Source organism: Streptomyces sp. NPDC053426 (genome assembly GCF_055585405.1).
The window spans coordinates 1-50,917 of sequence record NZ_JBVJKE010000032.1 but is presented as its reverse complement, the minus strand read 5'-3'; the positions used below and the strand labels follow the sequence as shown (position 1 = coordinate 50,917).

At 71.9% G+C, this 50,917-nt stretch carries 48 protein-coding genes and 1 pseudogene; 18 read left to right on the top strand and 31 right to left on the bottom strand.

Annotation, left to right across the window (positions count from 1 at the left end; genetic code table 11):
- Nucleotides 1-394: pseudogene (locus ACZ62B_RS37315) on the bottom strand (M23 family metallopeptidase); the annotation flags it as partial.
- A gap of 441 nt (nucleotides 395-835) precedes the next feature.
- Between ACZ62B_RS37315 and ACZ62B_RS37310 the strand changes: the two are divergent.
- Nucleotides 836-1,474, top strand: a complete 639-nt coding sequence (locus ACZ62B_RS37310; protein ID WP_344567219.1) for an HAD family acid phosphatase — start codon at nucleotides 836-838, stop codon at nucleotides 1,472-1,474.
- 104 nt (nucleotides 1,475-1,578) lie between these two features.
- Here ACZ62B_RS37310 and ACZ62B_RS37305 read toward each other — a convergent pair whose 3' ends face one another.
- Nucleotides 1,579-4,104, bottom strand: coding sequence for an ATP-dependent Clp protease ATP-binding subunit (locus tag ACZ62B_RS37305; protein WP_344567218.1), 2,526 nt, complete (start codon nucleotides 4,102-4,104; stop codon nucleotides 1,579-1,581).
- 431 nt (nucleotides 4,105-4,535) lie between these two features.
- Here ACZ62B_RS37305 and ACZ62B_RS37300 point away from each other — a divergent pair, with 431 nt between their 5' ends.
- Nucleotides 4,536-5,237 carry an SCO3374 family protein gene (locus ACZ62B_RS37300; protein ID WP_469693781.1) on the top strand — a complete coding sequence of 234 codons (702 nt, stop codon included), beginning with the start codon at nucleotides 4,536-4,538 and terminating at the stop codon, nucleotides 5,235-5,237.
- Here ACZ62B_RS37300 and ACZ62B_RS37295 read toward each other — a convergent pair.
- The 10 genes from ACZ62B_RS37295 to ACZ62B_RS37250 form a co-directional block, all read right to left on the bottom strand.
- Nucleotides 5,216-5,551 carry a histone-like nucleoid-structuring protein Lsr2 gene (locus ACZ62B_RS37295; RefSeq protein ID WP_004928054.1) on the bottom strand — a complete coding sequence of 112 codons (336 nt, stop codon included), beginning with the start codon at nucleotides 5,549-5,551 and terminating at the stop codon, nucleotides 5,216-5,218. The two genes, ACZ62B_RS37300 and ACZ62B_RS37295, sit on opposite strands and share 22 nt — an antisense overlap.
- A 199-nt stretch (nucleotides 5,552-5,750) precedes the next feature.
- Nucleotides 5,751-6,320 (bottom strand): amino-acid N-acetyltransferase, encoded by a 570-nt coding sequence (locus ACZ62B_RS37290; protein ID WP_468721832.1) that lies wholly within the window; start codon nucleotides 6,318-6,320, stop codon nucleotides 5,751-5,753.
- A gap of 9 nt (nucleotides 6,321-6,329) precedes the next feature.
- Entirely contained in the window at nucleotides 6,330-6,743 is a 414-nt protein-coding gene (locus ACZ62B_RS37285) for a BlaI/MecI/CopY family transcriptional regulator (RefSeq protein WP_073936751.1), read from the bottom strand.
- 124 nt (nucleotides 6,744-6,867) lie between these two features.
- Complete coding sequence (locus ACZ62B_RS37280; protein WP_344567211.1) at nucleotides 6,868-7,044, bottom strand: hypothetical protein; 177 nt, start codon at nucleotides 7,042-7,044, stop codon at nucleotides 6,868-6,870.
- Between the two features lie 27 nt (nucleotides 7,045-7,071).
- Nucleotides 7,072-7,647 (bottom strand): hypothetical protein, encoded by a 576-nt coding sequence (locus ACZ62B_RS37275; protein ID WP_469693779.1) that lies wholly within the window; start codon nucleotides 7,645-7,647, stop codon nucleotides 7,072-7,074.
- Between the two features lie 388 nt (nucleotides 7,648-8,035).
- Nucleotides 8,036-8,833, bottom strand: coding sequence for a type III pantothenate kinase (locus ACZ62B_RS37270; protein ID WP_344567221.1), 798 nt, complete (start codon nucleotides 8,831-8,833; stop codon nucleotides 8,036-8,038).
- A gap of 8 nt (nucleotides 8,834-8,841) precedes the next feature.
- On the bottom strand, nucleotides 8,842-9,816 hold the full coding sequence (gene nadC, locus ACZ62B_RS37265) for a carboxylating nicotinate-nucleotide diphosphorylase (RefSeq protein WP_469693777.1): 975 nt from the start codon (nucleotides 9,814-9,816) through the stop codon (nucleotides 8,842-8,844).
- Nucleotides 9,817-9,821: 5 nt separating this feature from the next.
- On the bottom strand, nucleotides 9,822-11,567 hold the full coding sequence (locus ACZ62B_RS37260) for an L-aspartate oxidase (RefSeq protein ID WP_344567404.1): 1,746 nt from the start codon (nucleotides 11,565-11,567) through the stop codon (nucleotides 9,822-9,824).
- Nucleotides 11,568-11,578: 11 nt separating this feature from the next.
- Nucleotides 11,579-12,577, bottom strand: a complete 999-nt coding sequence (gene panC, locus ACZ62B_RS37255) for a pantoate--beta-alanine ligase (RefSeq protein WP_344567234.1) — start codon at nucleotides 12,575-12,577, stop codon at nucleotides 11,579-11,581.
- Nucleotides 12,578-12,647: 70 nt separating this feature from the next.
- On the bottom strand, nucleotides 12,648-13,613 hold the full coding sequence (locus ACZ62B_RS37250; protein ID WP_344567236.1) for a Rossmann-like and DUF2520 domain-containing protein: 966 nt from the start codon (nucleotides 13,611-13,613) through the stop codon (nucleotides 12,648-12,650).
- 183 nt (nucleotides 13,614-13,796) lie between these two features.
- On the opposite strand from ACZ62B_RS37250, the gene ACZ62B_RS37245 reads away from it, so the two are divergent.
- Both ACZ62B_RS37245 and ACZ62B_RS37240 read left to right on the top strand, forming a co-directional pair.
- The gene (locus tag ACZ62B_RS37245; RefSeq protein ID WP_469693775.1) at nucleotides 13,797-14,969 is read left to right on the top strand and encodes a threonine aldolase family protein; all 1,173 of its coding nucleotides are present in this window, start codon (nucleotides 13,797-13,799) and stop codon (nucleotides 14,967-14,969) included.
- Nucleotides 14,970-15,183: 214 nt separating this feature from the next.
- Entirely contained in the window at nucleotides 15,184-16,290 is a 1,107-nt protein-coding gene (locus tag ACZ62B_RS37240; RefSeq protein WP_468890279.1) for a DUF5937 family protein, read from the top strand.
- An 18-nt stretch (nucleotides 16,291-16,308) separates the two neighbouring features.
- Here ACZ62B_RS37240 and ACZ62B_RS37235 read toward each other — a convergent pair whose 3' ends face one another.
- The 3 genes from ACZ62B_RS37235 to ACZ62B_RS37225 all read right to left on the bottom strand — a co-directional run bounded on the left by ACZ62B_RS37235 (nucleotide 16,309) and on the right by ACZ62B_RS37225 (nucleotide 18,916).
- Complete coding sequence (locus ACZ62B_RS37235) at nucleotides 16,309-16,938, bottom strand: AAA family ATPase (protein WP_344567242.1); 630 nt, start codon at nucleotides 16,936-16,938, stop codon at nucleotides 16,309-16,311.
- Nucleotides 16,939-16,969: 31 nt separating this feature from the next.
- A complete protein-coding gene (locus ACZ62B_RS37230) occupies nucleotides 16,970-17,641 on the bottom strand; it encodes a response regulator (RefSeq protein WP_073936742.1) in 672 nt (223 codons plus the stop codon).
- A gap of 72 nt (nucleotides 17,642-17,713) precedes the next feature.
- Complete coding sequence (locus ACZ62B_RS37225) at nucleotides 17,714-18,916, bottom strand: sensor histidine kinase (protein ID WP_468890282.1); 1,203 nt, start codon at nucleotides 18,914-18,916, stop codon at nucleotides 17,714-17,716.
- 150 nt (nucleotides 18,917-19,066) lie between these two features.
- Between ACZ62B_RS37225 and ACZ62B_RS37220 the strand changes: the two genes are divergently transcribed.
- Nucleotides 19,067-20,122 (top strand): SAM-dependent methyltransferase, encoded by a 1,056-nt coding sequence (locus ACZ62B_RS37220; protein ID WP_469693773.1) that lies wholly within the window; start codon nucleotides 19,067-19,069, stop codon nucleotides 20,120-20,122.
- Here the strand turns inward: ACZ62B_RS37220 and ACZ62B_RS37215 are convergent.
- Nucleotides 20,087-21,238 carry an NADH-quinone oxidoreductase subunit D gene (locus ACZ62B_RS37215; RefSeq protein WP_344567249.1) on the bottom strand — a complete coding sequence of 384 codons (1,152 nt, stop codon included), beginning with the start codon at nucleotides 21,236-21,238 and terminating at the stop codon, nucleotides 20,087-20,089. The genes ACZ62B_RS37220 and ACZ62B_RS37215 overlap by 36 nt on opposite strands.
- A gap of 31 nt (nucleotides 21,239-21,269) precedes the next feature.
- Between ACZ62B_RS37215 and ACZ62B_RS37210 the strand changes: the two genes are divergently transcribed.
- Together ACZ62B_RS37210 and ACZ62B_RS37205 are read left to right on the top strand one after the other, a co-directional pair.
- A complete protein-coding gene (locus ACZ62B_RS37210) occupies nucleotides 21,270-21,800 on the top strand; it encodes a PH domain-containing protein (protein ID WP_468721816.1) in 531 nt (176 codons plus the stop codon).
- A complete protein-coding gene (locus ACZ62B_RS37205) occupies nucleotides 21,797-23,131 on the top strand; it encodes a PH domain-containing protein (RefSeq protein ID WP_344567253.1) in 1,335 nt (444 codons plus the stop codon). The genes ACZ62B_RS37210 and ACZ62B_RS37205 overlap by 4 nt, the downstream gene beginning before the upstream one ends.
- Nucleotides 23,132-23,667: 536 nt before the next feature.
- Here ACZ62B_RS37205 and ACZ62B_RS37200 read toward each other — a convergent pair.
- Entirely contained in the window at nucleotides 23,668-24,915 is a 1,248-nt protein-coding gene (locus ACZ62B_RS37200) for a hypothetical protein (RefSeq protein WP_469693770.1), read from the bottom strand.
- 371 nt (nucleotides 24,916-25,286) lie between these two features.
- Between ACZ62B_RS37200 and folP the strand changes: the two genes are divergently transcribed.
- From folP to ACZ62B_RS37175, 5 genes are all read left to right on the top strand, one after another.
- Entirely contained in the window at nucleotides 25,287-26,201 is a 915-nt protein-coding gene (gene folP, locus ACZ62B_RS37195; protein ID WP_344567255.1) for a dihydropteroate synthase, read from the top strand.
- Nucleotides 26,198-26,701 (top strand): nuclear transport factor 2 family protein, encoded by a 504-nt coding sequence (locus ACZ62B_RS37190; RefSeq protein ID WP_344567257.1) that lies wholly within the window; start codon nucleotides 26,198-26,200, stop codon nucleotides 26,699-26,701. The genes folP and ACZ62B_RS37190 overlap by 4 nt, the downstream gene beginning before the upstream one ends.
- Nucleotides 26,702-26,962: 261 nt before the next feature.
- On the top strand, nucleotides 26,963-27,322 hold the full coding sequence (gene folB, locus ACZ62B_RS37185; RefSeq protein WP_468890289.1) for a dihydroneopterin aldolase: 360 nt from the start codon (nucleotides 26,963-26,965) through the stop codon (nucleotides 27,320-27,322).
- Complete coding sequence (gene folK, locus ACZ62B_RS37180; RefSeq protein ID WP_344567261.1) at nucleotides 27,319-27,930, top strand: 2-amino-4-hydroxy-6-hydroxymethyldihydropteridine diphosphokinase; 612 nt, start codon at nucleotides 27,319-27,321, stop codon at nucleotides 27,928-27,930. The genes folB and folK overlap by 4 nt, the downstream gene beginning before the upstream one ends.
- Nucleotides 27,931-27,990: 60 nt before the next feature.
- Nucleotides 27,991-28,479 carry a DUF3180 domain-containing protein gene (locus ACZ62B_RS37175; RefSeq protein ID WP_383461565.1) on the top strand — a complete coding sequence of 163 codons (489 nt, stop codon included), beginning with the start codon at nucleotides 27,991-27,993 and terminating at the stop codon, nucleotides 28,477-28,479.
- A gap of 143 nt (nucleotides 28,480-28,622) precedes the next feature.
- Here ACZ62B_RS37175 and folE read toward each other — a convergent pair whose 3' ends face one another.
- The 6 genes from folE to dacB all read right to left on the bottom strand — a co-directional run bounded on the left by folE (nucleotide 28,623) and on the right by dacB (nucleotide 36,413).
- The gene (gene folE, locus ACZ62B_RS37170) at nucleotides 28,623-29,228 is read right to left on the bottom strand and encodes a GTP cyclohydrolase I FolE (protein ID WP_344567265.1); all 606 of its coding nucleotides are present in this window, start codon (nucleotides 29,226-29,228) and stop codon (nucleotides 28,623-28,625) included.
- 141 nt (nucleotides 29,229-29,369) lie between these two features.
- Complete coding sequence (gene ftsH / locus ACZ62B_RS37165) at nucleotides 29,370-31,409, bottom strand: ATP-dependent zinc metalloprotease FtsH (protein WP_344567409.1); 2,040 nt, start codon at nucleotides 31,407-31,409, stop codon at nucleotides 29,370-29,372.
- A 187-nt stretch (nucleotides 31,410-31,596) separates the two neighbouring features.
- Nucleotides 31,597-32,157, bottom strand: coding sequence for a hypoxanthine phosphoribosyltransferase (gene hpt / locus ACZ62B_RS37160; protein ID WP_030863364.1), 561 nt, complete (start codon nucleotides 32,155-32,157; stop codon nucleotides 31,597-31,599).
- A 68-nt stretch (nucleotides 32,158-32,225) separates the two neighbouring features.
- Nucleotides 32,226-33,251, bottom strand: a complete 1,026-nt coding sequence (gene tilS / locus ACZ62B_RS37155) for a tRNA lysidine(34) synthetase TilS (protein ID WP_344567267.1) — start codon at nucleotides 33,249-33,251, stop codon at nucleotides 32,226-32,228.
- 192 nt (nucleotides 33,252-33,443) lie between these two features.
- On the bottom strand, nucleotides 33,444-34,577 hold the full coding sequence (locus ACZ62B_RS37150) for a zinc-dependent metalloprotease (protein ID WP_469693766.1): 1,134 nt from the start codon (nucleotides 34,575-34,577) through the stop codon (nucleotides 33,444-33,446).
- 204 nt (nucleotides 34,578-34,781) lie between these two features.
- Nucleotides 34,782-36,413 (bottom strand): D-alanyl-D-alanine carboxypeptidase/D-alanyl-D-alanine endopeptidase, encoded by a 1,632-nt coding sequence (dacB, locus tag ACZ62B_RS37145; RefSeq protein WP_469693764.1) that lies wholly within the window; start codon nucleotides 36,411-36,413, stop codon nucleotides 34,782-34,784.
- A 79-nt stretch (nucleotides 36,414-36,492) separates the two neighbouring features.
- On the opposite strand from dacB, the gene ACZ62B_RS37140 reads away from it, so the two are divergent.
- Together ACZ62B_RS37140 and ACZ62B_RS37135 are read left to right on the top strand one after the other, a co-directional pair.
- Nucleotides 36,493-36,984 carry an inorganic diphosphatase gene (locus ACZ62B_RS37140; RefSeq protein ID WP_030828087.1) on the top strand — a complete coding sequence of 164 codons (492 nt, stop codon included), beginning with the start codon at nucleotides 36,493-36,495 and terminating at the stop codon, nucleotides 36,982-36,984.
- 136 nt (nucleotides 36,985-37,120) lie between these two features.
- Nucleotides 37,121-38,815 (top strand): threonine/serine exporter family protein, encoded by a 1,695-nt coding sequence (locus ACZ62B_RS37135; RefSeq protein WP_468883016.1) that lies wholly within the window; start codon nucleotides 37,121-37,123, stop codon nucleotides 38,813-38,815.
- 137 nt (nucleotides 38,816-38,952) lie between these two features.
- Here ACZ62B_RS37135 and ACZ62B_RS37130 read toward each other — a convergent pair whose 3' ends face one another.
- Nucleotides 38,953-39,852 (bottom strand): DedA family protein, encoded by a 900-nt coding sequence (locus ACZ62B_RS37130; protein WP_469693762.1) that lies wholly within the window; start codon nucleotides 39,850-39,852, stop codon nucleotides 38,953-38,955.
- 188 nt (nucleotides 39,853-40,040) lie between these two features.
- Entirely contained in the window at nucleotides 40,041-40,802 is a 762-nt protein-coding gene (locus ACZ62B_RS37125; protein WP_344567276.1) for a MerR family transcriptional regulator, read from the bottom strand.
- Nucleotides 40,803-40,903: 101 nt separating this feature from the next.
- On the opposite strand from ACZ62B_RS37125, the gene ACZ62B_RS37120 reads away from it, so the two are divergent.
- Together ACZ62B_RS37120 and ACZ62B_RS37115 are read left to right on the top strand one after the other, a co-directional pair.
- On the top strand, nucleotides 40,904-42,181 hold the full coding sequence (locus tag ACZ62B_RS37120) for an ion channel protein (RefSeq protein WP_468721802.1): 1,278 nt from the start codon (nucleotides 40,904-40,906) through the stop codon (nucleotides 42,179-42,181).
- A 102-nt stretch (nucleotides 42,182-42,283) separates the two neighbouring features.
- Nucleotides 42,284-43,681, top strand: a complete 1,398-nt coding sequence (locus ACZ62B_RS37115; protein WP_344567280.1) for a glutamate decarboxylase — start codon at nucleotides 42,284-42,286, stop codon at nucleotides 43,679-43,681.
- Here the strand turns inward: ACZ62B_RS37115 and ACZ62B_RS37110 are convergent.
- The 5 genes from ACZ62B_RS37110 to ACZ62B_RS37090 form a co-directional block, all read right to left on the bottom strand.
- Nucleotides 43,678-44,406 carry an ABC transporter permease gene (locus ACZ62B_RS37110; protein ID WP_344567413.1) on the bottom strand — a complete coding sequence of 243 codons (729 nt, stop codon included), beginning with the start codon at nucleotides 44,404-44,406 and terminating at the stop codon, nucleotides 43,678-43,680. The genes ACZ62B_RS37115 and ACZ62B_RS37110 overlap by 4 nt on opposite strands.
- A gap of 35 nt (nucleotides 44,407-44,441) precedes the next feature.
- The gene (locus ACZ62B_RS37105) at nucleotides 44,442-45,407 is read right to left on the bottom strand and encodes an ATP-binding cassette domain-containing protein (protein ID WP_344567282.1); all 966 of its coding nucleotides are present in this window, start codon (nucleotides 45,405-45,407) and stop codon (nucleotides 44,442-44,444) included.
- Nucleotides 45,408-45,481: 74 nt separating this feature from the next.
- Nucleotides 45,482-46,123: a PadR family transcriptional regulator gene (locus tag ACZ62B_RS37100; RefSeq protein WP_344567284.1), complete on the bottom strand. Its 642-nt coding sequence runs from the start codon at nucleotides 46,121-46,123 to the stop codon at nucleotides 45,482-45,484.
- 61 nt (nucleotides 46,124-46,184) lie between these two features.
- Nucleotides 46,185-47,645, bottom strand: a complete 1,461-nt coding sequence (locus tag ACZ62B_RS37095) for an aldehyde dehydrogenase family protein (RefSeq protein ID WP_344567286.1) — start codon at nucleotides 47,643-47,645, stop codon at nucleotides 46,185-46,187.
- A gap of 108 nt (nucleotides 47,646-47,753) precedes the next feature.
- Nucleotides 47,754-48,578, bottom strand: a complete 825-nt coding sequence (locus ACZ62B_RS37090; RefSeq protein ID WP_344567415.1) for a helix-turn-helix domain-containing protein — start codon at nucleotides 48,576-48,578, stop codon at nucleotides 47,754-47,756.
- Between the two features lie 409 nt (nucleotides 48,579-48,987).
- Here ACZ62B_RS37090 and ACZ62B_RS37085 point away from each other — a divergent pair, with 409 nt between their 5' ends.
- On the top strand, nucleotides 48,988-49,485 hold the full coding sequence (locus ACZ62B_RS37085) for an ATP-binding protein (RefSeq protein WP_468721797.1): 498 nt from the start codon (nucleotides 48,988-48,990) through the stop codon (nucleotides 49,483-49,485).
- A 120-nt stretch (nucleotides 49,486-49,605) separates the two neighbouring features.
- On the opposite strand, the gene ACZ62B_RS37080 is transcribed toward ACZ62B_RS37085, so the two are convergent.
- The gene (locus tag ACZ62B_RS37080) at nucleotides 49,606-49,890 is read right to left on the bottom strand and encodes a DUF397 domain-containing protein (protein WP_030863328.1); all 285 of its coding nucleotides are present in this window, start codon (nucleotides 49,888-49,890) and stop codon (nucleotides 49,606-49,608) included.
- A 400-nt stretch (nucleotides 49,891-50,290) separates the two neighbouring features.
- On the opposite strand from ACZ62B_RS37080, the gene ACZ62B_RS37075 reads away from it, so the two are divergent.
- Complete coding sequence (locus tag ACZ62B_RS37075) at nucleotides 50,291-50,830, top strand: hypothetical protein (protein ID WP_344567290.1); 540 nt, start codon at nucleotides 50,291-50,293, stop codon at nucleotides 50,828-50,830.
- Nucleotides 50,831-50,917 lie beyond the last annotated feature (87 nt).

The window sequence follows — 50,917 nt, the reverse complement described above, 5'->3', positions numbered from 1 at the left end:
CGGTCGGGACGGCGTAGTCCTGGCCGCTGTGCTTGTGCGCCCACATGCCGCCGTTCTGGGCGAAGCTCGCGGACAGCTTGTAGCTCTTGACCGGGTCGATCCAGGACGCCTGCTTCTTGGCGGCGGCCTGCGCGGCCTTCTTCGCCTGGGCGGCCTTCGCGGCCTTCGCCTCGGCGGCCTTCTCGACCTGGGCGGCCTGGGCCTTCGCGGCCTTGGCCTGGGCGGCGGCCTGCGCCTGGACGGCGCCGGCGGCGCCGGACGCGGCCGTGGTGTCGACGGCGGCCGCGACCCCGGCTCCCATCACGACCGAGGCCCCCAGTCCGGCGGCCAGGACGGCCGCGCGGGTGCGGATCTGGGACGTACGGAAGGAGCGGGGCGTGACGCGCTGGGACATCTCAACCTCATCAGGAAGGGGGCGTGGGAAAACCACCCGGCGGACGGATCCGCGCCTCGGTGGTGATTCATTGGTAGCCCCTCCGGACATAACGGCGCAAAGGTGTGACCTACGACGAAAACTCGTAGACATGCACTGAGATGCACGTCTCTTGACACAGCACCGGTACCGGGCGAAACCCCCCATTTAGAGCCGATCGAGCAGAACCCTGGGGAAAATGTCCGTTTTGCGGGAAGGCTTTAGCCACTATTCCGGCTAGTACCGGACAAAGCGCCTGTGCACCATGTCACCGGGGACCGGGTTCGGCCATTCCACAAATGTGGCGCAGGCCTCTAGGCGCCTACCGCCCGGTAACCCTACGGTTCACCTCACGTCACCCTCGCAGACGAGCATGCACACGACACGTTGGCAGCGTTACGGACGTGAGAGGACCCCCACGAGATGAGAAGCCGACGCTCCTGGCCGATCCGCGCATCGGTCACCGCCGTCTCCGCGGTCGCCCTGGTGGCCCTGGCCGCACCGGCCGAGGCCACGGCCCCCGCTTCACCGGCCGTCTCCCCGGTGGCAGCCGCCACCGCGGCGGCGGACGTCGACTACGACACCTGGCAGCGGGACTGCCGGGCGGTCATGGACCAGGCCCTGCCCTATCTGAAGCAGCGGATCGGGGACACCGAACCGGGCGAGAAGCAGGCGATCGTCCTCGACGTCGACAACACCGCGCTGGAGACCGACTTCGGGTTCAGCTTCCCGCAGCCCGCCAACGAGCCGGTCCTGGAGGTCGCGGAGTACGCGCAGGAGCACGGCGTCGCCGTGTTCTTCGTGACCGCCCGCCCGGGCATCATCCACGCGCCCACCGACTGGAACCTCGACCACGTCGGCTACGAGTCCTCCGGCCTGTACGTCCGCGGCTTCCTCGACCTGTTCCGGAACGTGGCCGAGTACAAGACGGCCCAGCGCGCCGCCATCGAGGCCAAGGGCTACACGATCATCGCCAACATCGGCAACAGCGCCACCGACCTGTCGGGCGGCCACGCCGAGAGGACGTTCAAGCTGCCGGACTACGACGGTCAGCTGTCGTGACGCGTGCCCGCGTGCCCGCGGATACGCGCATCCTCGGGCACGCGGGCACGTGAAAGGGGCCGGTGCCTTTCGGGCACCGGCCCCTTTCGGTCGCCGTGGGACGCTTACGCGTCCTTGCTCAGGTTCGGACCGGCTCCGCCGGCCGCCTGCTCGATCGGCGGGACGTCGGGCAGGGCCGACTTCTCCTCACCGCGGAAGGTGAAGGTCGCGGCGTCGCCCTCGCCCTCGGTGTCCACGACCACGATGTGACCGGGACGCAGCTCGCCGAAGAGGATCTTCTCCGACAGCGTGTCCTCGACCTCGCGCTGGATCGTGCGGCGCAGCGGACGCGCGCCCAGCACCGGGTCGTAGCCCTTCTTGGACAGCAGCTCCTTGGCGGACTGGGAGAGCTCGATGCCCATGTCCCGGTCCTTGAGGCGCTCGTCCACCTTGCCGATCATCAGGTCGACGATCCGCAGGATGTCGTCCTGGCTGAGCTGCGGGAAGACGACCACGTCGTCGACGCGGTTGAGGAACTCGGGCCGGAAGTGCTGCTTGAGCTCGTCCTGGACCTTGTTCTTCATGCGCTCGTAGTTGGTCTTCGTGTCACCCGCGGCGGCGAAGCCCAGGTTGAAGCCCTTGGAGATGTCCCGGGTGCCGAGGTTGGTCGTCATGATGATGACCGTGTTCTTGAAGTCCACGACCCGGCCCTGGGAGTCGGTCAGGCGACCGTCCTCCAGGATCTGCAGCAGCGAGTTGAAGATGTCCGGGTGGGCCTTCTCGACCTCGTCGAAGAGGACGACCGAGAACGGCTTGCGGCGCACCTTCTCCGTGAGCTGGCCGCCCTCCTCGTAGCCCACGTAGCCGGGGGGCGAACCGAAGAGACGCGAGACCGTGTGCTTCTCGCTGAACTCCGACATGTCGAGGGAGATCAGCGCGTCCTCGTCACCGAAGAGGAACTCCGCCAGCGCCTTGGACAGCTCGGTCTTACCGACACCGGACGGGCCGGCGAAGATGAACGAGCCACCGGGACGCTTCGGGTCCTTCAGGCCGGCACGGGTACGGCGGATCGCCTTGGACAGCGCCTTGACGGCGTCGACCTGGCCGATGACCCGCTTGTGGAGCTCGTCCTCCATGCGCAGCAGGCGGGACGACTCCTCCTCCGTGAGCTTGAAGACCGGGATGCCCGTCGCCGTGGCGAGGACCTCGGCGATCAGCTCGCCGTCGACCTCGGCGACGACGTCCATGTCGCCGGCCTTCCACTCCTTCTCCCGCTTGGCCTTGGCGGCGAGGAGCTGCTTCTCCTTGTCGCGCAGGGAGGCGGCCTTCTCGAAGTCCTGCGAGTCGATCGCGGACTCCTTGTCGCGGCGGACGCCGGCGATCTTCTCGTCGAACTCGCGCAGGTCCGGCGGCGCGGTCATCCGGCGGATGCGCATCCGGGAGCCGGCCTCGTCGATCAGGTCGATCGCCTTGTCCGGCAGGAAGCGGTCCGAGATGTAGCGGTCGGCGAGCGTCGCCGCCTGGACCAGGGCCTCGTCGGTGATGGAGACGCGGTGGTGCGCCTCGTACCGGTCGCGCAGGCCCTTGAGGATCTCGATCGTGTGCGGCAGGGACGGCTCCGCGACCTGGATGGGCTGGAAGCGGCGCTCCAGGGCCGCGTCCTTCTCCAGGTGCTTGCGGTACTCGTCCAGCGTGGTCGCACCGATGGTCTGCAGCTCACCGCGGGCCAGCATCGGCTTGAGGATGCTCGCGGCGTCGATGGCGCCCTCGGCGGCACCCGCACCGACCAGCGTGTGCAGCTCGTCGATGAACAGGATGATGTCGCCGCGGGTGCGGATCTCCTTGAGCACCTTCTTCAGGCGCTCCTCGAAGTCACCGCGGTAGCGGGAGCCGGCGACCAGGGCACCGAGGTCCAGGGTGTAGAGGTGCTTGTCCTTGAGGGTCTCGGGCACCTCGCCCTTGACGATGGCCTGGGCGAGGCCCTCGACGACGGCGGTCTTGCCGACGCCGGGCTCACCGATCAGCACCGGGTTGTTCTTGGTACGGCGGGACAGCACCTGCATGACCCGCTCGATCTCCTTCTCGCGCCCGATGACCGGGTCGAGCTTGGACTCACGAGCGGCCTGGGTGAGGTTCCGGCCGAACTGGTCGAGGACCAGGGACGTGGAGGGGGTGCCCTCGGCAGGACCGCCGGCGGTGGCGGTCTCCTTGCCCTGGTAGCCGGAGAGCAGCTGGATGACCTGCTGCCGCACCCGGTTCAGATCGGCGCCCAGCTTGACCAGGACCTGGGCGGCGACGCCCTCGCCCTCACGGATCAGGCCGAGCAGGATGTGCTCCGTGCCGATGTAGTTGTGGCCCAGCTGAAGGGCCTCGCGGAGCGACAGCTCCAGGACCTTCTTGGCACGGGGGGTGAAGGGGATGTGACCCGACGGGGCCTGCTGGCCCTGCCCGATGATCTCCTCCACCTGCTGGCGGACCGCCTCGAGCGAAATCCCGAGGCTCTCAAGGGCCTTGGCGGCGACACCCTCACCCTCGTGGATCAGGCCCAGGAGGATGTGCTCGGTGCCGATGTAGTTGTGGTTGAGCATCCGGGCTTCTTCCTGAGCCAGGACGACAACCCGCCGCGCGCGGTCGGTGAACCTCTCGAACATCGTTAATCGCTCCTCAGAGCGGTCAGGCAGTGGGGGGAACTTCCCCTCCCTGTCCTTCCGCAGCTTAGTCCCGCGAGCGGGGACCGCTCATTCCAACTGCCGACACCGTCGATGGCCTCCTGACCCCGCTCACGCCGACATCTGCTCCAACCCGATGGTGCGAGACGATGTTCCCGCAGGCCAGGCAGTTACCCCCTTCGCCAGTACGCCCATGGCGAACGGGAGACGTCCCGCCCTGCGTGTCGCCCCCTCTCACTAGGGATGTCTTACCCGCTGCTACGGACAGTCCATGCCGAGTGCACGGGTTCCCTCCGCTACGGGCGAACAACCTTGCGCCTCCCCGCACCCCCGCACGCCCCCTTGTTCGACACCCCTCGCTTACGCACGAGCACCCAGCGTAACCCGAAGGGCGTCGGGACGTTGCGTCGGGCATGGCCCGGACCGTCGCCCCCGTAGTGCCGTTCCCCCGCCGGCCGCTCACGCCGAGCGACGACGAGGTGCGGCTCTGGTACGAGAACGCGCTGGGGTGGCCCACCGTGCCCGGGGCGCCGGTGCGGCTGGCGGTGGGGGTGTGCTTCGACGTCCTGGACGTGCCCGCGGAGGCGGGGTGCGCGGCGCTGGAGCGCCTCGGGCGCTCGGGAGGGCTCGGGCGGGGGTTCCCGGTGGCGCTGCGGGAGGGCAGGATGCGGCTGCTGGTGGCGGCGGGCAGCGCGGAGGAGCTGCCGGGGCTGCTGGAGTGGCTGGACTGGGGGGCGCTGGCGCTGGACCTGGTGGCAGTCGGCGCGGGAGGTCTCATGGACGCTCCCTGGCCCCCTGGCGCCGTTGCCGACGGCGCTGCCGGTGGTGACGCCGGCGGTGGTGCCGGTCCCGCCGCCCGGCCGTTCCCCCCTGGCCGTGACGGATCACAGGGGGCCGCCGTGTGGCTGCGGCCCCCCGAGCCGGGACGCGGGGCCGAGGCCTCGCTGCCGACGCTGTCGGCGATGGGCACGAGGGGTGGTGCGAGGGGGGACCGGGACGTCCCCCCGGATCTCGTGCGGCTGGTGAACACGGTGGCCACACAGGTCCACCGGGTCCGGCTGCGGCGTGCGTGCGCCGCCGTACGGGCCGACGGTCAGCCGTTGGCCTTCTCGTAGGCCTCGCGGATGGACGCGGGGACGCGGCCGCGGTCGTTGACCTCGTAGCCGTTCTCCTTCGCCCACGCGCGGATGGCCGCGGTGTCCTGGCTGCCACCGGAAGAGGCACGCGCCTTTCCGCGCCCGCCCGAAGCACGGCCTCCGGTACGACGACCGCCCTTCACGTAAGGATCGAGAAGGCCTCGGAGCTTGTCCGCATTGGCGGTGGTGAGATCGATCTCGTACGTCTTGCCGTCCAACGCGAACGTCACGGTCTCGTCCGCCTCGCCGCCGTCGAGGTCGTCGACAAGAAGGACCTGAACCTTCTGTGCCACCGGATTTCCTTTCATCGATAACTTGAGGGCCGGGGTGTGCCGGCGTCCGCCGTATCGCCGCCCCTTGTTATATCCAGTACTGCAGTACTCCGGAAAGCAAACCGCTTTTGCCGTAAAAACACAAACCCCTGGCGGAGACCCACTGCCCGTACCCGCCCCGGAAACATGCGCGTTTCGGACATAGGGCACCGCCCGCAGATCACAGATGCAGAAGCATCCGGCTGTTGCCCAAGGTGTTCGGTTTCACGCGTTCGAGGCCGAGGAACTCCGCGACACCCTCGTCATAGGAGCGCAGCAACTCCGCGTACACATCGGTGTCGACGGGCGTCTCACCGATCTCCACGAAGCCGTGCTTGCCGAAGAAGTCCACTTCGAAGGTCAGGCAGAATACGCGCCGAACACCGAGCCAGCGGGCGGTCTCCAGCAACTTCTCCAGCAACCGGTGTCCGACGCCCGCGCCCTTCAGGCCCGGCTTCACGGCGAGAGTGCGGACTTCCGCGAGGTCTTCCCACATCACGTGCAGGGCGCCGCAGCCGACCACCTCCGCGTTGTCGTCCCGTTCCGCGACCCAGAACTCCTGGATGTCCTCGTAAAGCGTCACCGTCGCTTTGTCGAGCAGGATGCGCCCGCGGACGTAGGCGTCAAGGAGCCGGCGCACGGCGGGGACATCGCTGGTGCGGGCCCGTCGGACCGTGATGGCTTTTGCGGGGACTTCGGGGCTGCCTTCGAGGCTGTCTTCGGGGCTGTCTTCGGGGCTGTCTGCGGACATGGGCGGACGCTATCGTCCGCTCCGGCCCTCTGCTGAGCCGGGGTTCTCGTCGGCGGGGGTTTCCGGGAGCTGGACGATGCGGACCGCGTCGGTGAGAGCCTGGCGCTGTTCCTCGCTCATCATGCCGAAGAACGCGACGAGAGCGGCGGCGGCGTTGTCGCTCTGCGACCACGCTTCGTTCATCAGCGCGGCGGCGTAGGCGGCGCGAGTGGAGACCGCCTCATATCGATAGGCCCTGCCTTCCGCCTCTCGGCGCACCCAGCCCTTCTGATGGAGATTGTCCAAAACGGTCATCACCGTGGTGTACGCGATGGACCGTTCCTTCTGAAGATCTTCCAGGACTTCCCGAACGGTCACCGGGCGGTTCCACTTCCACACCCGCGTCATGACCGCGTCTTCGAGTTCTCCCAATGGGCGAGGCACAACTCAGAACAATAGTGGCGGATCCCGATAATGGCGTGCCGGACGTGCACGATCGTCGGCAAACGTGAACAAAAAGGGCGTACGACCTCGGGTCGTACGCCGGGGGCGGCTGGGATCGGGCCGGTCAGGCTTCGGTCTTGGGGGCGGGCTGGGAGCCCTGCACCCGCGCGAGGGCCGCGTCGACCGCGGCGTCCTCCTTGGTCTTGTTGGCGCCGCCCTGGGTCTTCACGATCACCCGGATCACGCCGATGAAGAGGACGGCCATGACGGCCGGGGGGAGGAGCGCGGAGACGTAGTCCATGGGTCCAGGGTAGGGCAGCGGGGGTGGTCAGCCGGCGGCCAGGTGCTGGTCCGGCGGGGGCGGGGTGGGTTTGCGCCGGGGGAAGACCTCGCCGGGGGTGGGGATGGGGCGGGCGGGGCCGGGTGCGGGAGTGGGGTTCGGGGCGGGGCGGGGGGTGGCGGGTGGCCTCCGGGCCGGGTCCTGCTCCTCCTGCGGGTCCTCTGCGGCCGCGCGGCCTCCCGGGAGGGCCAGGAGGAAGGTGCGCCGGCAGTGGCGCAGGAGGGTGGCGGCGGTGGGGTTGCCGCGCAGGGCCCGGAGGGCGGCCAGGTCGTCGGGGTGGGGGCGGTATCCGGCGCCCAGCGCCTCCTCCAGGAGCGTGAGGTAGCCGGCGGCGGTGCCGGGGAGGGCGGCGCGGTAGCGGCCGAGGTCGGCCAGGAGGAAGGCGCGCAGCCGGGCACTTTCCCGCGTCGCCTCGTCGAGGTCCGTGACGAGGCGTAGGCAGTCCTGGAGGTCGTCGGCCGAGGCGGGGGTGGGGCACAGGGCGAGGGCGAGAGCGCGGCGGAGCACGCGCAGTTCCTCCGCGCCGAACGCCATGCCGCCGCGGGGTCCGTAGGGCGTGGGCATGCTGTGACGATACGCGCTAATCAGACAAACAGCGCGTATGGGGCAGGTGTGGCGCGGGTCGCCACCCGGGTGGGCGGGACACCACCCCCCGCACCCCTGCCGCTCCCGCCGCTCCCGCCGCTCCTGCCGCCCCTGCCGCCCCTGCCGCCCCTGCCGCCCCTACCGCTCCCGCCGCTCCCGCCGTCCCTGCCGCTCCCGCGGGCAGTCGTGCCGCTGGGGCGGCACGGGTGGGCGCGACGGCACCCCGTCAGCGCCGGGCTGCGCGACCAACCCCCGGCCCACGCCAACACAGGGCACCCCGTACCGCGCCGGCCGCGTGAACCCGGCGCCGGGCCACAACAGCGAGGGGCACCCGTACGGCACCGAGCCGCACAGCCACCCGCGCGCGTCACAGACGCGACACGTTCCGTTCGTACACCAGGCGCAGCCCGATCAGCGTCAGCCACGGCTCGTGCTCGTCGATGACCGAGCTCTCGCCCAGCACCATCGGCGCCAGCCCACCCGTCGCGATGACCGTCACGTCCTCGGGATCGTCCGCCAGCTCGCGGGCCATCCGGTTGACCACACCATCGACCTGCCCGGCGAATCCGTAGATGATGCCGGACTGCATCGCCTCGACCGTGTTCTTGCCGATCACACTGCGCGGACGCGCCACCTCGATCTTCCGCAGCTGCGCACCGCGGACGCCGAGCGCCTCGACGGAGATCTCGATGCCGGGGGCGATGACCCCACCGACGTACTCCCCCCGCGCGGAGACCGCGTCGAACGTCGTCGCCGTGCCGAAGTCGACGACGATCGCCGGACCGCCGTAGAGGTCGACCGCCGCGACCGCGTTGATGATGCGGTCCGCGCCGACCTCCTTGGGGTTGTCGGTGAGGATCGGCACCCCCGTCTTCACGCCCGGTTCCACCAGCACCGCCGGCACGTCGCCGTAGTAGCGGCGCGTGACCTCGCGGAGTTCGTGCAGGACGGACGGGACCGTCGCACAGATCGCGATGCCGTCGATGCCGTCGCCCAGTTCGTCGCCCAGCAGCGGGTGCATGCCCATCAGGCCCTGGAGGAGGACCGCGAGCTCGTCGGCCGTGCGGCGCGCGTCCGTGGAGATGCGCCAGTGTTCGACGATGTCGTCGCCGTCGAAGAGGCCCAGGACGGTGTGCGTGTTGCCCACGTCGATCGTCAGCAGCATGGCCGGTCCTACTCCGCCGCTCGCAGGTCGAGGCCGATGTCGAGGATCGGCGAGGAGTGGGTGAGGGCGCCCACCGCCAGGTAGTCGACGCCCGTGTCCGCGTACGCCTTCGCGTTGGCGAGGGTGAGGCGGCCGGAGGCCTCCAGGGCGGCGCGGCCGTCGACGAGGGCCACCGCCTCCTCGCACTCGCCGGGCGTGAAGTTGTCCAGCAGGATCAGGTCGGCGCCGGCGTCCAGGACCTCGCGGAGCTGGTGCAGGGTGTCGACCTCGACCTCGATCGGGACGTCGGGGAAGCGCTCGCGGACCGCGTTGAAGGCCTCGGCGACACCGCCGGCGGCCACCACGTGGTTGTCCTTGACCAGGGCCGCGTCCGAGAGGGACATGCGGTGGTTGACGCCGCCGCCGCAGCGCACGGCGAACTTCTCCAGGCTGCGCAGGCCGGGCGTGGTCTTGCGGGTGTCGCGGACCTTCGCCTTGGTGCCCTCCAGGACGTCCGCCCACGCGCGCGTGGCGGTCGCGATGCCCGACAGGCGGCACAGCAGGTTCAGGGCGCTGCGCTCCGCGGTGAGGAGGTCGCGGGTGCGGGTCGTGACGGACAGCAGGGTCTGGCCCGCCTCCACGCGGTCACCATCCTCCGCGTGGCGTTCGACCTCGAACTCCTCCGCGCAGACGATCGACATGACCGCCTCGGCGATCCTCAGGCCCGCCACGGTGCCCGCCTCCCGCGCGGTGAAGTCGGCGGTGGCGACGGCGTCCTCCGGGATGGTCGCGACCGTCGTCACGTCCACGCCGTGGGCCAGGTCCTCCTGGAGGGCCACGTTGGCGATGTCCTCGACCTCCACGGGGTCGAGGCCCGCGTCGGCCAGGAGCTGGGCGAGCGCGGAGTCGAGGCCGCACTCCAGGTAGGTCTCCTCGTCGGCGCCGCAGGCGCAGCCGTCGCCACAGCCGCCGGAGGAAACGAGGGGAAGGTCGGGGGTGGTCACTGCTGTCACTGCTCCTGGGCCTGAGGGAGGGTCGGGGGGAAGTCTGTGGTGTCGGTGGTGTGCGCCGCCAGCGATCGGTCCGGATTCAGCCGTACGACGATGTGGCGGCGCCAGGTCGTGTCGTCGCGCTCGGGACGGTCCTCGCGCCAGTGGCAGCCGCGGGTCTCCTCGCGCCGCTGCGCGGAGGCGACCAGGACGCGGGCCACGCACAGGAGGTTGGTGGCCTCCCAGGTGTCGACGCCGGGCTCGGCGGTCTTGCCGTTCTCGTCGAGGGCGTCGCGCGCGTCGGCGTGGAGCCGGTGGAGACGGTCGGCCGCCTCGGAGAGGGAGTCCTCGGAGCGCAGTACGCCTGCTCCCCGGCTCATGATCCGCTGGACGGCGAAGCGGGCCTCCGGGGGGAGGAGGGGGTAGGCGGGGCGCTCCGTGACGGGGAGCGGTTGCGGCACGCGCGCGTGGAGGGTGTTCCCGGCGCGCGCGATGTCGGCGGCGATGCGCTCGGCGTAGACCAGGCCCTCGAGGAGGGAGTTGGAGGCGAGGCGGTTGGCGCCGTGCACGCCGGTGCAGGCGACCTCGCCGCACGCGTACAGGCCGGGCACGGTGGTGCGGCCGTGGGAGTCGGTGCGGACGCCGCCGGAGGCGTAGTGGGCGGCCGGGGCGACCGGAACGGGCTCGGTGACCGGGTCGATGCCGTGCGCGCGGCAGGCGGCGAGGATCGTGGGGAAGCGGTGTTCCCACATCTCGGCGCCGAAGTGGCGGGCGTCGAGGTACATGTGCTCGGCGTCCTGCTCCCGCATGCGGCGCATGATGCCCTTGGCGACGATGTCCCGGGGCGCGAGTTCGGCGAGTTCGTGCTGTCCCTGCATGAAGCGCACGCCGTCGGCGTCCACCAGGTGGGCGCCCTCGCCGCGTACCGCCTCGGAGACGAGCGGCTGCTGGCCCTCCGCGTCCGGGCCGAGGAAGAGCACCGTCGGGTGGAACTGGACGAATTCGAGGTCGCTCACCTCGGCGCCCGCGCGCAGGGCGAGGGCCACGCCGTCGCCCGTGGAGACGGCGGGGTTCGTGGTCGCCGAGAAGACCTGGCCCATGCCGCCGGTCGCCAGGACCACGGCGGGCGCGTGGACGGCGCCCACGCCGTCGTGCTGGCCCTCGCCCATGACGTGCAGGGTGACGCCGGCGGTGCGGCCGTCGGCGTCGGTGAGGAGGTCGAGGACGAGGGCGTTCTCGACGGTGCGCATCCCGCGCGCGCGGACCGCCTCGACGAGGGCGCGGGAGATCTCCGCGCCGGTGGCGTCGCCGCCCGCGTGGGCGATGCGGCGGCGGTGGTGGCCGCCCTCGCGGGTGAGTTCCAGCCCGCCGTCGGTCGACTCGTCGAAGTGCGCGCCGGTCGCGATGAGGCGGCGTACGGCGTCGGGCCCCTCGGTGACGAGGATGCGGACCGCCTCCTCGTCGCACAGGCCCGCACCGGCGACCAGGGTGTCGTCCAGGTGCTGCTCGGGGGTGTCGCCCTCGCCGAGGGCCGCGGCGATGCCGCCCTGGGCCCAGCGGGTGGAGCCGTCGTCGAGGCGGGCCTTGGTGACGACCACCGTCGTCAGGCCGGCGGCCTCGCAGCGCAGGGCGGCGGTGAGGCCGGCGACGCCGGAACCGACGACCACGACGTCCGCGTCGATGGACCACCCGGGCGCGGGCGCGTGCAAACGGGGGCGATCCCGAAGCGCTCTCGTTCGAGGGTGGTGGGCGACGGGCGGGCGTATGCCTGTGCTGGTCACGAGGCGGCTCCGAACGTTCCGAAGGTCAGGGGGATGTTGTCGATCAGGCGGGTGGTGCCCACGCGGGCGGCCACGGCGAGGACGGCCTCTCCGGTGAAGTCGTCGCCGATCTCGGTGAAGTCGGACGGGTCGACCAGGGCCAGGTAGTCCAGGTCGAGGGGCGGCGTGAGGCGGGCGGCCTCGTCGAGGACCAGGCGGGCGGCGGCGCGGACGGCCCCCGGGCCGCCGGCGGTCGTGGCGACGGCGTGCGCGTCGGCCGCCGCGCGGGACTCCCCTATGGCGCTGAGCGCCTCGGCACGCGCGCGCGTGGAGGGCACCTCACTCGCACGCGCGCGCAGCGCCTGCTGGGCGGCGTGCCGGTCGCGGCCCGCGAACAGGGCCTGGGACAGGGCGAGCGCGGTGCGCCGCTCGGCGGGCGAGAGGTAGCGGTTGCGGCTGGACAGGGCGAGCCCGTCCTCCTCACGGACGGTGGGGACGCCGACGATCTCGACGCCGAAGTTCAGGTCCCGCACCATGCGGCGGATCAGGGCGAGCTGCTGGGCGTCCTTCTGGCCGTACAGCGCGATGTCGGGGCGGGTGAGGTGGAGCAGTTTGGCGACGACGGTGAGCATGCCGTCGAAGTGGCCGGGGCGGGCGGCGCCCTCCAGGCGTTCGCCCATGGGGCCGGCCGTGACGCGGACCTGGGGTTCGCCGCCCGGGTAGACCTCGTCCGCGGACGGGGCGAAGACGGCGTCGGCACCCGCCTGCCCGGCGAGCTCGATGTCGGCGTCCAGGGTGCGCGGGTAGCGGTCCAGGTCCTCGCCCGCGCCGAACTGCAGCGGGTTGACGAAGACGGTGACCACGACCTCGCCGTCGGGGCCGGCGATCCCCCGCGCGGTGCGGATCAGTGTGGCGTGGCCCTCGTGCAGGGCGCCCATGGTCATCACGACGGCGCGGCGGCCGGTACGCGCGCGTGCGCGCAGTTCGGCGGCGGTGCGCAGCAGGGTGGCGGTCATCGGGTGACTCCGTTCCGGGACGCGCGCGTCGCCGCGGGGGTGGGGTGGGCGGGGTGTCGGGGCGTGCCGCTCATCGGTCCTCCCCCGGGGTGCTTCCGGTGCCGTCGGTGCCCGTGACTCCGCCGGCTCCGCCGGTTCCGTCGGCGAGCACTCCGAGGAGGTCCTCGGCGAGTTCGGGCTTCAGCAGGCCGTGGGCGAGGGCCCGGTCGGCGGTCGCGCGGGCCATCGCCAGGTAGCCGGCGACGGCCCCCGGGGCGTGCCGGCGCAACTCGGTGACGTGCGCGGCGACCGTGCCCGCGTCGCCGCGCGCGACCGGGCCGGTGAGGGCTGCGTCGCCGGAGCGCAGGGCGTTGTCCAGGGCGGCGCCGAGCAGCGGGCCGAGCATCCGGTCGGGGGCCTCGACACCTGCGGTGCGCAGCAGTTCCAGGGACTGGGCGACCAGGGTGACCAGGTGGTTGGCGCCCAGGGCGAGGGCCGCGTGGTAGAGCGGGCGGTTCTCCTCGGCGATCCATTCCGGCTCGCCGCCCATCTCGACGACGAGGGCCTCGGCGGCCAGCCGCAGCTCCTCGGGGGCGGTGACGCCGAAGGAGCACCCGGCGAGGCGCTGCACGTCGACGGAGGTGCCGGTGAACGTCATCGCGGGGTGCAGGGCGAGCGGCAGCGCGCCGGCCCGCAGGGCGGGGTCGAGCACCTTCGCGCCGTACCGCCCGGAGGTGTGCACCAGTAGCTGGCCCGGCCGCACCGCGCCGGTGTCGGCGAGTCCGGCGACCAGCTCGGGCAGGGCGTCGTCCGGGACGGTCAGCAGGACCAGCTCGGACCGCTGGAGGACCTCGGCGGGCGGCACCACCGGCACGTCGGGGAGCATCCGCTCGGCGCGCCTGCGGGAGGCGTCGGAGACGGCGGAGACGGCCACCGGGCGGTGCCCGGCGAGCCGGAGGGACGCGGCCAGGGCGGGGCCCACGCGTCCGGCGCCGACGACGCCGACGGTGAGCCGCGCGGGGCGGTCCCGGGGATCTGGCTGTGGGGTTGTGTTCACGCGACGGGGGCCTTCCCGTTCCAGTCCGCTCGGGGTACCGGACGATTTCTCGTCATGTTAACGCGATCGGTTCCGGGGGCGGTCGGCTGTCCACAGGCTGTGGGTTTCCGTGCGCCGTCGTGGCACACGCGTGTGCGGAAATGAGGGTGCCCGCGCGGGTGGGGGCGCGGCATGATCGCGCGCATGAGTGATACGGACGGCACGAATGACACGGACGGCACGAGCGACCCCACGGCGTTGCGGAAGCGGCGGATCGCCGCCTGGCGCGCCGCCCCGCGCGTGCTCGCGCGCCTCGACTTCCTCGCCCCCCTCTCGGAGCGGCTGACCCTGCTGGAGGCGGCGGGGAGCGTGTACGACCTCGACGAGACGTCCGACATCTACGGCAACGGCGTCGTCGAGGCCCTGGAGAAGCGGGTCGCCGGTCTGCTCGGCACCGAGGCCGCCGCGTTCTTCCCGACCGGCACGATGGCCCAGCAGGTGGCGCTGCGCTGCTGGGCCGGCCGCACCGGCGACCCGGCGGTCGCGCTGCATCCGCTCAGCCACCCGGAGGTGTACGAGCGGAACGCGTTCAGCCAGGTCAGCGGGTTGCGGCCGGTGCGGATGACGAGCGAGCCCCGGCTGCCCACCGCCGAGGAGGTCCGCGACTTCGAGGAGCCCTTCGGGGCGCTGATGCTGGAGCTGCCGCTCAGGGACGCCGGTTTCGTGCTGCCCACGTGGGAGGAGCTGACCGAGGTGGTGGCCGCCGCGCGGGAACGCGAGGCGGTCGTGCACTTCGACGGGGCCCGGCTGTGGGAGTGCACCGAGCACTTCGGCCGGCCGCTGGAGGAGATCGCGGGCCTCGCGGACAGCGTCTACGTGTCGTTCTACAAGTCCCTCGACGCCTATGGCGGCGCCGCCCTCGCCGGTCCCGCGAGCCTGATCGAGGAGGCGCGGGCCTGGCGGCACCGGTACGGGGGCAACGTGTTCCAGCAGTTCCCGACCGCGCTGTCGGCGTTGATCGGTCTGGAGCGGGAGCTGCCACGGCTGCCGGAGTACGTCCGGCACGCGCGCGTGGTGGCCGCCGCGCTGCGGGAGGGGCTGGAAGCAGGGGGGCTGCCCTGGTTCCGCGTCCACCCCGAGGTGCCGCACACCCATGACTTCCAGGTGTGGCTGCCGTACGACGCGGACGTCGTCGCCGAGGTGGCGATCCGGGCGGCCGAGGAGACGGGAACGGTGCTTTTCGCCAACCACTGGGATCCGAAGGGGCCGGGGTTGTCCTTCGCGGAGGTGTACGTGCGTTCCGCGGGGCTGGAGTGGACGGCCGAGGACGTACGCGCGGCGGCGGTGGAGTTCGCGCGGCGGCTGCTCCGGGCCTGAGGGTTTCCCCGGAGTTCGCGCGGCGGCTGCTCCGGGTCTGAGGGTTTCCCCGCCCCCGCCGCCCCTTCCCCTTCCCGTCCCCCGGGGGGGCTGGATGCCAGCCTCTCCGGCGTTTGAGGAGCGGGGTCCGGGGCGGAGCCCCGGGTTCGGGACGGGAAGGGGCGGCGGGGGCGAGAACTCCTCACCGGCAGGTGGCGGGGTGCACCATGTGTGCATGAGCGTGAGCATCGACATCGCGGGGCTGCGGCCGGAGAGGGTCACCGTCGTGCCCTCGCCCCTGGCCGAGCTCGGCATGGCGCTGCACGCGCTGTCCGAGCCGGGGCACCACCCGAAGCTCCAGGGCTGGGTGACGGGCGTGACCGCGCGACTGGACCCGCATCTCGCGGACCGGATGTGCGAGGCCGACTTCCTGTGGCGCACGACGTTCTCGGACCTGTTCCTGCCGAGCGCCGGCATACCGGGCCGCACGACGCTCCCGGGCGGGACCCTCACCGAGGAACTGGACCTGCTGGACAAGCTGTCCGACGAGCAGTTCGTGGACGCCGCCCTGGAGTTCACCTGCGCGCTCCCCTACGGCGCTCCGGGCGCGGGCCCGCTCACCGATGAAGGACTGCGGCGCCGCTCGCTGGAGCTGGCCGCCGCGCGGGGGCCGCGCCAGACGGAGTTCACCGAGCGGCTGCTCGCCGACCCGCCGCGGATCAGGGACTGGCTGCGGCAGTTCCTGCGGGACTGCGACGAGGCGTTCTTCGCCGAGGCGTGGTCCCGGCTGCGGCATCAGCTCGCCGCGGACACCCGTCACAAGACCGACCTGCTCCGGCACAAGGGACTGGCCGAGGCGCTGGCGGCGGTGTCGCCCGCGGTGACGCTCGACGAGACCGCCGGGCGGATCACCGTCGACAAGCTGGGTGAGGGGCGTACGGCCACGGGCGACGGCGGGCTGCTGCTGATCCCGACCAGTCTCGGCTGGCCGCACCTGATGGTGCTGCACCGGTACGGCTGGCAGCCGGTGCTGCACTACCCGGTCGGCTCCGCCGAGCCGGCCGCCCCGCCGACGGTCGAGCAGCTCGCCCTGCGGATGACCGCGCTGTCCCACCCGGTCCGCATGCGCATGTGCCGCCACCTCGCCCGCAGCGCGTACACCACCGGCGAGCTGGTCCAGGTGCACGGCATGACGGCGCCGGAGATATCCCGGCACCTGAGCGTGCTGAAGAAGGCCGGCCTGATCACCACCCGCCGCCGTGGGCGGTACGTACTGCACCAGTTGGACGTGACGGTGGTGGCCCGGCTCGGCAGCGACTTCCTGGAGGGGATCCTGCGCTGACGGCGCGTACGGCGTCCGTCAGTCGAAGCGGATGTGGCGGATGCCCACGCCCGCCTGCCGCAGCCGGGTCCGCAGCCGGCCCTCGTGGTTGGGGCGCAGCTTCAGCCCGGCCAGGACCGCGATGCGGTCCGCCGTCTTCGGCACCGTGGTGTGGTCCGTCCACAGGTGCTCGGCGAACTCCGGCTCGCTCAGCCGCTCCAGGCAGTGGTCGAGCCGCCGCACCGCCCAGCTCTCCCCGCGCGGCCCGTCCTTCGCCCTCGCGTACCGCACGAACTCGCCGATGCGGCGTTCGCGCAGCCTCCGCAGCACCGTCGCGCGCTCGGCGAGGAGGGTGAAGTGGCGCACGTCGTGGCCGAGTTCGCGCAGCCGGCCGACGGTCTCCGCGAAGTGCCCGGCGTCGGTGACGGTCATGGGGGCGATCACCACGCCGTCCTGCTCGGTCAGGGCCAGGTCGAGGACCTCGACGACGCCCTGCCGCCAGGCCCGCAGGTCCTGGAAGTCGCCGCGCAGTCCGGGCGGCAGCATGCGGTGCAGGCCGAACCCGGGGTGCTCCGGGTCGCAGACGACGCTGCCCGGCAGGCGGCGCTGTATCTCGTGTGCGGTCTGTGTCTTGCCGCCCCCGAAGGGGCCGTTGATCCACAGGAGCATGCGCGCACCCTACCGGCGCGCGGCCGTCCGTTCAGCCGTGTCCGCCGGCCCGTACCAGACCCGTCTCGTAGGCGAGGACGACCACCTGCACCCGGTCCCGCAGGCCCAGCTTGGTCAGGATGCGGCCCACGTGGGTCTTCACGGTCGCCTCGGACAGCACCAGCCGGGCCGCGATCTCGCCGTTGGACAGGCCCTGCGCGACCAGCACCATGACCTCCCGCTCGCGCTCGGTGAGGCGCTCCAGCTCCTTGTGCTCGGGCTGCTTGCCCGTGCTGGGCAGCATCGGCGCGAACCGGTCCAGGAGCCGGCGGGTGGTGGACGGGGCGACCACGGCGTCGCCGCTGTGCACCGCGCGGATCGCGGCGAGCAGCTCGCCCGGCGGCACGTCCTTGAGCATGAAGCCGGACGCGCCCGCCTTCAGTCCGGAGAAGGCGTACTCGTCGAGGTCGAAGGTGGTGAGGATCAGCACCTTCGGCGGGTCGGTGTCCGCGCAGATCCGGCGGGTCGTCTCCACGCCGTCGAGCTTGGGCATGCGCACGTCCATCAGCACCACGTCGACGGCGGTGGACCGCAGCACCTCCAGGGCCTCGACGCCGTTGCCCGCCTCCGCCACGACGTCCATGTCCGGCTGGGCGGCGAGCACCATCCGGAACCCGGTGCGCAGCAGCACCTGGTCGTCGACGAGCATCACGCGGATCGTCATCGGGGCCTCTTCCATTCGGTCGTCAAGTCGTCGCGGGGTGTGACAGGTGTCAACAGGGGGCGTGCGCGGGCGTCAATGCGCGGGTTTGAGCGGCAGCAGCACGCTGATGCGGAATCCTCCGCCGGGGCGCGGGCCCGCGTCCAGGGTGCCGCCGACCATGCCGACCCGCTCGCGCATGCCGATCAGGCCGTGGCCCTGCCCGTCGAAGCCGCCCTCCTCGTACAGCTCGTGCGGGGCGCCCTTGCCGTCGTCCTCCACCAGGAGGCCGAGACCGTCGTCGAAGTACACCAGGCGCACGCTGGCGCCCACGTCGGAGCCCCCGTGCTTGCGGGTGTTGGTGAGCGCCTCCTGCACGATGCGGTACGCGGTGAGCTCGACGCCGCTGGGCAGCGGGCGCGGGGTGCCCTCGACCTTGAAGTCCACCGGCAGTCCCGACCCCCGGCACTGCTCGACGAGGTCCTCTATCTGCTGCACGTCGGGCTGCGGCACGTACTCCCCGGCCTCCTGGTGCTCGCCGGTGCGCAGCACGCCCAGCAGGCGGCGCATCTCGGCGAGGGCCTGGCGGCCGGTGGAGGAGATCGTCTCCAGGGCCTTCTTGGCCTGGTCGGGGGCGGCGTCGAGGACGTAGGCGGCGCCGTCGGCCTGCACCACCATCACCGACACGTTGTGCGCGACGACGTCGTGCAGCTCGCGGGCTATCCGGGCGCGTTCGGCGGCGACCGCGACCTTGGCCTGCGCCTCGCGCTCCTTCTCCAGCCGGGCGGCCCGCTCCTCCAGCTGCGCGAAGTACGCGCGGCGGGTGCGGATGGAGTCGCCGAGCACCCAGGCGAGGGCGAACGGCACGGCCTGGAAGATCATTATGGCGATGTTCTGCGCCGTGCCCGCCTCGTGGTCGGGCCAGCGCAACTGCGCCAGCGGAGCCGCGATCAGCGCGGCGGTCAGCGCGAGTCGGGAGGCCCAGCGGGCCCCGACCGCCGCGACCGTGTAGACGATCACCAGCAGGGCGAAGTCGGCGGGCATCGTCGCCACGTCCGCGATCAGCTGCCCCAGGCCCACGGCGAGGGCGAGGACCAGCATCCGTTCGGGCATCCGGCGGCGCAGCGCGACGACCAGCGACAGCAGCAGCATGACGGGCACCGTGAGGGCGGGCAGATCCGTCCCCCGGGCCTCCTCCATGCTCGCTCCGCCGAGCACCGAAATTCCGAAGAGGACCACGGCCCAGAAGCCGTCGACCCACGTCGGGTGTCTGCGGAGGAAGTCATAGAGGCGCTGCACGTAACCCAGCGTAGGGAAGCGAAATGCGTGCAGGGGTCAACCGGAGGGCCGATCCCCGGTCGGCACGTGTACTCCGCAAGGTGGAGGCCCGGCATATCCGCGCGCTTAACCTGGGCCGGTGACGACAGTGACGGCGGGGGTGTGGAACCGGTGACCGCAGGGGCTGTGGAGGGCGGCGGCCCGCGGGGCTGGCGGGCGGCGGCCCAGGACGCCCTGTACGGCCCTGGCGGCTTCTACCGCGGGTCCGGCGCGGGCCCGGCCGGGCACTTCCGTACGTCCGTGCACGCCTCGCCGCTGTTCGCCGGCGCCGTCGCGCGGCTGCTGTGCCGGGTCGACGAGGCGCTGGGACGCCCTGCGGTGCTCGGCTTCGTGGACATGGCGGCCGGGCGGGGCGAGCTGGTCACCGGTGTCCTCGCCGCGCTGCCCGCCGACGTGGCGCCGCGCGTGCGGGCGTACGCCGTCGAGCTCGCCGACCGGCCGGCCGGGCTGGATCACCGGATCGAGTGGCGGGCCGAGCCCCCGCAAGGGATCACTGGGCTGCTCTTCGCCAACGAGTGGCTGGACAACGTGCCCGTGGACGTCGCCGAGGTGGACCCGTCGGGCGTACCGCGGCTGGTGCTGGTGCGGGAGGACGGGACGGAGCGGCTCGGGGAGCCGGTCGCGGGTGCGGCGGCCGAGTGGCTGGCGCGGTGGTGGCCGTTGGGGGCCGAAGAGGGGCTCCGCGCGGAGATCGGGCTGCCGCGGGACCGGGCCTGGGCGTCGGCCGTCGGCACGCTCGCGCGGGGGCTCGCCGTCGCCGTGGACTACGCGCACACGGCCACCGCGCGGCCGCCGTTCGGGACGCTCACGGCGTTCCGGGAGGGGCGGGAGACGACACCCGTGCCGGACGGGTCGTGCGACCTCACCGCGCATGTGGCCCTGGACGCGTGCGCCGCGGCCGGCGCGCTCCCCGGCACGCGCCTGCTGACCCAGCGGGACGCCCTGCGCGCGCTGGGCGTCGGCGGCGCACGCCCTCCGCTCACGCTGGCATCCACCGACCCGGCCGGGTACGTACGCGCCCTCGCGGGCGCCGGGGAAGCCGCCGAACTCACCGCGCCGGGCGGGCTCGGCGACTTCGGGTGGCTGGTGCAGCCGGTGGGGGTCGCGGGGGCCCTGTTCGCCGCGGGGGACCTATTTGTCGATGTCTCCGACGACGAAGAACAGTGACCCGAGGATCGCCACCATGTCCGCGACCAGCGTCCCCGGCAGCAGCTCGGTGAGCGCCTGGATGTTGTTGTACGACGCCGAGCGCAGCTTCAGCCGGTACGGGGTCTTCTCGCCCTTGCTGACCAGGTAGTAGCCGTTGATGCCGAGCGGGTTCTCGGTCCACGCGTACGTGTGCCCCTCGGGCGCCTTGAGCACCTTGGGGAGCCGCTGGTTGACCGGGCCCGGGGGGAGCTCGGCGAGCCGGTCGAGGCAGGCGTCGGCGAGGTCGAGGGCGTTGTGGGTCTGCTCCAGGAGGCACTCGAAACGGGCGAGGCAGTCGCCCTCCGCGCGGGTCACCACCTTCAGGACGTCGCCCAGTTCGCCGTAGGCGAGGTACGGCTCGTCGCGGCGCAGGTCGAAGTCGACGCCGGACGCGCGGGCGATCGGCCCGCTCACCCCGTACGCGTGCACCGCCTGGGGCGACAGCACGCCGACGCCGCGCGTACGGCCGCGGAAGATCTCGTTGCCGAGCACCAGGTCGTCGAAGCGGTCCATGCGGGAGCGCACGTCGGCGACGGCGCCACGCGCGCGTGCGGCCCATCCCGCCGGGAGGTCCTCCTTGAGGCCGCCCACGCGGTTGAACATGTAGTGCATGCGCCCGCCGGAGACCTCCTCCATGACGTGCTGGAGCTCCTCGCGCTCCCGGAAGGCGTAGAAGATCGGGGTGATGCCGCCCAGTTCCAGCGGATAGGAGCCGAGGAACATCAGGTGGTTGAGCACCCGGTTCAGCTCCGCGAGCAGGGTGCGCAGCCACACCGCGCGCTCGGGGACCTCCATGCCGAGCATCCGCTCCACGGCGAGGACCACGCCCAGCTCGTTGGAGAACGCCGACAGCCAGTCGTGACGGTTGGCCAGCATGATGATCTGGCGGTAGTCCCGGGCCTCGAACAACTTCTCCGCGCCCCGGTGCATATAGCCGATCACGGGCTCCGCGCGGACGACGCGCTCGCCGTCCAGGACGAGCTTCAGCCGCAGCACGCCGTGCGTGGACGGGTGCTGGGGCCCGATGTTGAGCACCATGTCGGTGCTCTCCGCCGCGCCGCCGATACCGACCATGGTCTCCGTCGTAGGAGTCATGAACACAGTCTCCCCTACGTACGCTGGGCCCATGGAGACGGGGAGCCCGCACGACACGGGGACCGCGGGAACGGGCAGGCCGGCGGTCCCGGGCGGCGAGGAGCCGGTGTGGTTCGCGCTGCCCCCGGGGCTGCTGAGGATGCGGCGGCTGCTGCTGGTGGTGTGGCTGGGGCTGCTGACCCTGGCCTCCGCGCTGGTGCCGGGGCTGCTGGCCGGGCCCGGCTGGGCCGCCTTCGCGCTGCTGCCGCTGGCCCTGCTGATCTGGGGCTGGGTGCTGCTGGAGCGGAACTGGCGTTCCTGGCGCTACGCGGAGCGCGCCGACGACCTGCTGATCAGCCGGGGTGTCCTGTGGCGCCAGGAGACGGTCGTGCCGTACGGGCGGATGCAACTGGTCGAGGTCACCTCCGGGCCGGTGGAACGGCACTTCGGGCTGTCCAGCGTGCAGCTGCACACGGCCGCCGCGGCGACCGACGCCACCATCCCCGGCCTCGACCCGGCCGAGGCGGAGCGGCTGCGCGACCGGCTCACCGAGCTCGGCGAGGCCCGATCGGCGGGGCTGTGACGGCCCCCGACGTCCACGAGGACGTACGCGGCCGGCCGCCCGTGACCGAGAGGCGGCTGCACCCCGTCACGCCGCTCAGGCGGGCGTGGGCGCCCGTCGCGGTGCTGATCGGGTGGGCGCTGCACGACCCCGACCAGGCGCAGCGCCAGCTGACCCGGCTGACGACGACGCACCTGCTGATCGGTCTCGCCGTACTCATTCCGGCCGCCGCCCTCTACGGCTTTCTGACCTGGTGGTTCACTCGTTTCGCGGTGACCGAGAGCGAGCTGCGCATCCGGACCGGGCTGCTGTTCCGGCGCACCGCGCACATCCGCCTCGAGCGGATCCAGGCCATCGACGTCACCCAGCCGCTGCTCGCGCGGGTGGCGGGCGTGGCGAAGCTCAGACTCGACGTCATAGGCACCGACAAGAAGGACGAACTCGCCTTCCTGGGCGCCGACGAGGCGCGCGCCCTGCGCGCGGAACTCCTCGCGCGGGCGGCGGGTTTCGCTCCGGAGACCGCGCACGAGGTGGGCGAGGCGCCGTCCCGGGAGATGCTGCGGGTGCCGCCGGGCGTCCTCGCCGTCTCCCTTCTGCTGACCGGGGCGACCTGGGGCTGGCTCCTGGTCGCCGCCGTGGTGGTGCCGCTGCTGTGGACGGCCACCCACAGCCTGTGGACGGTGCTCGCCGCGGCCGTGCCGCTGCTCGGCGCCGCGGGCGCGAGCAGTGTGGGCCGGTTCGTCGCCGAGTACGACTGGACGCTGGGCGAGTCGCCCGACGGGCTGCGCATCGACCACGGGCTGCTGGACCGGGCGCACGAGACGGTGCCGCCGGGGCGCGTGCAGACGGTACGGCTGATCGAGCCGCTGCTGTGGCGGCGGCGCGACTGGGTGCGGGTGGAACTGGACGTGGCGGGTTCGTCCAACTCCCTGCTGCTGCCGGTCGCTCCGCGCGAACTCGCCGAATCGGTCGTCGCGCGGGTGCTGCCCGGGGTGAGCGTGCCCCCGCGCGAGGCGCTCTCCCGGCCGCCGCGCCGCGCGCGGTGGTGCGTCCCGTTGTGGTGGCGGGGTTACGGACTCGCCGTCACCGACGCGGTGTTCGCCGCCCGCCACGGGCTGCTGCGGCGCAGCCTGTCCCTGGTGCCGCACGCCAAGGTGCAGAGCGTACGGCTGGTCCAGGGCCCCTGGCAGCGGGCCCGAGGGGTCGCGGACGTCCACGTGGACACCGGTGCGAACAAGTCGGTGACGGCCCGCCTCCGGGACGCCACGGAGGCGGCGGCCCTCCTCCACTCCCAGGCGGAACGCTCCCGCACCGGCCGCAGGGACGCCCGCCCGGACCGCTGGATGGCCTGACCCGCACAGCCGGCGGAACGCCTGCCGGGGCTGCTGAGGCCGACGGCGCACAGGGGGCGGAAGCGACTGCCGGGGGCCACTGAGGCGGCGGCACCCAGGCCCGGGAACACCTGCCGGGGCCGTTGAGACAGACAGCGCAAGGGGTGGGAGCGGGCCTGCCGAGGCTGTTGGGACAGACGGCGCGCAGAGGCCGGAAGCGGGCTCGCCAGGACTGCTGAGGCGACGGCGCAGGCCGCGAGAACGTCCGCCGGGGCCACTGGAGACGGACGGCGTGCGGGGCGGAGGGAAGGACGTGCACCGGCCGTGGGAGCCCGTCCCTGCCGTTGGACGGCATCGCCCGCACCCGCGCGGGCACGGCACGGCCCTCTACCGCACCCCCGCCCGCGAACGCGTCAACCGCACCCGCACGGACACGGCCGCACGGAGGAGCCCGCCCCCGGAGGGACGGGCGCATCGCCCGCACGCGCGTGTGCGCACCGGAACGCCGAACGGGCCCCGCGCGGTGTGCGCGGGGCCCGTTCGGCTGGTGCGGTGGGTCAGGAGACCGCGCTGCGCAGGTCCTCGACGTCGATGTGTTCCGTCTCGTCGTGTGCCGTCAGGTCGATGACCTGGCCGACGCCGCGTTCCCCCTCGTCGGCGGGCTTGAACCGCGCCTCGGCCTCCGCCTTGTGCAGCGCGAGCGCCTCCTGGCCGACCACGTCGGCCAGGTCCTCGTTCTGGACGGTGTCCAGGGCGGCGCCGTCCGTGTCCTTCTTCGTCCCGAAGAAGTCGAAGCCCCCCTCGGACACCGGCTGCCGTACCGGTGCGGTCGGCGGTACGACCGCCACCGCCGTCGGCACGGTGAAGTGCCCGGAGGGCTGCCGCGCGGGCGGGGCCAAAGGAGCGGCCGGCGCGGGGGAGTCGGCGGTCGTACGCCCGTGCTCGTCGACCGCCTCGCTCCGCCCCTCGGCCTCGGGCTCGTCCTCCTGCGCCTGTTCCCGTCCGGACCGCTTCGTGGGCTCGGGGCCGTCGTCCTCGGGGCCCTCGGAGGCGTCGTCGCCCTTCGGGGAGCCGTCGTCCTTCGGCGTGTCACCGGTCCGGGCGTCGTCGTCGGCCTGCCCGGCCGACCCGTCGGCCCGTACGTCCACGTCCGTGTCGGCACCGTCCTCCACGGCGTCGGCGTCCGCGTCCGCGGCGGCGGCGAGCCGCGCCAGTGCCGCGTCGGCGCGCAGGAACAGCTTCGACCCCTCCGGCGAGAAGACGGACGGAGCCGCCGGCGTCTCCTCGGCGACGGCCTCGTCCCGCTCCACCGTCCCGGGCCCCGCCTGCTCCGGCACCTCCGCGTCGCCGGGCGCCGCCGACGGTCCCGCCGGCAGCGCGCGGACCGGAACCGCGGCCTCTATCTCGAGCACCCGGCGTTCCTCCAGGACGCTCGCCCGGTCGACCTCCGACGCGGCGTACCGCCGCAGCAGAGCCGCGTGCTCGTTGCGCAGCCCGGTGAGTTCCGCGCGCTTGGCGCGCAACCGCTGCTCCAGTTTCGCCCGCAGCTCGCGCGACTCCTCGAGGTCGGACTCCAGTTCGGCGACCCGCTCCTCGAAACGCCATTCGTCGCTCGCACGCGCGCGCGTGAGATCGGCGACGCGTTTGCCCGCCTGGGCGTCCCAGTGCCGCATGACGGCGGCGCCGACGACCGCCGTGACCGCGGCGGCCGCGGCCAGGACACGAAGCACCATCGGTTGCGTGAAAACCCAGGGCCCCAGGGCGCAGACGACGGACACGCCTGCGATCGCCGACGGGGGCAGCATCCTGTGCAGAGGCGGGGAATGACGGTGACGTCCACGTGGCATGGCCAGAAACTTACCGCGCGTAGGCGAATGATGGTGCCCCGCCCCGTAAAAACAAAGCCGCACCGAGGATTTCACAGGGCATCAGGGAACGCGCGACACACGTGAATAGACGTATTGCCCAATTATCAAGATCGTTTATTGCCCCGTGAACCGCCCGCCGAACTCCGCCCGGCGAACTCCGCGTATCCCGACCGCTTTGCCGGGCAGCCGCCCGCACACCGTCGCCGAGCCGCCGAGCCGCCGAGCCGCCTCCACGGCACCCCACGGGCCCCGGACGCCCCACCCGGCCCGAGGCGTGCCCCGGCCCCTCGCGGGCCTACGCTGAACATATGAGCAACCACAGCGGACGCCGCCAGGTCGCGGGCCTTCCTCACTGGGACCGCTGCGCGGTCATGGGAGTCGTGAACGTCACCCCCGACTCCTTCTCCGACGGCGGCCGCTGGTTCGACACGACGACCGCCGTCAAGCACGGCCTCGACCTGGTGGCCCAGGGCGCCGACCTGGTCGACGTCGGCGGCGAGTCCACCCGGCCCGGCGCCACCCGCGTCGACGAGGCCGAGGAGCTCAAGCGCGTCATCCCCGTGGTCCGCGGCCTCGCCGCCGAGGGCGTCACCATATCCGTCGACACCATGCGCGCCTCCGTCGCCGAACAGTCCCTCGCGGCCGGTGCCGCCCTGGTCAACGACGTCAGCGGCGGACTCGCCGATCCGGCCATGATCCCCGTCGTCGCCGCCGCCGGCGCCCCCTTCGTCGTCATGCACTGGCGCGGCTTCCTGGAGGGCGGCAACATCGAGGGCGTGTACACCGACGTGGTCACGGAGGTCGCCGGGGAACTGCACGCGCGCGTGGAGGCCGTCCTGGAAGGCGGGATCGCCGCCGACCGCGTGATCGTCGATCCCGGACTCGGCTTCTCCAAGGGCGCCGACCACGACCTGGCCCTCCTCGCCCGCCTCGACCGCGTCCTGGCCCTCGGCCACCCGGTGCTCGTCGCCGCCTCCCGCAAGCGGTTCCTCGGCCGTGTCCTGGCCGGTCCGGACGGCGCGGCCCCGCCCGCGCGGGAGCGCGACGCCGCCACCGCCGCCGTCTCCGCCCTCGCCGCGCAGGCCGGCGCCTGGGCGGTCCGCGTGCACGAGGTACGCGCCACCGCGGACGCCGTACGGGTCACCCGCGCCATAGCGCAGGCGCGCACGGCGGACACCACACCCCCCGAACCCGGCGCGCACGGCGCAGAAGGAGCCCGGTGAGCGCACCCCACACCGACGTCGAGCACGTCGAGGCCGCCAACACCGCCTTCTACGAGGCGCTCGAAAGGGGTGACTTCGAGGAGGTCGCGTCGCTCTGGCTGACCCCCGGCGACCTCGGCGTCGACGAGTCGTACCACGACCCCGCGGACACCGGCGTGGTCTCCTGCGTGCACCCCGGCTGGCCCGTGCTCACCGGGCGCGGCGAGGTGCTCAGGTCGTACGCCCTGATCATGGCGAACACCGACTACATCCAGTTCTTCCTCACCGACACGCACGTCTCCGTCACCGGCGACACCGCCCTGGTGACGTGCACCGAGAACATCCTCAGCGGCGGCCCCGCCCCCGAGGCCGGCGAGGAGCTCGGCCCCCTGGTCGGCCAGCTCGTCGTCGCCACCAACGTGTTCCGGCGCACCCCGTCCGGCTGGAAGCTCTGGTCCCACCACGCCTCCCCGGTCCTCGCCGAGGAGGAGGACGCCGAGGACGACGACACCCCGGCCTGAGCGGGTAGACGGACCTCATGGCCCGTCGTCCCCTCCCCGGAAGTGGCGGGAATCACGACGGGGCGGGCGGGGGCGGCCACCGTCCCGTGAGCCCCCGGCCTCCCCAGGGGAAACGGACGGTGAAATCCCCTGCCACCGGCCCGTCCCCGCACCCCCGGGTCACCGGTGCTGTCGGTGCCCGCGGGTAGATTCGAGTGCAGGCCGGTGTGCCGTCCGCACAGGCACCGACCGGCCGGACCGACGACTGCAGGAGTGATTCGTGTGGATCGTGTCGCGCTGCGCGGCCTGAAGGCCCGCGGGCACCACGGTGTGTTCCCCAAGGAACGCGAAGACGGCCAGACCTTCATCGTGGACCTCGTCCTCGGCCTGGACACCCGGTCGGCCGCGGCCGACGACGACCTGACGAAGACCGTGCACTACGGCATCGTGGCCGAGGAGGTCGTGGCGGTCGTCCAGGGCGAGCCGCTCAACCTCATCGAGACGCTCGCCGAGCACATCGCCCAGGTCTGTCTGAAGCACGACCTGGTGCAGGAGGTCGAGGTGTGCGTCCACAAACCGGACGCGCCGATCACCGTGCCCTTCGACGACGTGACCGTCACCATCACCCGGAGCCGCGTATGACCAGGCCGTCCACCCAGGGCCAGACCGACCCGACCGTTCAGCCCGTCCCCGCCTCCGTGGTCGAGCGGGTCGACGCCGCCGACACCACCCTGCACAATCCGAAACGGGCCGTGGTCTCCCTCGGCGCCAACCTCGGCAACCGTCTGGAGACCCTCCAGGGGGCCGTCGACGCCCTGGAGGACACCCCGGGCATCCGGGTCAAGGCCGTCTCCCCCGTGTACGAGACGGAGCCGTGGGGCGTCGAGCCCGGCAGCCAGCCCTCGTACTTCAACGCGGTCGTGGTGCTGAAGACCACCCTGCCCCCGTCCTCCCTGCTGGAGCGGGCGCACGCGGTCGAGGAGGCCTTCCACCGGGTCCGGGACGAGCGCTGGGGCCCGCGCACCCTGGACGTGGACATCGTCTCGTACGCGGATCTCCACTCCGACGACCCTCAGCTCACGCTCCCGCACCCGCGCGCCCACGAGCGCGCCTTCGTGCTCGCCCCCTGGCACGACGTCGACCCCGAGGCGGAGCTGCCCGGCCGCGGCCCGGTCACCGATCTCCTCGCCGCGGTCACCCGTGAGGGCGTCACACCCCGCGCGGACCTGGAACTCCGGCTGCCGGAGTAGCCGTTAAGGTCGACACGACCACATTCCGGGGCACCGTCCGGGGGAACGCGAAGGGACACCGTGAAAGAGCTGCGCATCAGGGTGCTGGCAGGCGTCTTCGTCGTGGCCGGGATCCTGTCCTGGGCCGGCGCCCGCCTCTGGAACTCCTTGGGCACCCTTCCGAGCGTGCCCGTGGCCGCGCCCATCGTCCTCGCCCTGATCGCGGTGGTCCTCGCGGCCACCGCGCTGTCCATCCGCGCCCGCCTCAAGGCCCAGCGCGAGCGGCAGGCCGACGCCAAGGGCGTCGACCCCCTGATGGCCGCCCGCGCGGTCGTGTTCGGGCAGGCCAGCGCCCTGGTGGCCGCGCTCGTCGCCGGCATGTACGGCGGCACGGGCGTCTTCCTGCTGGAGTCCCTGGACGTCCCCGCCCGCCGTGACCAGGCCATCTACGCCGGCTTCTCGGTCCTGGCGGGCATCGGCGTCATAGCGGCGGCCATCTTCCTGGAGCGTGTCTGCAAGCTCCCGGAGGACGACGACACGAACGGCCCGGGCACGGCACCGGCGGCCTGAGGCACACCCGCACCGGCCTGGGCCTCAGCGCACCCGCATCGACACGGAGCCTCAAGCACACCCGCGTCGACCCGGGGTCTCAGCCCGCCCTCGTCAGCCCAGAGCCTCAGGCCCGTCCACGTCGGCGCGTGGCGTGTGTCGCGTCAGCGCGCCATGATCAGGCTCATCGCCTCGTTGCGCGTCGTCGCGTCCCGCAGCTGGCCTCGCACGGCCGAGGTGAGGGTCTTCGCGCCGGGCTTGCGGATGCCCCGCATCGACATGCACATGTGCTCGCACTCCACGACCACGATCACCCCGCGCGGCTCCAGGATGTCCATCAGGGAGTCCGCGATCTGCGTGGTGAGTCGTTCCTGCACCTGCGGGCGGCGGGCGTAGACGTCCACCAGCCGGGCCAGCTTGGACAATCCCGTGATCTTGCCGCTGGTGGCCGGGATGTACCCGACGTGCGCCACACCCCGGAACGGCACCAGGTGGTGCTCGCAGGTCGAGTACACCTCGATGTCCTTGACCAGCACCATCTCGTCGTGACCGAGGTCGAACGTCGTCGTCAGCACGTCCTCGGGCTTCTGCCACAGCCCCGCGAATATCTCCCGGTACGCCCGCGCCACCCGCGCCGGAGTCTCCAGCAGACCCTCCCGGTCCGGGTCCTCGCCGACCGCGATCAGGAGTTCGCGTACGGCGTTCTGGGCCCGCTTCTCGTCGAACTCGCCGATGGTGGCCATGCCGTCCAGCGTCACGGGGTCGGTCATGTGGATGCCTCGTTCCTGTGCCTTCACGCGTGGGGGCACGCGTCTCAACTGCGGGTACGCAAAATGCCGCGCCCCCCAGGCTAGAACCAGGGGGGCACGGCATCCATTCCGGGCCCGGTGGGACCACCGGGGGCCTCGGGATCAGCTCTCGGGGCGTTCCTCCGGGGTCCGCTCCGGCGCCGGGGCGGGGTCCGCCGCGGTGCTCTTGGCGGTGGTGATGGCCGGCGTCGCGCCGTTCGTCCCGTTCGTCAGGGCCAGCTCCTTGGGGGAGAGGACCGGCGGGCGGGTGGACGGCGTACGGCGGGAGGAGCCGGTCCAGGCGGGCCTGGGCGGACGCTTGACGATCGGCGCGAAGATCTCGGCGATCTCCTCCTTGCCCAGCGTCTCCCGCTCCAGGAGGGCCAGGACCAGGTTGTCGAGGACGTCACGGTTCTCGACGAGGATCTCCCACGCCTCGTTGTGCGCGGTCTCGATGAGCTTCTTGACCTCTTCGTCGACCAGCGCGGCGACCTCTTCCGAGTAGTCGCGCTGGTGAGCCATCTCACGTCCGAGGAACGGCTCGGAGTTGTCGCCGCCGAACTTGATGGCGCCGAGCCGCTCGGTCATGCCGTACTGCGTGACCATCGCACGGGCCACACCGGTGGCCTTCTCGATGTCGTTGGCGGCACCGGTGGTCGGGTCGTGGAAGACGAGTTCCTCGGCCGCACGGCCGCCCAGCATGTAGGCGAGCTGGTCCAGCATCTCGTTGCGCGTGGTCGAGTACTTGTCCTCGTCCGGGAGCACCATCGTGTAGCCGAGGGCGCGGCCCCGGGAGAGGATCGTGATCTTGTGGACGGGGTCGGAGTTCGGGGAGGCCGCCGCCACCAGGGCGTGTCCGCCCTCGTGGTACGCGGTGATCTTCTTCTCCTTGTCCGACATGATCCGGGTCCGCTTCTGCGGGCCCGCGACCACACGGTCGATCGCCTCGTCCAGCATCTTGTTGTCGATCAGCTTCTGATCGCTGCGCGCGGTCAGCAGCGCGGCCTCGTTCAGCACGTTGGCCAGGTCGGCACCGGTCATGCCGGGGGTGCGGCGGGCGACGGCCGACAGGTCGACGTCCGGGGCGACCGGCTTGCCCTTCTGGTGCACCTTGAGGATCTCGAGGCGGCCCTGCATGTCCGGGCGGTCGACCGCGATCTGGCGGTCGAAGCGGCCGGGACGCAGCAGCGCCGGGTCGAGGATGTCGGGCCGGTTCGTCGCGGCGATGAGGATCACGCCGCCCTTGACGTCGAAGCCGTCCATCTCGACGAGGAGCTGGTTCAGGGTCTGCTCACGCTCGTCGTGCCCACCGCCGAGGCCGGCGCCGCGGTGGCGGCCGACCGCGTCGATCTCGTCGACGAAGACGATCGCGGGAGCGTTGGCCTTGGCCTGCTCGAACAGGTCACGGACCCGGGAGGCACCGACACCGACGAACATCTCGACGAAGTCGGAACCGGAGATCGAGTAGAACGGCACACCGGCCTCGCCCGCGACGGCACGCGCGAGCAGGGTCTTACCGGTACCGGGCGGGCCGTAGAGCAGGACGCCCTTGGGGATCTTCGCCCCGACGGCCTGGAACTTCGCCGGCTCCTGCAGGAACTCCTTGATCTCGTGGAGCTCCTCCACCGCCTCGTCCGATCCCGCGACGTCGGAGAACGTCGTCTTCGGGGTGTCCTTGGTGATGAGCTTCGCCTTGGACTTGCCGAAGTTCATGACGCGGGAGCCGCCGCCCTGCATCTGATTCATCAGGAACAGGAAGACGACCACGATGAGGACGAAGGGCAGCAACGACAGCAGAATGCTCACGAACGCGTTCTGCTTGGACGGCGAGACCGTGTAGCCGTCCGGGATCTGATCGTTCTGGAATTTGTCCTGCAGCGTGCTGGCGATGGTGACGCCCTGGTCGCCGATGTAGCTCGCCTGGATCTTCGAGCTGTCCTTGACCTCGGCGCCGTCCTTGAGCTGGACCTTGATCATCTGCTCGTCGCCGGTGGTCAGCTTGGCCGACTCGACCTTGTTCTCATTGATCGCCTGGACGACCTCGCCGGTGTCCACCGTCTTGTAGCCGCCGGACGAGCCGACGACCTGCATCAACACGACCACGGCGAGGACGGCCAGCACGATCCACATGACCGGCCCACGGAAGTATCGCTTCACGTCCATCCATACGGAGCGGTGCCGCCCCGTCCCTCCTGCCATAGTGAGTTTGATAAAGGCTGTTCTTCGGACGGTACCCCAGCTTTGTCCCCCGAAGCTGCGGGGGACAGCCGGCAATCGCGTCCACGCATGCTCCAACGCCGCGGAGCCCGCCGGGGTTCCCGATCATGCACGGCGGGCCCGGCCCCGGGTTTCAGCCGCCGTAGACGTGTGGCGCGAGCGTACCGACGAACGGGAGGTTGCGGTACTTCTCGGCGTAGTCGAGGCCGTAGCCGACGACGAACTCGTTGGGAATGTCGAAGCCGACCCATTCCACGTCGATGGCGACCTTGGCGGCGTCGGGCTTGCGCAGCAGCGTGCACACCTTGAGGGAGGCGGGCTCGCGCGAGCCGAGGTTGGAGATCAGCCAGGACAGGGTCAGCCCGGAGTCGATGATGTCCTCGACGATCAGGACGTGCCGGCCCTTGATGTCGGTGTCGAGGTCCTTGAGGATCCGCACCACACCGGAGGACTGGGTGCCCGCCCCGTACGAGGACACGGCCATCCAGTCCATCGTGACGGGGGTGGACAGCGCCCGCGCGAGGTCGGCCATCACCATCACCGCGCCCTTGAGCACGCCGACGATCAGCAGGTCCTTGCCCGCGTACTCCGCGTCGATCTTCGCGGCCAGCTCCGCCAGCTTGGCGTCGATCTCTTCCTTGGTGATGAGCACCTTCTCGAGGTCGGCACCCATGTCTTTCGCGTCCACCCGCATCACTTTCGGTCGTCCCACCGGCCGGTCCGGTCCGTCCCGCGACTCGTACGGGTCGGTGGGGTCCGGATTCAGCCCTGCCGAATCACCAGTCTGCCACCCTGCCGACGGGCCACGACCCGGCCGGGGAGATTGATGGCCCCCTGACCGCGCCAGCCGGTGATCAGCCGGTCGACTTCCTCGATGTGGCGGGCGAACAGCGAACCGGCCGGCGCGCCGGCCTCGATGGCCGCGCGGCGCAGCACACGGCGGCGCACGGCGGGCGGCAGGTCGTGCAGCGCGGCGCACTCCAGGCGGCCGTCGGCGTCGCGGACGCCGGCCTCGGCCCGGCCGGCCCAGGCGTCGAGGGCGTCCGCGTCGTCGCGGGAGAGCTGGGCCGTACGGGCGAGGGCCTCGACGACGCCCTTGCCGAGGGCCTTCTCCAGGGCGGGCAGACCCTCGTGGCGGAGCCGGGAGCGGGTGTAGGCGGGGTCGGCGTTGTGCGGGTCGTCCCAGACGGGCAGGGACTGGACCATGCAGGCCTTGCGGGCGGTCTGCCGGTCGAGCTGGAGGAAGGGACGCCGGTAACGGCCGTCGGCCCCCGAGACCGCGGCCATTCCGGACAGGGAGCGGATGCCCGAGCCGCGGGCGAGGCCGAGCAGGACGGTCTCGGCCTGGTCGTCGCGGGTGTGGCCGAGCAGGACGGCGGTGGCGCCGTGCCGTTCGGCGGCGGCGTCCAGGGCGGCGTAGCGGGCGTCCCGGGCGGCGGCCTCCGGGCCACCGCCCCGGCCGACGGTGACGGCGGCGGACTCGACGGGGTCGAGACCGAGTTCGCGCAGGCGCGAGGCGACTTCGGCGGCGCGCAGGTCGGAGCCGGCCTGGAGGCCGTGGTCGACGGTGACGCCGCCGGCGCGGACGCCGAGGCGGGGGGCTTCGAAGGCGAGGGCGGAGGCGAGCGCCATGGAGTCGGCGCCGCCGGAGCAGGCCACGAGCACGAGCGGGGAGGGCGGCCGCTCGTGCGGTGCGCGGCCGGGGGCTCGGCCGTGGTCGTCGAGGATGTCGGTCAGGACGCGGCGGACCGCCAGGCGTATCGCCGCGACCGCAGGATGGGGACCCATGTCCGGTTCCCTTCATGAAGTTGTCGGGGGGTGAGCCCGAGGTTCGGTCACTCAGAGTGTGTAGATGGTGACAGAACCGGGCCGTTCCCCGAGCATTGCACGCCTACTCGGGACTCACGGTCCCTCGGACGGGTGATTGGAGGGGCGTCCGTCTGCCGTCGGCCGTGTGCGGCGCATGACGGTGCGCGGTGCTCAGGCTTCCGGTTTGCGGTGCACCCGTGTGATCCAGTCCGCCGGTTTGGCGATCTCCGCCTTGGTGGGGAGCGTGTTGGGCGAGGTCCACACCCGGTTGAAGCCGTCCATGCCGACCTCCTCGACGACGGCGCGCACGAAGCGTTCGCCGTCGCGGTACTGGCGGAGCTTGGCGTCCAGGCCGAGCAGTTTGCGCAGGGCCATGTCCAGGCGGGAGGCGCCCTTGGCGCGGCGCTGCTGGAACTTCTCGCGGATCTCGGCGACGCTCGGCACGACGGCGGGTCCGACGCCGTCCATCACGAAGTCGGCGTGGCCCTCCAGCAGGGACATCACGGCGGTGAGCCGGCCGAGGATCTCGCGCTGGGCGGGGGTCTGCACGAGTTCGACGAGGGAGCGCCCCTCGTCGCCCTCCTCGCCCTCGGGACGGCCGCCGGCCAGGGACTGCGCGGCCTCGCGGACGCGTTCCAGGACGGTCATGGGGTCGACGTCGGTCTCCCCCAGGAACGACTGGATCTCGCCCTCCAGGTGGTCCCGCAGCCAGGGCACGGCGGTGAACTGGGTGCGGTGGGTCTCCTCGTGGAGGGTCACCCACAGGCGGAAGTCGTGCGGTTCGACGTCGAGTTCGCGTTCGACGTGGACGATGTTGGGGGCGACGAGCAGCAGTCGGCCGGCGCCGTTCGCACCGGCCGGCAGGTCGCGGGTGGCGGGGGCGAAGGTCTCGTACTGGCCGAGGACGCGGGAGGCGAGGAAGGACAGCAGCATGCCCAGTTCCACGCCGGTGACCTTGCCGCCGACGGCGCCGAGGACCACGTTGCCGGGGCTGGTGCCGCGCCGTTCCTGCATCTTGTCGAGGAGGGGTTTGAGCAGTTCGCGGAAGCCGGCGACGTTGGCCCGGACCCAGCCGGGGCGGTCGACGACGAGGACGGGGGTGTCGTGGGTCTCCTCGGTGCCCAGACGAGTGAAGCCCCGGACGTGTTCCTCCGAGGCCTTCGCGTGCCGGCGCAGTTCCGCGACGACGGCCCTGGCCTCGTCTCGGCTCACGTCGGGGCCCGGCCGCATGAGGCGGGTCGCGGTCGCGACCGCGAGATTCCAGTCGACCATCCCGAAAGAGGCAGCACCACCGATGCTCGTCATGCGTCAACGGTACGTGAGTGGTCCGGATCGGGGCAGGGTGGCGAGGCGGCGGGGGCGGCCCGGGGGGTGGGCGCGGCGCCGTTCGTCGTGCCTCCGGTTTTTTCGCCCCCGCCGCCCCTTCCCTTCCCGTCCCTGGGGGGCTCCGCCCCCCAGACCCCCTTGCGCAGTTCCCCGCGCCCCTGGCATGCGCAGTTCCCCGCGCTCCTAGCGGCAGCCGCACGCCGCCAGGGCCGTGACCGTCTTGTCCAGGGCGGACTGGGCCGCCGTGGGGGCGGTGGTGTCGTTCGCCAGGAAGGCGAAGGCCAGGAGGCGGCCGTCCTTGTCGACGACCGTGCCCGCCAGTGTGTTCACGCCGGTGAGCGTGCCGGTCTTGGCGCGTACGACGCCGGCCGCGCCGTCGGTGTAGCGGCCGGCGAGGGTGCCGGTGAAGCCGGCGACGGGCAGGCCGGTGAGGGCGGGGCGCAGCTCGGGGCGGGCCGGGTCGCCGGCCTTGACGAGCAGGGCGGTGAGGAGGTCGGCGGTGAGTTTGTCGCGCCGGTCGAGGCCGCTGCCGTCCCTGATGGCGGTTCCGGCGCCCTTCAGAGGGAGCCCGAGGTGCTTCAGACGGGCGGTGATCGCCGCGCCGGCGCCCGCGAAGTCGGCGCTCTCGCCGGTGGCCAGGGCGGTGTGGCGGGCGAGGGCCTCGGCGAGGTCGTTGTCGCTGTTGGTCAGCATCCGCTCGACGAGGGCGGCCAGCGGGGGCGAGGAGACCGTGGCGAGGGTGGCGGCGCGGGTGGTGGCCTTCGAGGGACCGGGGGGCGTGGCCTTGACGCCGTGCTCCTTCAGCAGGTCGCCGAACTTCCGCGCGGCGTCGGCCGCCGGGTCCGCGACCCGCGGGGCCGGTCCGCTGGTGGAGCCGTCGGTGCGGGCCTCGTCGACCATCAGGGGGGTGACGGCCGCGAGGTTCGGATTGACCCCGATCGGATGGATCGTGGTGCCCTTGTAGAGGGTCGTGTCGTACGACAGCGTCACCTCGCGCACCCCCCGCTTGGCCAGGGCGGCGGCGGTCCGCTCCGCGAGGTCGCGCAGGCTCGCGAGACCTCCGGCCTCCTTGCGGGCGGTGAGCGTGGGGTCGCCGCCGCCGACCAGGACGACCTCCCCGGTGTCGGGTTCGTACACCGCGCGGGTGGTGAGGCGGTGGTCGGTGCCCATCGCGGAGAGCGCGGCGACGGCGGTGGCGATCTTGGTGGTGGAGGCGGGGATGAGCGCGTCCCCGGAGCCGGTGCCGTAGAGCCGTTCGCCGGTGGCCACGTCGACCACGGCGGCGGAGTGCCGGCCGAGCGCCGGGTTCTTCAGCAGCGGGTCGAGGACGGCACCGAGGGCCTTGCGGCCGGGCGCCGACTTCACGGTGGTGGCGGTGCCGCCGAGGCCGGTGAGCACGGAGACGGCCGGCGGGACGGCCTGGGGTCCGCGGGGCGGCGTACCGGCGTGGGCGCGGGTGCCGCCGTGATCTGCGCCACGCGCGGCTTCCAGGGCCACGGCCCGGTCCCGCTCGGCCGTACGCTGACCCGAGGAGTCCCAGGGACCGGCGGCGGTCACCACACCCGCGGCCAGCGCCAGACCGGCGGTGGCGGCGGTCGCGGTGAACTGCCAGGTCTTCGGCCGCGCGACCCGCGGGACCTGCGGTGATCCCGGCCGGCCCGGCCGCGCGAACCGTGGCCCGACGGCCGCGGCGACGCGCGCCAGACGTGGTCGTACGGTCTCCGCGGCCCGGGCGAGACGAGGTCGTACGGCGTCCGCGATCCGCACGACGTGCGGTCCCGCGGCCCGCCAAGGCCTCAGCTCTGGCACGACCACCAGCCCCTTTCGCGATCACACACCTGCGTGAGGGACACTTAATCACCAGAACTATGTGCTGATCATGGAGGAGCGTCCGGTGGAGTTCGACGTCACGATCGAGATCCCGAAGGGTTCGCGGAACAAGTACGAGGTGGACCACGAGACGGGTCGGATCCGCCTGGACCGTCGGCTCTTCACCTCGACCGCCTACCCGACCGACTACGGCTTCGTCGAGAACACCCTCGGCGAGGACGGCGACCCGCTGGACGCGCTGGTCATCCTGGACGAGCCGACGTTCCCGGGCTGCCTGATCCGCTGCCGCGCGATCGGCATGTTCCGGATGACGGACGAGGCCGGCGGCGACGACAAGCTGCTCTGCGTCCCGTCGACGGACCCGCGCGTGGAGCACCTGCGTGACATCCACCACGTGTCCGAGTTCGACCGCCTGGAGATCCAGCACTTCTTCGAGGTCTACAAGGACCTGGAGCCGGGCAAGTCGGTCGAGGGCGCCAACTGGGTCGGCCGGGTGGACGCCGAGGCGGAGATCGAGCGGTCCTACAAGCGTTTCAAGGAGACGGGCGGCCACTGAGCCCTCCCGCTGCGCGACGCAGAAACGGGCCGCACGCGCGTGCGGCCCGTTTTGCTGTGCGTGCGCATACTGAGGCTGTACGGGGCAGGCTTACGGACGGTCTCACGGACGGTGTCGTAAAGGGAGAGCGGAGCAGGTGACGGACGCGGAGGACCGCAAGCCGCAGTCGGACGAGGCGAGGAGCGCGTTCACGCCTCCCGCCGGTGTCGCGGCGCCGGCCGAGGGCGAGTCGTCGACGACCTCCGAGTTCGCCGTCCCCGAGGGGCTGGCCGTCCCGGCGACCGGTACGGAGTCCGAGACGACCTCCGAGTTCGCCGTTCCGGACGGCCTGGAGGTGTCCCCGCCTCCCCCGGACGGGACGGAGGGGTCGGCGTTCAGCACGCCGAGCACCTACAGCGCGAAGCAGCCGGCCGCGTTCACCCCGGCGAGCGGGATCCCGCTGGTCAGCCTGGCCAAGGACGTGCCGTGGCAGGACCGGATGCGCACCATGCTGCGCATGCCGGTGACCGAGCGGCCGGCTCCGGAACCGGTGCAGCGGCACGACGAGGCCGGGCCGGCCGTGCCGCGCGTGCTCGACCTGACCCTGCGCATCGGCGAGCTGCTGCTGGCCGGCGGTGAGGGCGCCGAGGACGTGGAGGCGGCGATGTTCGCCGTGTGCCGCTCCTACGGCCTGGACCGCTGCGAGCCCAACGTCACGTTCACCCTGCTGTCGATCTCCCACCAGCCGTCCCTGGTCGACGACCCGGTGACCGCGTCGCGCACGGTGCGGCGCCGCAGCCCCGACTACACCCGGCTGGCGGCCGTCTACCGGCTGGTGGACGACCTCAGCGACGACGAGACGCACGTCTCCCTGGAGGAGGCCTACCGCCGGCTGGCGGAGATCCGCCGCAACCGGCACCCGTACCCCGGCTGGGCGCTGACCGTGGCGAGCGGACTGCTCGCGGGTGCGGCCTCGGTGCTCGTCGGCGGCGGCTTCCTGGTGTTCGTGTCGGCCGCGGTCGGCGCGATGCTCGGCGACCGGCTGGCCTGGCTGTGCGCGGGGCGCGGGCTGCCGGAGTTCTACCAGTTCACGGTGGCCGCGACGCCGCCGGCCGCGATCGGGGTGGCGCTGACGGTGGCACACGTGGACGTGAAGGCGTCCGCGGTGATCACCGGTGGGCTGTTCGCGCTGCTGCCCGGTCGGGCGCTGGTGGCCGGCGTGCAGGACGGCCTGACCGGCTTCTACATCACGGCGTCCGCGCGTCTGCTGGAGGTCCTGTACTTCTTCGTGGGCATCGTGGCCGGGGTGCTGACGGTGCTGTACTTCGGCGTGCAGCTGGGCGCCAACCTGAACCCGGACGCGGCGCTCGGCGTCTCCGACGACCCGCTGTCGCAGATCGCCGCGTCGATGCTGCTGTCGCTGGCCTTCGCGGTGCTGCTCCAGCAGGAACGGTCCACCGTGCTGATGGCGACCCTGAACGGCGGGGTCGCCTGGGTGGTGTACGGCGCGATGCACTACACCGGCGACATCTCGCCGGTGGTCTCCACGACCGCGGCGGCGGGCCTCGTGGGCCTGTTCGGGCAGTTGCTGGCCCGCTACCGGTTCGCGTCCGCGCTGCCGTACACCACGGCGGCGATCGGGCCGCTGCTGCCCGGTTCCGCGACGTACTTCGGTCTGCTGGGGATCGCCCAGAACGAGGTCGACTCGGGGCTGTCGTACCTCACGAAGGCCGTGGCACTGGCCATGGCCATCGCGATCGGGGTGAACCTCGGGTCGGAGATCTCGCGGATCTTCCTGCGGATCGGGTCCGCGGAGAAGCGCCGGGCGGCGAAGCGGACGCGGGGCTTCTAGCGCCGGGCGCGGTTTTGACGCCGGGCGCCATCCGGCTCGGGGCTTGCTGAGGATGGGCGGCCGCGGGACGTCGGGGGTTGCTCGCGCCCACGCGGCGGAGCCGCATATCGACACAGCCCCGCGCCCCTCAGGTCGGTTCAGTGGCCGCGGTTGTAAGGCTGCTGCTGGTTGTAGTACTCGTCGCCGTACGGCTGCTGGGGCTGCTGCTGCGGGTAGCCCTGGTTGCCGTACGGCTGCTGGGGCTGCTGGGGGTATCCCTGGTTGCCGTAGTGCTGCTGCTGGGGCTGCTGCGGGGTGGGCGGGGTGATGCGGCGCAGCTGGGTCGTGGCGTCGTCCATGACCTGGTTCTGGGGGGCCTGGGGGTGCTCGGGGCGCTGGGGGTACTGCGGGGCCACGGCCGGGGTTTCGGCGGCGGCGCGCTTCTTCTTTCCGCGCTCGCGCAGGTACTCGATGATGATCGGCACCACGGAGACGAGGACGATCAGGACGAGGATCGGCTCGACGTTGGTCTTGATGAACTCGATCTGCCCGAGCCAGTAGCCCGCGAGGGTGACACCGCAGCCCCAGGCGACACCGCCGACGAGGTTGTACGTGAAGAACGTGCGGTACTTCATGCGGCCGGCGCCGGCCACGATGGGCGCGAACGTGCGCACGATCGGCACGAAGCGGGCCAGGACGATCGCCTTGGGGCCGTACTTCTCCATGAACTCGTGCGCCTTCTCCAGGTTCTCCTGTTTGAAGAGCTTGGAGTTCGGCCGGTTGAACAGCTTGGGCCCGAAGAACTTGCCGATCATGTAACCGACTTGGTCGCCGATGACGGCGGCCAGCACGATCAGCGTGCACACCAGCCACAGCGGCTGGCTGATGTAATTACCCTCAGCAACGAAGAGGCCCGCCGTGAACAGCAGGGAGTCACCGGGCAGGAACGCGAAGAGTCCGGACTCCGCGAAGACGATCAGCAGGATGCCGGGCAGGCTGAAGGTCTCGATCAGGTAGTCCGGGCTCAGCCACTCAGGGCCGAGCGCAAGCGTGGTCACGGGGATGTGGCTCCTGCAGCTGGGGGGTAAGGGCTGGGCTGGCTGCCCAAATTATGAACGCAGCCGTAGGGGCCCAGGTTCCGCGGGGTACCCAGGATGCCCTGTGTCCCGTCCCGGAGAAAGCCGCGAGCCGTGGCGCGGGGAACAACCCGCAGGTCGTGGCCCGGATGTGAGCCGGGCCACGACACTCAGGCGGTGTGCCGCGCGGCGTTGGCGAGGATCGCCTCCCTGAGGTGCTCGGCGAGACCGGGCCGCATGGAGTCGTAGTACGCCTTGAAGCGCTCGTCGGAGACGTACATCTCCGCGAAACACTTGTGCATCTCGTACGGCACCTCGAAGTACCACTTGCTGACGTGCCGGCGGTGCTCTTCGGCCAGGTCCATGGCCGCCTCGCCGGACGGCTGCCCTCCGGCGGCCACCAGGGCGGTGTACCGCTCCTGCCAGTCGTCGACCTCGGCCTGGACGCGCTTCCAGTCCTCCTTGGTGTAGCTCGCCGCGCGGCGCTGCGACTCGGCGTACGCCTCGGTGCCGCCCCAGCGTTCCTCCGCCTCGGCGGCGTACTGCTCGGGGTCCTTGTCCCCGAACACCTCGAACCTCTCCTCGGGCGTCAGATTGATCCCCATCTTGCGTGCCTCCATGGCGTGCTCCACGGCCGCCGCCATCTGCTTCAGCTTCTCGATCCGGGCGGTCAGCAGTTCGTGCTGCCGGCGCAGATGCGCGCGCGGGTCCGCGTCCGGGTCGTCGAGCAGGGCGGCGACCTCGTCGAGCGGGAAGCCGAGCTCGCGGTAGAACAGGATCTGCTGCAACCGGTCGAGGTCGGCGTCGCTGTAGCGCCGGTGCCCCGCGTGGCTGCGCCCGCTCGGGACGAGCAGGCCGATGTCGTCGTAGTGGTGCAGGGTGCGCACGGTGACACCGGCGAATCCGGTCACCTGTCCCACGGAGTAGCTCACTTCCGCTCCCTTCTCGGTACGCGCCCCAGCCTGGGTCCTCACGCCACGTGAGGTGCAAGCCGGTTACCGATTTGCCCGGCTCGTCCCTTTATCGTGTGCGCGTGGCCCAGGACAGTACGCAGCAGGCACCCTCCGCCGCCCCGGCACGCGCCCTGCTGCCGGCCGTCGTCCCCGCGCTGGTCGTGGGCGTGGTGACGAGCCTGGTCCTGGTGGGGGTGAGCACGGCGGCCGAGGAGCTGCAGGACGTGCTCTGGCAGGACGTGCCGGACGCCCTCGGCGTCGGCGGGTACTCCGTGCCGTGGATGTCCGTGATGCTTCTCGCCACCGGGATCGCGGTCGGGCTGGTGGTGTGGAAGGCGCCGGGACACGCGGGCCCCGACCCGGCGACCACCGGTCTCGACGCGCCGGTGCTGCCGCCCGCGGTGCTGCCGGGGCTGCTGCTGGCGACGGCGTTCGTGCTGGCCGGCGGGCCGAGCCTGGGACCCGAGAACCCGATCATCGCCGTGAACGTCTCGCTGGCGGTCTGGGCGGGTCTCAGGGTCTTCCCGCGGACCCGGGAGCGGAGCTGGGTGGCGCTGGCGGAGGCCGGGACGATCGGCGCGCTGTTCGGTACACCGGTGGCCGCCGCGCTGGTCATCTCCGAGGCGCTGGCCGGGCAGCGGGTCAAGGGGCGGCTGTGGGACAGCCTCTTCGCGCCGCTGGCGGCCGCCGGGACCGGTGCGCTCACCACCTCGCTGGTGTCGCGGCCGAGTTTCGATCTCCACCTGCCGCCGTTCGGGCGGCCCGGCTGGGGCGACCTGCTGGCGTCCCTCGTGGTGGCCCCGGTGGGCGCGCTGCTCGGCATGTGCGCCGTGTACGCCTTCCCGTACGTCCACGGGGCGTTCCGGCGGCTGCGGCACCCGATGCTGATGCTTCCCGCGGGCGGGCTGGTGCTGGGCGCCCTGGCGGCCCTGGGCGGGCATCTGACCCTGTTCAAGGGGCTCGACGAGATCGCGGAGCTGGCACGCGACCCCGACGGCTGGTCGGCGGGCGAGTTCGCCACGATGACGGTGGTGAAGCTGGCCGCGCTGCTCGTCGCCGCGTCCTGCGGCTTCCGGGGCGGGCGGATCTTCCCTGCGGTGTTCGTCGGCACCGCGCTCGGGCTGTGCGCGCACGCCCTGGTGCCCGGGGTGCAGCCGGCGGTGGGCGTGTCGGCGGGGGTGCTGGGGATCCTGCTGGCCATCACCCGGCAGGGCTGGGTGAGCCTGTTCGTCGCCGCCGTCCTGGTCGCCTCCCCCGGCATCCTCGCCCTCCTGTGCCTCGCCTCGCTGCCGGCCTGGCTGCTGGTGACGGGGCGCCCGCTGATGCAGCTGCGGGAGGACGGCACGGCCGTGCGATGAGCCTTCCCCCACCCCTCCCCGCCCCGTCGCCGTCACCCCGTCGCTCCCTTCGCTCCCGTCGCTCCCGTCGCTCCCGTCGCTCCCGAGATCAAGGAGACCCCCATGCCGCTCCACAAAGGCCCGCAGCACGACGAGCGCCCCGTGTCCGTCAACCCCTTCCTGGGGCCGGCCAATCCGGTCGGGGACATGACCGAGGCGCCGCCCAAGCACCGGCTGCCCGACACGCCCATGGCGCCCTCGACGGCGTACCAGCTCGTGCACGACGAGCTGATGCTGGACGGCAACGCGCGGCTGAACCTGGCCACCTTCGTCACCACCTGGATGGAGCCGGAGGCCGGCCGTCTGATGGCGGAGTGCCGGGACAAGAACATGATCGACAAGGACGAGTACCCGCGCACCGCCGAGCTGGAGCGGCGCTGCGTGGCGATGCTCGCCGACCTGTGGCACGCGCCCGATCCGGCGGCGGCCGTGGGCTGTTCGACGACCGGTTCGAGCGAGGCGTGCATGCTCGCCGGAATGGCGCTGAAGCGCCGCTGGAGCGGGCGCGCTCCCGCGCGGGGCGCCCGGCCCAACCTCGTCATGGGCGTCAACGTGCAGGTCTGCTGGGACAAGTTCTGCACCTTCTGGGAGGTGGAGCCCCGTCAGGTGCCCATGGAGGGCGAGCGGTTCCACCTCGACCCGCGGGCCGCCGCCGAACTGTGCGACGAGAACACCATCGGGGTCGTCGGCGTACTGGGCTCCACCTTCGACGGGTCGTACGAGCCGATCGCCGACCTGTGCGCCGCGCTGGACGAGCTCCAGGAGCGCACCGGCCTCGACGTCCCGGTGCACGTCGACGGGGCGTCCGGTGCGATGGTCGCGCCCTTCCTCGACGAGGACCTGGTGTGGGACTTCCGCCTCCCGCGCGTGGCGTCCGTCAACACCTCGGGGCACAAGTACGGGCTGGTGTACCCGGGTGTCGGCTGGGTGCTGTGGCGGGACGCGGACGCGCTGCCCGAGGAGCTGGTCTTCCGGGTGAACTACCTGGGCGGCGACATGCCGACCTTCGCGCTGAACTTCTCCCGGCCGGGCGCGCAGGTCGTGGCGCAGTACTACACGTTCCTGCGGCTCGGCCGCGACGGCTACCGCGCGGTGCAGCAGGCCGCGCGGGACGTCGCGCGGGGGCTCGCGGAACGGATCGGGGCGCTCGGCGACTTCCGGCTGCTCACGCGGGGCGACCAGCTCCCGGTGTTCGCGTTCACGACCGCCGACGACGTGACGGCGTACGACGTCTTCGACGTGTCCCGGCGGATGCGGGAGAGCGGCTGGCTGGTGCCCGCGTACACCTTCCCGGCGAACCGCCAGGACCTCTCCGTGCTGCGCGTGGTGTGCCGCAACGGCTTCTCCGAGGACCTCGCGGACGTGTTCGCCGAGGACCTGACCCGGCTGCTGCCGGGACTGCGCCGGCAGCCGCGTCCCCTCACCCACGACAGGAACGCGGCCACCGGCTTCCATCACTAGCGGCTGAGCCGCGAGAACCGGCGCACCGCCAGCGGGAAGAACACCGCCAGCAGCGCCAGTGGCCACACGACGGCGGCCCACACGTGGCCCGGTTCGCCGCCGGGGCCGCCGAACAGGTCGCGTACGGCCGTGGCGGTCTGGGACAGGGGGTTCCACTGGACGACCGTGCCCAGCCAGTCGGGCATGGACCCCGGGGCGGCGAAGGCGTTGGACAGGAAGCCGACCGGCCAGACCAGGATCTGCACGGCCTGCACCAGTTCCGGCTTCCCGGCGACCAGCGCCAGGTGGATGCCGATCCACAGCATCGCGAACCGGAACAGCAGCAGCAGTCCCACGGCGCCCAGGAAGCCCGCCGGGCCGCCCTCGGTGCGCCAGCCGAGCGCGGCGGCGACGGCGAGGAGCACCGCCAGGCCGAGCGCCGACTGGAGCATGTCCGCGGCGGAACGGCCCACCAGGACCGCGCCGTTGGCCATGGGCATGGAACGGAAGCGGTCGATGACGCCCTTGTTCAGGTCCTGGGTGACGGCGACCATCGTGCCCTCCAGGCCGAAGGCCATGGTGAGCGCGAGCATGCCGGGCACCAGGAAGTCGAGGTACTCGCCGCTCACGCCCCGGCCGCCGCCGACCAGGTAGCCGAACATCAGCAGCAGCATCACCGGGAAGACCAGGTTCACCACCACCGCGACCGGCTGCCGCCCCCAGCGGGCGAGTTCGCGGCGGGTCATGGTCCAGGAGTCGGTCAGGGCATACGTCGTGGTGGTCACGCGGCCTCCTTCGCCTGCTCGTCGCGCCCGGTCAGCCGCAGGAACACCTCGTCGAGCGTGGGCCTGCGCAGGGCGATGTCCTCGGCCTCGACGCCGGCCTCCTCCAGCGCTCGGACGACACCGGCCAGGGCCGCCATGCGGTCGGTGACGGGAGCGCTGAGCAGCCGCCGGTCGGTGTCCACGGTGATCGCGTCCTTCGGTACGGGCAGCAGGGCGACGGCCGTGCCCAGTTGCCCGGCGTCGCGCAGGACGACGTCGATGCGGTCGCCGCCGATGGCCGCCTTGAGCTCGTCCGCCGTGCCGTCGGCGACGACCCGGCCGGTGTCCACCAGGGAGATGCGGTCGGCGAGCTGGTCGGCCTCCTCCAGGTACTGGGTGGTGAGCAGGACCGTCGTACCGCCGCCGACCAGGGAGCGGACCGACTCCCACACCTCCGCGCGGCCGCGCGGGTCGAGGCCCGTGGTCGGTTCGTCCAGGAAGAGCACCTCCGGTTCGGTGATCAGGGAGGCGGCGAGGTCCAGGCGGCGGCGCATGCCGCCGCTGTACTGCTTGACCGCCTTGTGTCCGGTGCCGGAGAGCTCGAAGCGCTCCAGAAGTTCGTCGGCACGCGCGCGTGCGCGCCGTGCGCCCAGGTGGTGCAGGCGGCCGAACAGCTCCAGGTTCTGCCGGCCGCCGAGTTCCTCGTCGAGCGCCGCGTGCTGGCCGAGCAGGCCGATGCGCAGCCGTACGGCGTACGCCTCGCGCACAACGTCGTGTCCCGCCACCTCGATCCGGCCCGCGTCGGGCCGCAGCAGGGTGGCCAGGATCCTCACCAGGGTGGTCTTGCCCGCGCCGTTCGGGCCGAGCACCCCGTGCACCGTGCCGCGCGCGACCGTCAGGTCGAGCCCGTCCAGTGCGGGGCCGCTGCCGCCGCCCCTGTATGTCTTGTGTGCTTCCTCGACGGTGATCGCCGCGTCGGACAAAGAGACTCCCTCGCTAGTCAAAGTTGACTACCAGCCCGGACCGTATACCCGGACCCTTCTCTGGTCAAACTTGATTAGTGGTCGTCCCCGGGATGCCGCTTCCCCGTCCCGTACGGGTTCTCCTCGCCCTCGGCCAGTACGGCGACGAACGGTTCGCCCTCACCGGCGAAGGTGTAGGCGCCGCCCCGGATGCGCTCGATGAGGGCGCGGGTCCACTCGGCGCCGGTGTCGGCGGAGTGGACCCAGAAGTCCATGATCTCCCCGATGTGGCCGAGCTGACCGGGGCCGTCCTCGGGCGTGTAGTACTCGGTGACGGCCTTGCGCCACTCTCCGATCGCACGCATCCGCCGCTCGAGGAGCGCGAGGGCCTCCGCGCGCTCCAGGTCGACCATCAGGCCGAGCCCGGCCGAGAGCACGTCCGGCTTCTGGTCGTAGGAGGTCAGGGCCTCCCGCAGCAGCCGGAAGTACTCCTCGGCGCCCTGCTCGGTGATCTCGTACTCCGTGCGCGGCGGGCCGCCGGCCGTGGACGGCGCGATCTCGTGCGCGTGCAGCAGCCCCTGCTTCGCCATCTGCTTCAGCGCGTGGTAGATCGAGCCGGGCTTGGCGTTGGACCACTCGTGCGCGCCCCAGTACTCCAGGTCGTTGCGCACCTGGTACCCGTGGGCCCGCCCGTGCTGGCGCACCGCGCCGAGCACCAGGAGACGGATCACTGACATGTGCCCAGCGTAGGACCCCCGGGAGCGGCCCCGGGGGCTGCCCTGCCCGCTCGGAGCCCGCTCAGAACGGGAAGCCGCTCCGGCCGTGCTGCACCGAGATCCACTTCACCGTGGTGAAGGCGTCCAGCATGGTGTCGCCGTTCAGCCGGCCGATGCCCGAGTGCTTCTCGCCGCCGAAGGGGACGATCGGCTCGTCGTGCACGGTGCCGTCGTTCACGTGGAACATGCCGGTGTCGATCTGCTTGGCGAAGTTCACGCCGCGCTCGATGTCACCGGTGTGCACGGCGCCGCTCAGGCCGTACGGCGTGTCGTTGACGATGCGCACGGCCTCCTCCTCGCCGTCGAACGGGACGAGGAAGGCGACGGGTCCGAAGACCTCCTGCCGCAGCAGGGGCGAGTCCGCGGGCAGGCCGGTGAGGACGGACGGCTCGACCAGGTTGTCGGTGCGGTCGCCGCGCACCAGGGCGGTGGCGCCCTCGGCGAGCGCCTGCTCGACCACGCCGGCCAGGGCGTCCGCCTGACGGGAGTTGATCACCGGGCCGATGACCGTCTCCGGGTCGCGCGGGTCGCCGGCCTTGAGGGTCCTGACCTTGGCGACGAACTTCTCGGTGAACTCGTCGGCGACCGACCGGTCGACCAGGACGCGGTTGGCGGCCATGCAGACCTGGCCCTGGTGGACGTACCGGCTGAAGACGGCCGCGTCCACGGCGTAGTCGAGGTCGGCGTCGTCGAGGACCACCAGCGCGCTGTTGCCGCCGAGTTCGAGGACCGAGCGCTTGAAGAGGGAGGCGCAGACGGTGGCCACGTGGCGGCCGACCGCGTCCGAGCCGGTGAAGGAGATGACCTTCGGCACCGGGTGCTCGATGAAGGCGTCGCCGATCTCCGCGATGTCGGTGATGACGACGTTGAGCAGACCGCCGGGCAGGCCCGCGTCCTCGAAGATCTTCGCGACCAGGGAACCGCCGACGACCGGCGTGTTCTGGTGCGGCTTGAGCACCACGCCGTTGCCGAGCGCGAGCGCGGGGGCGACCGACTTGAGGGAGAGCAGGAAGGGGAAGTTGAAGGGGCTGATCACGCCCACGACGCCCACGGGCACGCGGTAGACGCGGTTCTCCTTGCCGTCCACCGGCGAGGGGACGATCCGGCCCTCGGGGCGCAGCGCCAGGTGGACCGCCTCGCGCAGGAACTCCTTGGCGAGGTGCAGCTCGAAGGCGGCCTTCAGACGCGTGCCGCCGAGCTCGGCGACGATCGCCTCGGAGATCTCCTCCTCGCGCTCCTCGACGAGTCTGAGCGCCTTCTCGAACACCGCGCGGCGGGCGTACGGATTGGTCGCCGCCCACTGCTTCTGCGCGCGGGCGGCCGCCCGGTACGCCTGATCGACCTCGTCGACCGTGGCTATCGTGATCGACGCGAGCTTCTCGTCGTCGTACGGGTTGAAGTCGATGATGTCCCAGGAGCCGGTGCCCGGGCGCCACTCACCGTCGATGTACTGCTGAGCCAGGTCGGTGAAGTACGACGACATGTGATCCCTCAATCCCTTGCTGCGTCGTTGCATCAGCGGAGCACTGATCGACCGCGAGGCCTGATCGGACGTCATCGTACTTGTGTTTCATGTGAGTTGAGGGTGACCTCAGGACATGTGCAGCAGCCCCCGCAGGAGGTCCCGGCTCTCCGACGGACCCGGGCCGTCGTGCTGGAGCTCCTTGAGCGCCTTCTCGTACTGGGCCACGTCCTCGGCCTTGTCGAGATACAGCGCGCTGGTGAGCTGCTCCAGGTACACGACGTCCGACAGGTCGGACTCGGGGAAGCTGAGGATGGTGAACGCGCCCGACTCGCCGGAGTGCCCGCCGAGGCTGAACGGCATGACCTGCAGCCGGACGTTGGGCCGCTCGGAGACGTCGATGAGGTGCTGGAGCTGGCCGCGCATCACCGCGCGGTCGCCGTACGGCCGGCGCAGGGCGGCCTCGTCGAGGACGACGTGGAACTCGGGGGCGTTCTCCGAGACCAGGTACTTCTGCCGCTCCAGGCGCAGCGTCACCCGCCGCTCGACGTCCTCCTCGCTCGCCCCCTTCATCCCGCGGCGCACCACCGCGCGGGCGTACTCCTCGGTCTGCAGCAGGCCGTGCACGAACTGCACCTCGTACGCCCGGATCAGCGAGGCGGCGCCCTCCAGGCCCACGTACGTGGGGAACCAGCTCGGCAGCACGTCCGAGTAACTGTGCCACCAGCCCGCCACATTGGCCTCCTTGGCGAGGGAGACCAGCGACAGGCGCTCCTGCTCGTCCGTGATGCCGTACAGCGTCAGCAGGTCCTCGACATCCCTGGTCTTGAAGCTCACCCGGCCCAACTCCATCCGGCTGATCTTCGATTCGGAGGCGCGGATCGAGTAACCCGCCGCCTCGCGCGTGATCCCCCGCGCCTCACGCAGTCGCCGCAGTTGTGATCCGAGCAGCATGCGCCGCACCACCGATCCCGGCTCTCCCGCGCTCACGTTCGCCAGCCTCCCCAACGTCTTCAGGGCCCGCAGTCTGCCACTAAAACACTTCGAGCAGTACTCGTCCGGTTACGGAAACGGAATCCGGCCGAGGATACCGATCGGGAAGGAGCACGGAACGGACACGGAAGGAGAAGGGAAGGAGCAGGAAGGAGCCACGAGGAGGCAAGGGAACAGCCGGAAGACGACAGGAAGATGACGGAAAAATTGGCCAACAAACCAGTACGGCAGGGAGGATTTCGGTCAGCTGCACGTGCATCTGCCCTTGCATCTGCTGTACGCATCCGAAACCATGGCCTTCGCACCACCGCAGCCTCGCTACGACCGCGAATTCCCGGGAGTGCCTCGCATGGGGACGAATGGATCGACCATGCTCGAGCCGTTACGGCAGGGCCTTCCGCCGCTGAACCTCGCGGCCGCCTCCGACGCCTCCTCCTGCGCCCTCCCCGCCCGCTACGAAGCGGTCCGCGAGGCCCGGCAGTTCACCCGCAAGACCCTCGACCAGTGGGACCTGGGCGACCGCTTCGACGACGTGTGCCTGGTCGTCTCCGAGCTGGTCACCAACGCCCTGCGGCACGGCCTGCCGGCCGACACCCCGCGGCCGGCGGCACCGGACCTGCCGGTACGGCTGCATCTGATGCGGTGGACCGAGCGGCTGGTGTGCGCGGTGCGCGACCCCAGCGAGGACAGTCCCGTCGCCCGCGAGTCGGACGACTTCTCCGCCGAGTCGGGCCGGGGGCTGTTCCTGGTCGAGTCCTTCAGCGACGGCTGGGGCTGGCACCCGATGGCCGGCGCGCTCGGCGGCAAGGTGGTCTGGGCCCTGTTCCGGCTGCCGCGCCCCGCCGGCCGCCCCCGTCCCGGCAGATGACGGACCGCGGCGCTTCGGGGCGCCGCGGTTCTACGCGCGTTGGTGCCTCCTGAGCAACTCCGGTTCGCTCCGGTCCCTCCCGGCGCGCCCCGGGGCGCGCCGTCCGTCCCGGCAGGCCGGTCAGCCGGCGACCAGGTGGTCGAACTCGCCGTCCTTCACGCCCAGCAGCATGGCCTCGATCTCCGCGCGGGTGTAGACGAGCGCGGGCCCGTCGGGGAAGCGGGAGTTGCGCACGGCCACCTCTCCGCCGGGCAGCCGGGCGAACTCCACGCAGGAACCCTGCGAGTTGCTGTGCCGGCTCTTCTGCCAGGCCACACCGTCCAGCCCGGTGGCCGCCATGCCGTTGTACACGCCGGGCGCGTCGGCACCGTCGTACACGTCACCGTCGTACACGTCGTGGTCCACAGGTCGCTCCCCGCTGGTGCACTGGCTGGTGTGGCCATTGATGCAGTGGTCAACTGACCGGGATCATAGCTTCGTTCATGTGCTGATGCATGAGCAGATGCACGTGCACGCGGGGTGTTCCCGTGATTACAGCCTCGACGGTCGCGCCGTGCCCGCTTTGACGGACGCTTTACCGAACCCCGCTTCCTAAGAGACGCACGCGGGGGCCTTTCTGTTCCATCGTGTTTCCTTGTGTGTTCTCCGCATTCCCCGCGCGCCGGTCCGCCCGTCGTGGACATGCTGTGCGAGGTGTGTCACGGAGGCTGGTGGGGTGCCGGGCGGGTCCTGTTAGCTGGCGGCGGTCGTCCGGCCGAGGGGGCCGGCCACAGCCAGGGGGCTCGCAGTGACTTCGGAGGCTTCGATGACGTACTCGTCCGCATCGCCGTCATCGCGCGGGTCGCGCTTCCGGCGCGCACGGGTCGCGTCGGCGGCCGTGGGACTGGCCGGCGCGCTCGCGCTGACCGCGTGCGGCGGGGACGGCTCCGACGACTCGGACGACTCCGCGACCGGCCCCACCCCGTCCGCCACGGCGACCGCGGACTCCGGCGGCGGCACCGGGGGCTCCGGCACGAGCACGGCCCCGGCGGGCGAACTGGAAGGAAGCTGGCTCACCACGGTCGACGGCAAGGCGGTGATCCTGATGGTCAGCGGCGGCGACGCCGCCCTCTTCACCACCGGCGGCAGCGTGTGCAGCGGCACCGCGCGGGAGCAGGCCGGGACCCGTTCGATCCGCCTGAAGTGCGGCGAGGGCACCGAGGACCGGGCGAACGGCACGGTCGACTCCGTCGGCGAGGACTCCCTGAAGGTCACCTGGGAGAGCGCCCTCGGCACCGAGACGTACACCAGGGCCGAGGGCGACTCCCTCCCGACGGGACTGCCGACGGAGGGACTGGGCTCCTAGTAGTGCTTCGTTAGGTTCTGGCTCTGGTTCTGCTGCTGGTGAGGGGTCGGCCGCAGGTGGTGCAGGTGCCGGTCCAGCACCTCAGCA

What these genes read in the sequence shown, in the direction of transcription:
- ACZ62B_RS37240 (WP_468890279.1), top strand. Translation starts at nt 15,184, where the DNA reads ATGAGCGTGAGCATCGACATCGCGGGGCTGCGGCCGGAGAGGGTCACC.
- ACZ62B_RS37100 (WP_344567284.1), bottom strand. Translation starts at nt 46,123, where the DNA reads ATGTCAGTGATCCGTCTCCTGGTGCTCGGCGCGGTGCGCCAGCACGGG.
- ACZ62B_RS37280 (WP_344567211.1), bottom strand. Translation starts at nt 7,044, where the DNA reads ATGGACTACGTCTCCGCGCTCCTCCCCCCGGCCGTCATGGCCGTCCTC.
- ACZ62B_RS37150 (WP_469693766.1), bottom strand. Translation starts at nt 34,577, where the DNA reads ATGACGAGCATCGGTGGTGCTGCCTCTTTCGGGATGGTCGACTGGAAT.
- ACZ62B_RS37075 (WP_344567290.1), top strand. Translation starts at nt 50,291, where the DNA reads ATGACGTACTCGTCCGCATCGCCGTCATCGCGCGGGTCGCGCTTCCGG.
- ftsH (WP_344567409.1), bottom strand. Translation starts at nt 31,409, where the DNA reads ATGGACGTGAAGCGATACTTCCGTGGGCCGGTCATGTGGATCGTGCTG.
- ACZ62B_RS37095 (WP_344567286.1), bottom strand. Translation starts at nt 47,645, where the DNA reads ATGTCGTCGTACTTCACCGACCTGGCTCAGCAGTACATCGACGGTGAG.
- ACZ62B_RS37245 (WP_469693775.1), top strand. Translation starts at nt 13,797, where the DNA reads ATGAGTGATACGGACGGCACGAATGACACGGACGGCACGAGCGACCCC.
- ACZ62B_RS37210 (WP_468721816.1), top strand. Translation starts at nt 21,270, where the DNA reads ATGGAGACGGGGAGCCCGCACGACACGGGGACCGCGGGAACGGGCAGG.
- tilS (WP_344567267.1), bottom strand. Translation starts at nt 33,251, where the DNA reads ATGGGTCCCCATCCTGCGGTCGCGGCGATACGCCTGGCGGTCCGCCGC.
- folK (WP_344567261.1), top strand. Translation starts at nt 27,319, where the DNA reads ATGACCAGGCCGTCCACCCAGGGCCAGACCGACCCGACCGTTCAGCCC.
- ACZ62B_RS37200 (WP_469693770.1), bottom strand. Translation starts at nt 24,915, where the DNA reads ATGCTGCCCCCGTCGGCGATCGCAGGCGTGTCCGTCGTCTGCGCCCTG.
- hpt (WP_030863364.1), bottom strand. Translation starts at nt 32,157, where the DNA reads ATGCGGGTGGACGCGAAAGACATGGGTGCCGACCTCGAGAAGGTGCTC.
- ACZ62B_RS37085 (WP_468721797.1), top strand. Translation starts at nt 48,988, where the DNA reads ATGCTCGAGCCGTTACGGCAGGGCCTTCCGCCGCTGAACCTCGCGGCC.
- ACZ62B_RS37270 (WP_344567221.1), bottom strand. Translation starts at nt 8,833, where the DNA reads ATGCTGCTGACGATCGACGTGGGCAACACGCACACCGTCCTGGGCCTC.
- ACZ62B_RS37310 (WP_344567219.1), top strand. Translation starts at nt 836, where the DNA reads ATGAGAAGCCGACGCTCCTGGCCGATCCGCGCATCGGTCACCGCCGTC.
- panC (WP_344567234.1), bottom strand. Translation starts at nt 12,577, where the DNA reads ATGACCGCCACCCTGCTGCGCACCGCCGCCGAACTGCGCGCACGCGCG.
- ACZ62B_RS37290 (WP_468721832.1), bottom strand. Translation starts at nt 6,320, where the DNA reads ATGTCCGCAGACAGCCCCGAAGACAGCCCCGAAGACAGCCTCGAAGGC.
- folP (WP_344567255.1), top strand. Translation starts at nt 25,287, where the DNA reads ATGAGCAACCACAGCGGACGCCGCCAGGTCGCGGGCCTTCCTCACTGG.
- ACZ62B_RS37235 (WP_344567242.1), bottom strand. Translation starts at nt 16,938, where the DNA reads ATGCTCCTGTGGATCAACGGCCCCTTCGGGGGCGGCAAGACACAGACC.
- ACZ62B_RS37230 (WP_073936742.1), bottom strand. Translation starts at nt 17,641, where the DNA reads ATGACGATCCGCGTGATGCTCGTCGACGACCAGGTGCTGCTGCGCACC.
- ACZ62B_RS37110 (WP_344567413.1), bottom strand. Translation starts at nt 44,406, where the DNA reads ATGACCCGCCGCGAACTCGCCCGCTGGGGGCGGCAGCCGGTCGCGGTG.
- ACZ62B_RS37300 (WP_469693781.1), top strand. Translation starts at nt 4,536, where the DNA reads ATGGCCCGGACCGTCGCCCCCGTAGTGCCGTTCCCCCGCCGGCCGCTC.
- ACZ62B_RS37305 (WP_344567218.1), bottom strand. Translation starts at nt 4,104, where the DNA reads ATGTTCGAGAGGTTCACCGACCGCGCGCGGCGGGTTGTCGTCCTGGCT.
- ACZ62B_RS37215 (WP_344567249.1), bottom strand. Translation starts at nt 21,238, where the DNA reads ATGACTCCTACGACGGAGACCATGGTCGGTATCGGCGGCGCGGCGGAG.
- ACZ62B_RS37115 (WP_344567280.1), top strand. Translation starts at nt 42,284, where the DNA reads ATGCCGCTCCACAAAGGCCCGCAGCACGACGAGCGCCCCGTGTCCGTC.
- ACZ62B_RS37090 (WP_344567415.1), bottom strand. Translation starts at nt 48,578, where the DNA reads ATGCTGCTCGGATCACAACTGCGGCGACTGCGTGAGGCGCGGGGGATC.
- folE (WP_344567265.1), bottom strand. Translation starts at nt 29,228, where the DNA reads ATGACCGACCCCGTGACGCTGGACGGCATGGCCACCATCGGCGAGTTC.
- ACZ62B_RS37275 (WP_469693779.1), bottom strand. Translation starts at nt 7,647, where the DNA reads ATGCCCACGCCCTACGGACCCCGCGGCGGCATGGCGTTCGGCGCGGAG.